The 57,671-nt window shown below is 39.6% G+C and carries 48 protein-coding genes (2 of these 48 running past the window's edge); 22 read left to right on the top strand and 26 right to left on the bottom strand.

Features of this window, described 5'->3' with window-relative positions; all coding sequences use genetic code 11:
• Together ATS75_RS04815 and ATS75_RS04810 are read left to right on the top strand one after the other, a co-directional pair.
• On the top strand, positions 1–302 hold the end of the coding sequence (locus ATS75_RS04815) for an efflux RND transporter periplasmic adaptor subunit (protein ID WP_058559295.1). It extends 781 nt beyond the left edge of the window; the window shows 302 of its 1,083 coding nt (coding positions 782–1,083); its start codon lies beyond the left edge, outside the window; the stop codon is at positions 300–302.
• Positions 303–3,365 (top strand): efflux RND transporter permease subunit, encoded by a 3,063-nt coding sequence (locus ATS75_RS04810; protein ID WP_058559294.1) that lies wholly within the window; start codon positions 303–305, stop codon positions 3,363–3,365.
• 73 nt (positions 3,366–3,438) lie between these two features.
• On the opposite strand, the gene rluF is transcribed toward ATS75_RS04810, so the two are convergent.
• The 11 genes from rluF to ATS75_RS04755 form a co-directional block, all read right to left on the bottom strand.
• Positions 3,439–4,326 (bottom strand): 23S rRNA pseudouridine(2604) synthase RluF, encoded by an 888-nt coding sequence (rluF, locus tag ATS75_RS04805; protein WP_058559293.1) that lies wholly within the window; start codon positions 4,324–4,326, stop codon positions 3,439–3,441.
• A gap of 321 nt (positions 4,327–4,647) precedes the next feature.
• Positions 4,648–5,724 carry an ABC transporter substrate-binding protein gene (locus tag ATS75_RS04800; RefSeq protein ID WP_058559571.1) on the bottom strand — a complete coding sequence of 359 codons (1,077 nt, stop codon included), beginning with the start codon at positions 5,722–5,724 and terminating at the stop codon, positions 4,648–4,650.
• A 48-nt stretch (positions 5,725–5,772) separates the two neighbouring features.
• Positions 5,773–6,852: a DUF418 domain-containing protein gene (locus ATS75_RS04795; protein WP_058559292.1), complete on the bottom strand. Its 1,080-nt coding sequence runs from the start codon at positions 6,850–6,852 to the stop codon at positions 5,773–5,775.
• 9 nt (positions 6,853–6,861) lie between these two features.
• On the bottom strand, positions 6,862–8,073 hold the full coding sequence (locus tag ATS75_RS04790) for an EAL and HDOD domain-containing protein (RefSeq protein ID WP_058559291.1): 1,212 nt from the start codon (positions 8,071–8,073) through the stop codon (positions 6,862–6,864).
• Positions 8,074–8,198: 125 nt separating this feature from the next.
• Positions 8,199–9,740, bottom strand: a complete 1,542-nt coding sequence (locus ATS75_RS04785; RefSeq protein WP_058559290.1) for a glycogen synthase — start codon at positions 9,738–9,740, stop codon at positions 8,199–8,201.
• 21 nt (positions 9,741–9,761) lie between these two features.
• Complete coding sequence (gene glgC / locus ATS75_RS04780; protein WP_058559289.1) at positions 9,762–11,063, bottom strand: glucose-1-phosphate adenylyltransferase; 1,302 nt, start codon at positions 11,061–11,063, stop codon at positions 9,762–9,764.
• Positions 11,064–11,077: 14 nt separating this feature from the next.
• A complete protein-coding gene (locus ATS75_RS04775) occupies positions 11,078–13,588 on the bottom strand; it encodes a glycogen/starch/alpha-glucan phosphorylase (protein ID WP_058559288.1) in 2,511 nt (836 codons plus the stop codon).
• Positions 13,581–15,635 carry a glycogen debranching protein GlgX gene (gene glgX / locus ATS75_RS04770; RefSeq protein WP_058559287.1) on the bottom strand — a complete coding sequence of 685 codons (2,055 nt, stop codon included), beginning with the start codon at positions 15,633–15,635 and terminating at the stop codon, positions 13,581–13,583. Before glgX ends, ATS75_RS04775 begins: the two co-directional genes overlap by 8 nt.
• Positions 15,619–17,841 (bottom strand): 1,4-alpha-glucan branching protein GlgB, encoded by a 2,223-nt coding sequence (gene glgB, locus ATS75_RS04765; protein WP_058559286.1) that lies wholly within the window; start codon positions 17,839–17,841, stop codon positions 15,619–15,621. Before glgB ends, glgX begins: the two co-directional genes overlap by 17 nt.
• On the bottom strand, positions 17,842–19,824 hold the full coding sequence (gene malQ, locus ATS75_RS04760) for a 4-alpha-glucanotransferase (RefSeq protein WP_058559285.1): 1,983 nt from the start codon (positions 19,822–19,824) through the stop codon (positions 17,842–17,844).
• A 9-nt stretch (positions 19,825–19,833) separates the two neighbouring features.
• Positions 19,834–20,133, bottom strand: coding sequence for an isoamylase early set domain-containing protein (locus ATS75_RS04755; RefSeq protein WP_058559284.1), 300 nt, complete (start codon positions 20,131–20,133; stop codon positions 19,834–19,836).
• A 472-nt stretch (positions 20,134–20,605) separates the two neighbouring features.
• Between ATS75_RS04755 and ATS75_RS04750 the strand changes: the two genes are divergently transcribed.
• On the top strand, positions 20,606–22,525 hold the full coding sequence (locus ATS75_RS04750; protein WP_058559283.1) for a putative bifunctional diguanylate cyclase/phosphodiesterase: 1,920 nt from the start codon (positions 20,606–20,608) through the stop codon (positions 22,523–22,525).
• Positions 22,526–22,594: 69 nt separating this feature from the next.
• Complete coding sequence (locus tag ATS75_RS04745) at positions 22,595–23,506, top strand: hypothetical protein (protein WP_058559282.1); 912 nt, start codon at positions 22,595–22,597, stop codon at positions 23,504–23,506.
• Positions 23,507–23,509: 3 nt separating this feature from the next.
• Here ATS75_RS04745 and ATS75_RS04740 read toward each other — a convergent pair whose 3' ends face one another.
• Both ATS75_RS04740 and ATS75_RS04735 read right to left on the bottom strand, forming a co-directional pair.
• A complete protein-coding gene (locus ATS75_RS04740; protein WP_058559281.1) occupies positions 23,510–24,535 on the bottom strand; it encodes a GGDEF domain-containing protein in 1,026 nt (341 codons plus the stop codon).
• Between the two features lie 154 nt (positions 24,536–24,689).
• On the bottom strand, positions 24,690–25,118 hold the full coding sequence (locus ATS75_RS04735) for an Lrp/AsnC family transcriptional regulator (protein ID WP_058559280.1): 429 nt from the start codon (positions 25,116–25,118) through the stop codon (positions 24,690–24,692).
• 188 nt (positions 25,119–25,306) lie between these two features.
• On the opposite strand from ATS75_RS04735, the gene ATS75_RS04730 reads away from it, so the two are divergent.
• The 9 genes from ATS75_RS04730 (at position 25,307) to ATS75_RS04690 (ending at position 34,953) form a co-directional block, all read left to right on the top strand.
• On the top strand, positions 25,307–26,512 hold the full coding sequence (locus tag ATS75_RS04730) for an aspartate aminotransferase family protein (RefSeq protein ID WP_058559279.1): 1,206 nt from the start codon (positions 25,307–25,309) through the stop codon (positions 26,510–26,512).
• A 44-nt stretch (positions 26,513–26,556) separates the two neighbouring features.
• Complete coding sequence (astA, locus tag ATS75_RS04725; RefSeq protein WP_058559278.1) at positions 26,557–27,591, top strand: arginine N-succinyltransferase; 1,035 nt, start codon at positions 26,557–26,559, stop codon at positions 27,589–27,591.
• A 16-nt stretch (positions 27,592–27,607) separates the two neighbouring features.
• Positions 27,608–29,089, top strand: a complete 1,482-nt coding sequence (gene astD / locus ATS75_RS04720; RefSeq protein ID WP_058559277.1) for a succinylglutamate-semialdehyde dehydrogenase — start codon at positions 27,608–27,610, stop codon at positions 29,087–29,089.
• Between the two features lie 37 nt (positions 29,090–29,126).
• Complete coding sequence (locus tag ATS75_RS04715; protein WP_058559276.1) at positions 29,127–29,930, top strand: DUF1338 domain-containing protein; 804 nt, start codon at positions 29,127–29,129, stop codon at positions 29,928–29,930.
• Between the two features lie 811 nt (positions 29,931–30,741).
• Positions 30,742–30,999, top strand: a complete 258-nt coding sequence (locus ATS75_RS04710; RefSeq protein WP_058559275.1) for a DUF3081 domain-containing protein — start codon at positions 30,742–30,744, stop codon at positions 30,997–30,999.
• A gap of 8 nt (positions 31,000–31,007) precedes the next feature.
• Entirely contained in the window at positions 31,008–31,307 is a 300-nt protein-coding gene (locus ATS75_RS04705; protein WP_058559274.1) for a hypothetical protein, read from the top strand.
• Positions 31,308–31,410: 103 nt separating this feature from the next.
• The gene (locus tag ATS75_RS04700; protein ID WP_058559273.1) at positions 31,411–33,009 is read left to right on the top strand and encodes an AbgT family transporter; all 1,599 of its coding nucleotides are present in this window, start codon (positions 31,411–31,413) and stop codon (positions 33,007–33,009) included.
• A 104-nt stretch (positions 33,010–33,113) separates the two neighbouring features.
• A complete protein-coding gene (locus ATS75_RS04695) occupies positions 33,114–34,082 on the top strand; it encodes a Solitary outer membrane autotransporter beta-barrel domain (protein ID WP_082665403.1) in 969 nt (322 codons plus the stop codon).
• Positions 34,083–34,164: 82 nt separating this feature from the next.
• Complete coding sequence (locus ATS75_RS04690) at positions 34,165–34,953, top strand: hypothetical protein (RefSeq protein WP_058559271.1); 789 nt, start codon at positions 34,165–34,167, stop codon at positions 34,951–34,953.
• An 85-nt stretch (positions 34,954–35,038) separates the two neighbouring features.
• Here ATS75_RS04690 and ATS75_RS04685 read toward each other — a convergent pair whose 3' ends face one another.
• Together ATS75_RS04685 and fdxA are read right to left on the bottom strand one after the other, a co-directional pair.
• Positions 35,039–37,270, bottom strand: a complete 2,232-nt coding sequence (locus tag ATS75_RS04685) for a carbohydrate binding family 9 domain-containing protein (protein WP_058559270.1) — start codon at positions 37,268–37,270, stop codon at positions 35,039–35,041.
• 141 nt (positions 37,271–37,411) lie between these two features.
• On the bottom strand, positions 37,412–37,735 hold the full coding sequence (fdxA, locus tag ATS75_RS04680) for a ferredoxin FdxA (RefSeq protein ID WP_058559269.1): 324 nt from the start codon (positions 37,733–37,735) through the stop codon (positions 37,412–37,414).
• A 167-nt stretch (positions 37,736–37,902) separates the two neighbouring features.
• Between fdxA and ATS75_RS04675 the strand changes: the two genes are divergently transcribed.
• Positions 37,903–39,513, top strand: a complete 1,611-nt coding sequence (locus tag ATS75_RS04675) for an NAD(P)/FAD-dependent oxidoreductase (RefSeq protein ID WP_058559268.1) — start codon at positions 37,903–37,905, stop codon at positions 39,511–39,513.
• A 105-nt stretch (positions 39,514–39,618) separates the two neighbouring features.
• Here ATS75_RS04675 and ATS75_RS04670 read toward each other — a convergent pair whose 3' ends face one another.
• Entirely contained in the window at positions 39,619–40,920 is a 1,302-nt protein-coding gene (locus ATS75_RS04670) for a DEAD/DEAH box helicase (RefSeq protein WP_058559267.1), read from the bottom strand.
• A 280-nt stretch (positions 40,921–41,200) separates the two neighbouring features.
• Here ATS75_RS04670 and ATS75_RS04665 point away from each other — a divergent pair, with 280 nt between their 5' ends.
• Together ATS75_RS04665 and ATS75_RS04660 are read left to right on the top strand one after the other, a co-directional pair.
• The gene (locus ATS75_RS04665) at positions 41,201–41,668 is read left to right on the top strand and encodes a DUF3015 family protein (protein WP_058559570.1); all 468 of its coding nucleotides are present in this window, start codon (positions 41,201–41,203) and stop codon (positions 41,666–41,668) included.
• A gap of 40 nt (positions 41,669–41,708) precedes the next feature.
• Positions 41,709–43,526: a DUF4105 domain-containing protein gene (locus ATS75_RS04660; RefSeq protein WP_058559266.1), complete on the top strand. Its 1,818-nt coding sequence runs from the start codon at positions 41,709–41,711 to the stop codon at positions 43,524–43,526.
• A 49-nt stretch (positions 43,527–43,575) separates the two neighbouring features.
• Here the strand turns inward: ATS75_RS04660 and dapA are convergent, their stop codons facing one another.
• The gene (dapA, locus tag ATS75_RS04655; protein ID WP_058559265.1) at positions 43,576–44,493 is read right to left on the bottom strand and encodes a 4-hydroxy-tetrahydrodipicolinate synthase; all 918 of its coding nucleotides are present in this window, start codon (positions 44,491–44,493) and stop codon (positions 43,576–43,578) included.
• Between the two features lie 169 nt (positions 44,494–44,662).
• Between dapA and ATS75_RS04650 the strand changes: the two genes are divergently transcribed.
• Together ATS75_RS04650 and ATS75_RS04645 are read left to right on the top strand one after the other, a co-directional pair.
• Positions 44,663–45,316 carry a DUF6058 family natural product biosynthesis protein gene (locus tag ATS75_RS04650; RefSeq protein WP_058559264.1) on the top strand — a complete coding sequence of 218 codons (654 nt, stop codon included), beginning with the start codon at positions 44,663–44,665 and terminating at the stop codon, positions 45,314–45,316.
• A 327-nt stretch (positions 45,317–45,643) separates the two neighbouring features.
• Positions 45,644–46,003: a hypothetical protein gene (locus tag ATS75_RS04645; RefSeq protein ID WP_058559263.1), complete on the top strand. Its 360-nt coding sequence runs from the start codon at positions 45,644–45,646 to the stop codon at positions 46,001–46,003.
• Here ATS75_RS04645 and ATS75_RS04640 read toward each other — a convergent pair.
• Positions 46,000–46,857 (bottom strand): sterol desaturase family protein, encoded by an 858-nt coding sequence (locus ATS75_RS04640; RefSeq protein WP_058559262.1) that lies wholly within the window; start codon positions 46,855–46,857, stop codon positions 46,000–46,002. The genes ATS75_RS04645 and ATS75_RS04640 overlap by 4 nt on opposite strands.
• Positions 46,847–47,299: an SRPBCC family protein gene (locus ATS75_RS04635; protein WP_152996183.1), complete on the bottom strand. Its 453-nt coding sequence runs from the start codon at positions 47,297–47,299 to the stop codon at positions 46,847–46,849. Before ATS75_RS04635 ends, ATS75_RS04640 begins: the two co-directional genes overlap by 11 nt.
• A 76-nt stretch (positions 47,300–47,375) precedes the next feature.
• Here ATS75_RS04635 and ATS75_RS04630 point away from each other — a divergent pair, with 76 nt between their 5' ends.
• Positions 47,376–48,371 carry an AraC family transcriptional regulator gene (locus tag ATS75_RS04630; RefSeq protein ID WP_058559569.1) on the top strand — a complete coding sequence of 332 codons (996 nt, stop codon included), beginning with the start codon at positions 47,376–47,378 and terminating at the stop codon, positions 48,369–48,371.
• Between the two features lie 250 nt (positions 48,372–48,621).
• Here ATS75_RS04630 and ATS75_RS04625 read toward each other — a convergent pair whose 3' ends face one another.
• The gene (locus tag ATS75_RS04625) at positions 48,622–48,906 is read right to left on the bottom strand and encodes a hypothetical protein (protein ID WP_058559260.1); all 285 of its coding nucleotides are present in this window, start codon (positions 48,904–48,906) and stop codon (positions 48,622–48,624) included.
• A gap of 209 nt (positions 48,907–49,115) precedes the next feature.
• Here ATS75_RS04625 and ATS75_RS04620 point away from each other — a divergent pair, with 209 nt between their 5' ends.
• Together ATS75_RS04620 and ykgO are read left to right on the top strand one after the other, a co-directional pair.
• Positions 49,116–49,367, top strand: a complete 252-nt coding sequence (locus tag ATS75_RS04620) for a type B 50S ribosomal protein L31 (protein ID WP_058559259.1) — start codon at positions 49,116–49,118, stop codon at positions 49,365–49,367.
• A gap of 9 nt (positions 49,368–49,376) precedes the next feature.
• Positions 49,377–49,514 (top strand): type B 50S ribosomal protein L36, encoded by a 138-nt coding sequence (gene ykgO, locus ATS75_RS04615; protein ID WP_058559258.1) that lies wholly within the window; start codon positions 49,377–49,379, stop codon positions 49,512–49,514.
• Positions 49,515–49,574: 60 nt separating this feature from the next.
• Here ykgO and ATS75_RS04610 read toward each other — a convergent pair whose 3' ends face one another.
• Entirely contained in the window at positions 49,575–49,964 is a 390-nt protein-coding gene (locus ATS75_RS04610) for a cytochrome b562 (protein ID WP_058559257.1), read from the bottom strand.
• A 147-nt stretch (positions 49,965–50,111) separates the two neighbouring features.
• Between ATS75_RS04610 and ATS75_RS04605 the strand changes: the two genes are divergently transcribed.
• On the top strand, positions 50,112–51,188 hold the full coding sequence (locus ATS75_RS04605) for an ABC transporter substrate-binding protein (protein WP_058559256.1): 1,077 nt from the start codon (positions 50,112–50,114) through the stop codon (positions 51,186–51,188).
• Between the two features lie 246 nt (positions 51,189–51,434).
• On the opposite strand, the gene ATS75_RS04600 is transcribed toward ATS75_RS04605, so the two are convergent.
• From ATS75_RS04600 to upp, 5 genes are all read right to left on the bottom strand, one after another.
• Positions 51,435–53,207, bottom strand: a complete 1,773-nt coding sequence (locus tag ATS75_RS04600; protein ID WP_058559255.1) for a sugar phosphorylase — start codon at positions 53,205–53,207, stop codon at positions 51,435–51,437.
• 77 nt (positions 53,208–53,284) lie between these two features.
• Complete coding sequence (locus ATS75_RS04595) at positions 53,285–54,505, bottom strand: hypothetical protein (protein ID WP_058559254.1); 1,221 nt, start codon at positions 54,503–54,505, stop codon at positions 53,285–53,287.
• Positions 54,498–56,240, bottom strand: a complete 1,743-nt coding sequence (locus ATS75_RS04590) for an HAD-IIB family hydrolase (RefSeq protein WP_058559253.1) — start codon at positions 56,238–56,240, stop codon at positions 54,498–54,500. The genes ATS75_RS04595 and ATS75_RS04590 overlap by 8 nt, the downstream gene beginning before the upstream one ends.
• Positions 56,241–56,383: 143 nt before the next feature.
• Complete coding sequence (locus tag ATS75_RS04585; RefSeq protein WP_082665401.1) at positions 56,384–57,634, bottom strand: uracil-xanthine permease family protein; 1,251 nt, start codon at positions 57,632–57,634, stop codon at positions 56,384–56,386.
• 9 nt (positions 57,635–57,643) lie between these two features.
• Positions 57,644–57,671: the end of a uracil phosphoribosyltransferase gene (gene upp / locus ATS75_RS04580; protein WP_058559252.1), read on the bottom strand. It continues 602 nt past the right edge of the window; 28 of the gene's 630 nt are visible here — the last part of the coding sequence; its start codon lies off the right edge, out of view; its stop codon occupies positions 57,644–57,646.

Raw genomic sequence — 57,671 nt, 5'->3', positions numbered from 1 at the left:
TGACTGGCCGAGTTGATATCGATTTAAGTAAAATTACACATTCGCAATCGAGCTATATTTTATTACCAGTTGAAGCAGTGTTTTCTGAGCCAACAGAGCAAGCTAATAGCAGTTATGTTTGGGTATATGATCAACAAACAGGCAAAGTAAACAAGCAAGCAGTTGAAGTAGGCCAATTGCATAGAAGTGGCATAGAAGTACTTTCTGGGCTTAAAAAAGGCCAAACCGTGGTGGCTGCCGGTGTTCACTATTTAAAAGAAGACATGCAAGTACGTCCGTGGCAAAAAGAGCGAGGCCTATAAATGAGCTTTGCAGAAGTTGCTATCAAACACAAAGTGGTTAGTTGGATGTTTGCACTCCTATTACTTATTGGTGGTGCGGTTTCCTATTTAGGGCTTGGGCAGTTAGAAGACCCAGAGTTTACGCTAAAAAAAGCCATGGTTATAACTCTTTACCCAGGTGCATCACCACAGCAAGTTGAAGATGAAGTCACTTTCCCTATTGAAAATGCTATTCAACAATTGCCCTATGTTGACTATGTAACAAGCATATCATCACCGGGAAAATCGCAAATCTCCGTTGAAATGAAAAGCACTTATCGCAAGCAAGATTTACGTCAAATCTGGGATGAACTACGCCGCAAAATTAATGACAATGCATCCTCGCTCCCCAGCGGTGTTTACCCAAGCACCGTACTGGACGATTTTGGTGATGTTTATGGTGTAATGTACGCCGTCAGTGGTGATGGGTACTCGTATGATGAACTCAAAGACTACGTTGATTACTTAAAGCGTGAGCTGGTTTTGGTAGATGGTGTAAGTAAAGTAACCGTTAATGGAGAACAACAAGCACAAGTTATGGTAGAAATTTCTACTCGGAAACTTGCGCAATTAGGGATTGCCCCCAATCGAATTTACCAGTTACTCCAATCACAAAATACAGTGTCTAATGCGGGTAAAGTACGCGTTGGTGATGAATCAATACGACTTCACCCTACAGGGGAGTTTAAAGATGTATCTGAACTTGAAAATCTACTCATTTCAAAACCAGGCGCAAGTGAATTAATTTATTTGGGCGATGTAGCAACGGTATACCGTGAATACGCCGAAGTACCAAACAATGTAATGCGGTTTAACCAACAACAAGCTTTATTAGTCGGTGTGTCGTTTAGTACCGGCGTTAATGTGGTGGATGTTGGCAATAATATTCAATCCCATTTAGCATCACTGGAATACCAACGCCCACATGGCATGGAAATAAACACCGTATATAACCAACCCGTTGAAGTAGAGAAGTCAGTCAGCGGATTTATTATTAGTTTATTAGAAGCCGTTGCAATCGTCATCGTTGTATTGCTGGTATTTATGGGACTGAAAAGTGGCGTACTAATTGGCGTTATATTATTACTTACCGTATTGGGAACCTTCATTTTTATGAAGCTATTTGCGATAGATTTACAGCGTATTTCGCTAGGCGCCTTGATCATTGCATTGGGCATGCTGGTCGATAACGCCATCGTCGTCACCGAAGGGATATTAATCAACCTAAAGCGTGGCCAAACTAAACTCAAAGCTGCCAGTAATATTGTGCAGCAAACAAAATGGCCTTTACTCGGTGCAACGGTAATCGCAATCACCGCTTTTGCGCCTATTGGGTTAAGCTCTGATGCCAGTGGTGAATTTGCTGGTAGCCTATTTTGGGTGCTACTAATCTCACTCCTCCTTAGCTGGATCACAGCCATAACACTTACGCCATTTTTTGCAGATTTAATGTTTAAACAGTCACAAGTAAAAGATGAAAGCCACGGTGATGACCCTTATCAGGGCTTTATATTCAGTATTTATAAAAGCCTATTGAGTAATGCAATGCGTTTTCGTAAAACGACCTTGTTGTTAATGTTAGTGTTGCTTGCCAGCTCAATTTTTGGCTTTAAATTCATTAAACAAGCATTCTTTCCTGCATCAAATACCCCGATGTTTTATGTAGATTATTGGCATACACAAGGCGCTGATATCCATGCAACCATGGATGGCGTTGCTAAACTAGAAGCCTTTTTGCAAAAAGATGAACTCGTAGAAGAAGTCACCTCAACCATAGGCCAAGGCGCGCCACGATTTATGTTGACCTACGCACCTGAAAAATCATACCCAGCTTATGGACAATTAATTATTCGGGTAAAAGACCGTGAAGCCGTCTCCACTATGATTGCTAAAGTACGTGACTATGAGTATAGCCACGTGTTTGATGCCAAGCTTAAAATTAAGCGGATGGAAATTGGCCCATCGACCGACGCTAAAATTGAAGCACGCTTCTCTGGTGCAGACCCAGTTATACTTCGAAAGCTTGCTAAAGAAGCCAAAGAAGTACTCAGCCAAGATGCTGGCGCGTTTAATATTCGTGATGATTGGCGCGAGCGCTCAAAACTAATTCGCCCTCAACTAAACGAGCAAAAAGCACGTCGTTTGGGTATTGCTAAAACAGACTTAGATCAACTATTACTGACTAGTTTATCAGGCAAAAAAGTCGGCGTGTATAAAGACGGCACTCAACAATTACCTATTATTGCCCGCTCCCCTGCAGAAGAGCGCTTAAATGTAGAAAGCTTGCGCGACTTACAAATATACAGCCCTGTACTTGGCGTATTTGTGCCCGTTACCCAAGTGGTTGATGAGTTTGTTGTAGAATGGGAAGACAGCCTAATAATGCGTCGCGACCGCAAACGTACCATCACAGTTATGGCCGACCACGATGTCATTGGTGATGAAACGCCTGCTAAACTGTTTGCTCGTGTAAGGGGAGGTATTGAAGCAATAAAACTCCCTCATGGCTATGAGTTGCAATGGGGCGGCGAATTTGAGTCAGCATCAAAAGCGCAAAAAGCCATATTTGGCTCATTGCCTCTTGGCTACCTCGCCATGTTTGCAGTGACGGTGTTGTTATTTAACTCAGTTAAAAAGCCACTTGTGATTTGGGCCACTGTGCCACTGGCAATCATAGGTGTTAGCGCGGGTTTATTATTAATGAATGCCGCATTTAGCTTTATGGCTTTATTAGGTCTATTAAGCTTAAGCGGTATGCTGATCAAAAACGGCATTGTGTTAGTCGATCAAATAAACCTTGAGCTAAGTGAAGGCAAAGAGCCCTACCAAGCCGTATTTGATTCCGGTGTAAGCCGTGTACGCCCTGTGGCGATGGCTGCTATCACTACTATTTTAGGCATGATCCCACTGTTGTTTGATGTGTTCTTCCAATCAATGGCAGTAACCATTATGTTTGGTTTAGGCTTTGCCACCATACTCACGCTAATCGTGGTGCCAGTACTTTATACCATGGTGTTTAGAATTAAAGTGCCTAAAAAAAGCTAACAAAAAAAGGCCAAGTAATTCACATTACTTGGCCTTGATCAAAGCTTATCTCATCTGAACTCTAGTTACTGAGTTACTTTTTTAAACTCAGTGTGCCTGTTCTTCGTTTTGCTGTTGCACGAGGTTTATTAAAGGACTTATTGGCTGTTACAGGCTGTTGCGACTTTGCTTTTTCAACATGCTTTTGAAAGTCACGTTTTTTAACATCGGCTGTGGCTTGTTTGTTTTCATCAATTGAGCGCTCTTCTGTTTTGCCAGAGTCCGCAATTGAATCATTAATTAATGCCATTTCTTGTTCAGTTAAATGACGCCATTGCCCTACTTTTAAACCTTTGAGCGTCACGTTCATAATACGTGTGCGCTTTAATGTGACTACTTCATAGCCAAGGTATTCGCACATTCTACGTATTTGTCGGTTCAAGCCTTGGGTCAAAATAATGGTGAACTCTTTTGCGCCGGTTTGCGTAACTTTACATTTTTTAGTGACTGTATCTAGGATGGGAATGCCGCCCGCCATTTTATTTACAAACTGGCGGTTAAGGGGTTTATCAACAGTTACTACGTATTCTTTTTCATGATTATTACCTGCACGAAGGATTTTGTTAACGATGTCGCCTTCGTTGGTTAAAAAGATAAGCCCTTCAGAGGGGCGATCAAGACGACCAATAGGGAAAATTCGGTCCGGGTAATTAACCGCTTTAACAATATTACTTTGAATTTTACGCTCGGTAGTACAGGTAATACCTACCGGTTTATTGTAAGCAATATACGCGCGTTTAGGCACTTTTTTAAGTGGTTTACCGTCAATCAATACATTATCAGTGACCGCCACTTTTACACCCATTTCAGGGCGATTGCCATTCACAGTGACACGACCGTCTTCAATATACTTATCAGCTTCACGACGAGAGCAAAAACCAGTGTCACTTATAAATTTATTTAATCGTTTTAAATCTGTCATGGCCAATTCGTTTTAATTTTAAAGGCCGATATTGTATACCCAAACCGCCCTAAGATGCGAGTTACAGTTGGAATTAAAAGCGATTAAGGCAAGGGATTGATTGCAAATAATAGTGGTTCTATTGTTAAAAACAATAACGCAGTATACATCGCTTTTAAACCAACCCTGTGGGCGTTTCACAGACTCTGACCTTATCGTTGTTACTTATTAAAAGGAACTGACATTGTTGCAAAATTGCGCCTTAATATAATCCCCAGTGAAACGCTGAATTCTGCATATTGCCTTGGTTTGGGCATAAACCAGTGCTAACGTTTTGCACGGTTAATCCTGATTTTGACTTTTGTCTTTACGTAATTGAGACACATCAAATACATAATGAGCCTGTTTAGTGTGGAATAAGGAAAGTTGTTTAAAATCTAAAAAAGTCCAATCGTCAATGTCTATAAGGTAATCATATTGGTGAATATTGTCTTGGGTTATCACACCCAGTTCAAATTCAACCTTGGTGTTGTTTTGCCAAAAAGGATGTCCATTATGATAATCAACTAAAGTGGTTAACGCCCAACCTCCCATCAAATAATGCCCGCCGACACTAGCGATCAGTTTTTTTTGTTTAATCAAATTTAAATTATCTATAAGCCAATCAAATCCGCCAATTAAATAAGGGGGCTCGTTATTCTCTTTTACTGCGGTATAAGATCCTAATGCCATTAAATCAGATGCGCTCCAAATTATATTTGTATCAGGGTATCTTTTAATTAATTTTTTAGTTTTATCCATCGCTTCCGATTTTGACCACCCCGCATAAACCGTTTGATTCAGGCTTAACCCCTGTGTTTTTAAATAGGCTTTAAGCCCATCACTTCGCGCATCAGACTCAGTACCATAGTGCCCATTAATTGCAACCACATGAGGTGTAAGCGCATTCGCTGTTGCTTTTTCCAGCAGTGCCTTTGCTAACATAAAGCCTGCGGTGTAGTTATCGTGGTAAATTTCACCCAACCAAAATTTAAAATGCGCTTGAGGGCCTAAAATAGCTGCGCGCTCTTCACCTGTAATGGTTTGCTCTAAGGTAATAAATTTTACATTAAATTTTTCAAGCAGTGACATGGATTGCTCAGCACCACCGGGGTAATTTAATAGAACAACGTAATCTGGAGTGGCTCTGTACTGAAGATATTTTTTTAGTTCGGCTAATTGGATATAACGGTTCCCTTCACCATAAATAACATCAAGCTTAACGTTGTTTTGCTTGGCAGCGACCTCCATTATAGCCTGAACTTTTGCCCAAAAGGGTTCACCTTCAATAGATGGATTAACAAATAAAACTGATATTGCATTACTTGCTGCGGCTTGTGAGCTCACAATTAAACACAGTACTAAAAGCAGAATTTTCATATCGTGACCTAATATTGCCTGCCAAAATTTAAGCATAGCCCACTAACTTTACCTTGACAGTTTTCGCCAGACTAATTCAAGAGGCCCTTGTTTGAAATAACAACTATAAAGCCAACAACTAAAATATTGGATCAGCGCAAGTACTGTGACTAAACATACATAATCAAGCCGATTAAAACTTAATATCCAATGTGGATAAAATAGTTTAAATAGCAAAAACAAGCATATCGTTTGAGAAATATAAGCGGTTAAAGACATTCGACCTAACCGCATAAACCCAATTATGATCCAATTATCTTTATTAGCTGCTTTTACAATGATGTGAATTAACAGTAAAGCGGTAAATAAAGCGGCAAGCCAATTTAATGGCTCTTTCAGTATGTGTGCCAATTGAAAATGTTGGTACTCCAATAGCACTCTTAAACATGACAGTAAAAAAGCAATACATCCAACAGTACGAACGGTGGCAGCCGGTAAACCATCATCAAATATTTTTAATTTATAAATATATACGCCAACCAGCATTACGGCAGCGCTCATCCATAGCGTAATTAATGGGACAGCGATAATCATGAAGACAAACATTACCGCATTTGTGCCCATTATATTGCCTAAGCTCGACACTATTTGCTCATAACTTTGTAAAAATGCACTATCAGTGCGATTGATAGCAATATGGGGCTCCATTAACATTAAAACCACGCTCATCAATGCGCCTATTAGCAAAAATTGCCATGCACGCTTAATAATTAGTGTGTTGTCTGCATTCAAATATTTACACGTCAACCAACCCGCGCAGGCATAAATAAACAAAATATCACCCGCCCACAGCAAAAAACCATGCAGTAGGCCAAACAGTGCTAACACCCTTAAACGCTTTTTAAGTACCGCAATATCTTGATAACGTTGCCATTGGATATATAGCCCCGCACCAAATAACACGCAAAACATACTACGAAAACGACCGTCAATAAAAAAGAGGTTTACAGTCTGTATTACATCATCAGACAAAGGGGGGATTGGTTGTGCTACATAGCCAAATTCAAATAAACCAAAAAAATAAACGTTCATGTACATCAGGCCTAAAACGGCTATGCCACGAATTACATCCATGTTTTTATTTCGCATTACAGTGCTCTAATGGTATTTTTGCGTATTTGACCAGCTTAACGCATTTTCATATAACTTTGGTAAACCATCGCTTGAAATATTTAAAAAGACCACGGCTTTTTCCAATGCCCACCAGCTGCCCGACTCATACGCTTTAACGGTTTCTAAAATATAGTAAAGTGTGTTTTTTTCCGCCATCAGTGCCGATTTAATTTCCTCAGGGAAAGGTAACTTATCAAGTAGTTGCGCCATTGGCCTGTCTAAAATGGCATCTAGTAATGAAAAGAGTCCTGTCAAAAAGGCGCTATTAGCTTGGCTCGGGGCCACTTTTTGCGCAAGTAATTCACAAAATCTCGCGCGGATTATGCACATTTTTACCAACTCAGCGGGTTTAGATTTGGACACATGCGCGGTAATAATTAAACTAACAAACTTTCGAATATGTTCTTGCCCTAAATAAACTAAGGCCTGTCTGATGGATTCGATTTCTTTTTGCACCGGAAAGACACCACTGTTTATCAACCTTAACAGTTTAAACGCAAGGGCTGTGTCTAACTGAAATAGGCTTGCAATCGTGTTGATATTTGGGTTTTCTTTCATTGCTTGTGCATAAATAGACAAAGCTAGCGCATGATTCATATCAATGTCTTTTTGCTCAATCACTAAAGGTTTAGCAAAGAAGTAGCCTTGGAAATAATCAAATCCCATTTTATGTGCTAATTGAAAGTCATCGGTGGTTTCTATTTTTTCAGCTAATAATTTAATCTTTTTATGTTTCTTTAGCTGGGAAATTAAACCATTTAATTGTTTGAGTGGGGTAATTTGAATATCAAATTTTATTAGTTTAATAAACTTGAGAAAGCGGTCCCACTTTGGCTCATAGACAAAATCATCGAGTGCTAAAATATAATTTTTATGAAAAAGGTCACGGCAAAGCTGATAGTTTTCTTCGGTGGGTTCTATGTCTTCTAGTAGCTCTAGGACAACATCATTTGAAGGTAAAAATGTGCATAAATCCATTTTTAATGAATCAGGGCCAATATTGATTAATGCTTTCTTTCCTGACGTAATATGACGGGTGCCAAAGTTGAGCTGATTTTCCATAATAAGCTTTGCAGTGGCAACACTTTCATCTATATCAGGAAAGAAGTTGTCTGTACTATTACGAAACAACAATTCATACGCCACAACATGTTGGCGACGATTGAATATTGCTTGACGCGCAACAAATACTTGCACTAGATTGCCCTTATTCTGGACTTTTTACCCTTATTGCTTCTATTGATAAGGTGTAAAAAGTCATTAAATCATTTATTTATCCACACATTATAACTAGTAAAATTATAAAAAGTAATCTTTTTAGATTATTTGTACATCGTGTCTATGTATTGTTGTGCGACTTCACCCCACGTAAAACGGGCATTGCGTGCATTATTAGCAATATGCTGCCATTTTTTAGAGTCATTATTATATAGTTTAAGCGTCTCAATAAAGCAATTAAGCAAATTTTCACATTGCAGCTCTAGCGTGCTGCCCGCAAAACTAAAGCCATTTTCTAAATGCATTACCGTGTCATTCAGTCCACCAACTTGATGCACCAAACATGGCTGCCCCGCTCGCATAGCTAACATTTGACTAATACCACAAGGCTCAAATGAACTAGGCATTAAAAATAAATCCCCTAGTTGATAAAGCAATTCGCCAATCTTTTGCCCATACCCTTTTAGAAATAAAAGGTTGCTGTTTCTAGCCATGGCTTGCGTAAACACGTCTTCTAATGCACTGTCACCAGATCCTAAAATGATGAGATTACCGTCAAACTCTGACAACTGCTTACATAGTTCATCAACGAGTAATTTATCGTTATATGGTTGGCGTAATAACAATACTTTTTGATCCGTTAAACGCCCGACACTTGTCAGCAAAGGGCCTTTACGGCCATGTTTAATAAATGACAATAGCCGCTGATGTGCAATATAGTAACCTGATTCTAATTGCTTACTTTTGGCCATCCATGTGAATAGCTCGGCCTCTATTTCATCATACAAAACGCCTAGCGAAACCGGCTTCTTTTCGTTACTTGATGTATATTCGCAGCCATTAAGCACACCCACCACTTTGCCCATAGTTGCTGCATTTTGTAAATCTTTTTCCAACCCCTCGCCACCAAAGAATCCTTTGGCTGATTCACTCGGTAACAACACCTCTTTGGCGTAACTGGGTGACACTAAATGCACTTTATCAGCGAGATTAATAGCACTGCGCATCGGGTTAAAACAATGCGGGTAACGGGGATCGCATAACACATAACCATCATAGCCAAGGGACGGAAACCACGCCTCTAGACTTGATTCATCGCCTTTAAACGGTCTGATCCCTTGCAATGCAATATTATGCACAGTGAACACAAGTTTTGTATTTCGCAGCGTTTCAAAACGTTTATCAAACTTTAATAGTAAAGCAACACATGCACTATGCCAGTCATGTAAATGAATAACATCAGGGCATGGAATAACCCCTTGCAGTAGCCCTTCACACACTGCAGCACCAAAAAAAGCAAATTTAGTGGCATCTGTTGCAAAGGGTCGCCCAGGTTCATCATTACAATAAACATGACCATTGTGTTGACTAAAATAATGATGCGACAAAACAAGCTGCCTTGCCGATGATTTAGCACTACGCACTTGCCATACATCAACTTGATGGCTATGGCCTGCAAACGCCACGTTCAGTGTCCCTAACCGTTCTCTGTCTAAGTGACTAAATCCATAATCAGGAATTATAACGTCAACAGAAATCCCTTTATTACTTAATGCGTTTGGGCAATCGCGTATTACATCAGCAACGCCCCCTACTTTGGCATTAGGTAACGCGTCATTTTCGGCCGCAACCATCAATACATGCATTATTTATTTACTTCCTACAGCTTAAGCTAAACGTTTCTTTTCTTGCTCTTGGCATTCAATTTTTTTGGCAAGCTCAGTTAACATGTCTCTGGTAACAAGCACAATACCTTTATTAGACACCCTAAAGCCATTTTCTTTATCGGCTTTTTCGTCATAACCAATTTCCACACCTTCAGGAATTTCACACCCACGGTCAATAATGGCACGGCGTATTCTACAGTTACGATGAATAATTGCCCCTGGTAAAATGACTGACTCTTCAATTTCACAATATGAACGAATATGAACATTAGAAAACAACAAGGATTTTCTTACAACTGACCCTGAAATTATGCAGCCGCCTGAAACGGTTGAATCGACCGCCATACCTCTTCTATCGTCATTATCAAAAATGAATTTTGCCGGTGGTAATTGCTCCTGGTAAGTCCAAATTGGCCACGTTGGATCATATAAATCCAATTGTGGTTCTGGCATAACGAGTTCCATATTGGCTTCCCAAAATGAATCTATCGTACCTACATCGCGCCAATAAGGTTGGCCTTCATGTGCGGGATCTCTAAATGGAAATGCAAACACGTTATGCTCTTCAATAATTGAAGGGATAATATCATGACCGAAATCACGGCCAGACCCCTCATTTTCAGCATCTTTTTTTAATTGCTCAAATAGAAAGTCGGTATTAAATACATAATTACCCATTGATGCTAAACACGTACCGGGTTTACCCGGAATAGAACTTGGAGAAGCTGGCTTTTCATCAAAACGTTTAACGCGTTTTTCTTCGTCAACGGTCATCACTCCAAAGGTATCTGCCGCCTCTTCACAATCAACTTCGATACAACACACGGTCATATCTGCACCAGTTTCAACATGCTTCGCCAATAATGCACCATAATCCATACGGTAAACATGATCGCCTGACAGAATCATCACATATTTTGGTAATTCATGACGGATAATATCCATATTTTGAAATACAGCATCAGCAGTTCCGCAGTACCATTCGTCACCATAACGCTGAGATGCTGGTAATATCTCTACCGATTCACCCAGTTCTTTTTTGAAGTGACCCCAAGCACGGTTAACGTGGCGGATTAAAGAATGCGATTTGTATTGTGTCGCAATACCGACTCGTCTGATGCCTGAATTAATACAATTCGACAACGGAAAATCAATAATTCGATGCTTGCCACCAAAATAAACAGCGGGTTTAGCACGCCAATTAGTTAACTCATGGAGTCGCGATCCTCGCCCTCCTGCTAAAATAAGCGCGTAGGTTTCTCTTGTTAAACTACTTATGTAACGATTTGCATAACTTGGCATAATTTATCTCCGTATTAATCTGTGCTGATGTTCGTTTTATTTGCTGTTAAAGGTGTCAAATGCCAAATTTCATCGCTGTATTGGCTAATTGTTCTATCACTTGAAAATACGCCGCTGGCGGCCGTATTTAATATACTCATTTGTGTCCAATGTGGTTGATTTTGATACGCGCTCTCTACGTCACGCTGTGCTTTAACAAAGCTCTCAAAATCATGAGCAACTAACCAAGGATCGTGCGGGCTTTTAATCGCGCTGATAATGTCATCAAACAGACCTGGTTCAAATAAGTTAAAGTGTCCGCTTTCAAGTAGTTGCATTACATTAAGTAAATCAGGTGTAGAGTGAATAATATGCAATGGATTATAGTTTTGCTTAATAGACTCTATTTCTTGTGCTTTGGCACCAAATAAGAAAAAGTTATCTTTGCCTACCGCATCCCTGATTTCGATATTTGCACCATCTAGGGTACCTATTGTCAATGCACCATTCATCATGAACTTCATATTACCTGTTCCTGATGCTTCTTTACCGGCCGTGGATATTTGTTCCGATAAATCCGTTGCAGGACAAATAGTTTCCATTGCTGTCACATTATAATTAGGTAAAAACGCAACACGTAAATAAGGTTGGGCTAATGGGTCTTTGTTAATGACTTCAGCAACATTATTAATCAACTTTATAATGCACTTGGCCATGTAGTAACCCGGTGCGGCTTTACCACCTAGCAGTACACAACGTGGTACTAAGTGTTCTGTATCACCGCGGCGAATACGATCATAAAGGTGGATTACGTGTAGCACATTTAATAGCTGGCGTTTGTATTCATGAATTCGTTTTACTTGCACATCAAACAGCATATGTTTATCAAAATCGACGTCACAACGTTCTTTGACCAGATCAACCAAACGTTGTTTATTTTCTAGCTTTACTTGCTGCCATTGCGTATGAAATTGTTCGTCATCAAAGTAGCGACGCAGCTGGCTAATCTTCGCAAACTCACCCACCCACTCACTGCCAATTTTATCGCTAATAAGTTGGGTCAATTTAGGATTGCAATGAGCAAGCCAACGCCTAGGTGTTACCCCATTGGTTTTATTATTAAACTTATCAGGCCACAACTCGAAGAATGATTTAAATAACCCCTCTTTTAATAGCTCTGTGTGCAACGCGGCGACACCATTAACAGAATAACTCCCTACAATCGCTAAATACGCCATGCGAATTTGCGGCTCAGGTCCCTCTTCGATTAACGATAGCGCTTGCTGTTTTGAAACATCCCCTGGCCACGCTTGCGCCACTTGAGCAAGAAAACGGGCGTTTATCTCATAGATAATTTCTAAAATACGCGGTAATAAGCGAGAAAATAAAGATACAGACCACTTTTCAAGCGCTTCAGGTAATAACGTATGATTTGTGTACGCCATTGTAGCGGTTGTAATTTCCCACGCCTTGTCCCAATCAAGCTCGTATTCATCAATAAGTAAACGCATTAGTTCTGCAACAGCAATACTCGGGTGCGTGTCATTGAGTTGAAAGACATGATATTCAGCAAAATCACTGAAATCCTCACCGTGTTGCGATACCCAACTTGCAATCGTGTCTTGTAGACTTGCAGAGGATAAAAAATACTGTTGGCGTAGCCTTAATTCCTTGCCATTTTCACTACTGTCATTAGGGTACAACACCATTGTAATTTGTTCGGCTAAGTTTTTATGAGCGACGGCTTCAGAATAACTGCCCGCATTAAACTCACTTAAATCAAATTCATCGGTGGCCTCTGATTTCCATAACCGTAAGGTATTTACAATATCATTTTGATAACCAGGGATAGGCACGTCATAGGGTACAGCAAGAACATCATGCGTATCTAACCATTGTCGGTGCTCACGGCCATTTTTATCGGTATAACACTCTACGTGGCCAAAAAACTTGATGCGTTGAGATTGCTCAGGTGCACTTAACTCCCACGGATGCCCTTCGCGGAGCCAATTATCTGGTTGCTCAACTTGATGACCATTTTCAATAGATTGATTAAACATGCCATATTCATAACGAATGCCATAACCCACAACGGGTAATGCAAGGCTTGCACAGCTATCTAGAAAACATGCAGCTAAGCGCCCTAAGCCGCCATTACCTAGGCCTGCGTCGTGTTCTGCTTGGGCAACATCTTCAATATTAGTACAATATTGTTGTAATGCTTGGCTTACTTGATCGTCTAAATCTAGATTTAAAATCGCATTACCCATGGCTCTGCCCATTAAGAACTCAAGTGAGATATACGCCGTTTTACGACGCTTTTCACTGTTCATTTGTTGCTTAGTAGCACGACACCGAGCGACAAGGCGGTCACGAATAGTAAATGCCAGTGCATTGTATAAATACAACTGAGACTTACCTACTTTGTCACGCCCTAACGTGTAATAAAAGTGCCGCGATAAATCGTCTTCCAATGTACTTTCATCAATCAAAGGGGCATCTTGCCAGCCCTTTGCAACACATATTTTTTCACTGTTCTTAGCCATGACATTCGCCTTCTAAATTAGCTGAAAATACCCAACTGCTATGCGCAGCAACTTCAAATTGTTTTGTATCTTTTAAAACACTTTCTTCAATGCTTGTAATGTTTAGCTGCCAATTACCTTCAGTGATTTCAGGAAGTGTGCACACAACGGTTACATCACTTGCGTTTAATATGATTAGTAATGCAGATTTAAGTTGCACGTCATGTAAGCTATACATTAAAAATTGCTTACTGCCATCATGCCAGTCACTTTCTTGCATTGGCATGCCAAGTTCAGTAAACCACTGTACTGCAAATCTTTTGTCTGTGTCATGTAAGAAAACACGGTGCTTAAATACACAATGTTTTTTGCGTAATCGTAAAACGTCATCAATAAATCGTGTTAGAGGATGGCTGCGTTGAGAGTCTTTCCAAGCAAGCCAACTCATACGATTATTTTGACAATAGGCGTTATTGTTCCCCCCTTGCGAATGCCCCATTTCACTACCAGCAGCAAGCATTGGCACGCCTTTAGACAATAACAATGTGAGCAACATATTTTTTTGTTGCTGCAAACGTAAAGTGGTAATTTCCGGGTCATTACTAAACCCTTCAATACCGCAATTGAAAGAGTAGTTAGCACTGTGCCCATCTCGGTTTTGCTCACCATTGGCTTCATTATGTTTTTCTTCATAACTGACCGAATCCGCAAGCGTAAAACCGTCATGACTGGTGATAAAATTAATACTATTAAGCGGGCCTCTTAAGTTATGATCAAACAAGTCGCACGATCCATGTAATCGCTTAGCTAGCTTTGGCAACATATTTTGTTCGCCACACCAAAAACGCCTTACAACATCACGATATTTGTCGTTCCATTCGCGCCATGGCGCCGGGAAAGCCCCAAGCTGATAACCACCTGGGCCAATATCCCAGGGTTCTGCAATAAGTTTAACTCTAGATAAAACAGGATCTTGATTGATAGCTTGTAAAAATGCATGTTGCTGACTAAAACCGTGAGCAGTTCGAGCTAAAATTGAAGCTAAGTCGAATCTAAAGCCATCAACCCCCATAACTTCTACCCAATAGCGTAAGCTATCAAGTACCATTTTTAAGCTATATGGATCGTCAATGTTAAGTGTGTTACCACAGCCTGTATCATTAATATAAACCTTCGGGTCTCCTTCAACAGAGCGGTAGTAACCGGAGTTATTCAACCCACGCCACGATAACAATGGACCATCGATTCCAGCTTCAGCAGTGTGGTTATAAACCACATCTAGAATGACTTCGATCCCTGCATTATGCAGCTCCGTGACCATTTGCTGAAATTCAGCTATTTCATCATCAACAAGGTAATCTTTATGAGGGGTGAAAAAGTTTAAGCTATTGTAGCCCCAATAGTTTTGTAAGCCCTTTCCTGTTAAAAATTGCTCACTGATAAAACTATGCACCGGTAACAATTCAAGCGTCGTAATACCCAGATCTCGCAAATGTTCAATAAACACAGCGTGACTTAACCCCAAATATTTACCTCTTAAATGCTCAGGTATACTCGGGTGGCGCGCAGTTGCTCCTTTTACATGGCACTCATAAATGACTGTTTTGCCCCAACTATGGTTAGGTTTAACACCTTGGTATGGCCGTAACTGCGTCACTTTTGATTTCGGCATATCAATGGCGTTATTTACAGCACTTAATGTGCCAATAGGCATTTGACTATAATGGCGCTCACTCCATGTAAATTCACCAAATAAGTCCTTTGCATATGGGTCTATTAATAATTTTTGACTGTTAAAGTGAAGCCCTTTTTTAGGCTGATAATCACCTTCGGCACGATAACCATATAAAGTACCTACTGGCAGCGGGCTTATACATAAACTCCACACCCCGCCTTCGTTGTTGTTCATCGCTAATTTAAGCACTTCGGTATGCCCACTAGCATCAAATAAGCAGACATACAATTGCTTCGCCGATGGTGCATAAACAGCAAAGTTAACGCCATTATCTTTAATTGACGCACCTAAAGGGCTAATTTCCCCTTGGCTTAACTCAATTGATAGGCTCATTGCACACCTTTTTCAGATAGACTGTTGCAAGCGGTGGTAACGTTATTAATACACTATTTTGATGGCCATGACTCGGTGATGCTTCAGCTTCTATTAAACCGTCACTAACCTTAACCCCAGAGCCAAAAAATAACTCATCATCGGTATTAAGCACCACTTCAAACTGCCCTTTTGACGGCACGCCGATTTGATACCCTTGGTATACATTAGGTGTTAAGTTACACACCACCACAACATAATCTGACGCTTTTTTTGCATAGCGAACAAAACTAAAAATACTTTGTTGCGCGTTTTGGTTATCGATCCAACTAAAGCCTGCGGGTTCTGAATCTAACTCATACAAAGCTGGTGTAGACTTATAAACCTTGTTTAATGTTTTTACGGTGTTTTGGATACCATTATGGCTTTGGTGTTCTAATAGGTGCCAATCAAGGGATTGGTCATGATTCCATTCTTTGCGCTGTGCAAACTCTCCGCCCATAAAGAGTAACTTTTTACCCGGGTGTGACCACATGAAGGCATAATATGCACGTAAATTTGCGAATTGTTGCCAATCATCTCCTGGCATTTTTTCAATCAGTGAACCTTTGCCATGCACCACTTCGTCATGACTTAATGGTAAAATGTAGTTTTCACTAAATGCATAGACCATTGAAAATGTCATTTCATGGTGATGGTGTTGTCTGTAAAGTGGGTCTCGTTGCATGTAATGCAAGCTGTCATTCATCCAGCCCATATTCCATTTATAACCAAAGCCTAAACCATCATGATCCACTTGGCGGGTCACTCCTGGCCATGCGGTTGATTCTTCTGCAACCATCATAATGCCCGGGTTATTTGCATAACTGCGAAGGTTAACTTGCTTTAAACACTCTATTGCGCCGAGGTTTTCTCTACCACCATAACAATTGGGGACCCATTGCCCTTCTTCACGGCTGTAATCCAGGTACAACATTGACGCAACTGCATCAACACGCAAACCATCAATACCAAACTCTTCCAGCCAAAACATTGCGTTCGCAACTAAGAAACTTCGTACTTCGGGCCTGTCATAATTATAAATATACGTGTTCCAATCAGGATGAAATCCTTGTCTTGCATCTGCGTGTTCGTACAGGTGTGTGCCATCGAAACAATGTAAGCCGTGCGGATCACTTGGGAAATGCCCGGGAACCCAGTCAACTAACAGCCCAATATTTTCTTCGTGGCAACGCTGAACAAAATACCTAAAGTCATCAACACTGCCAAACCGACTTGTTGGAGAAAATAACCCAACAGGTTGATAGCCCCATGAGCCATCAAAAGGATATTCACTAATAGGCATTAATTGAATATGAGTAAAACCGGTCTCTTTTACATAATCAATAAGGTGATCCGCAAACTCATTGTAACTTAAGTAGCTATTATTAATTTTTCGTTGCCAAGAACCTAAATGCACTTCATAAATACTGATTGGGGCATTGATAGCATTTCGTTGCGCTTTTTGCTTTAGCATTTTACTCGTTAACTTGATTGCACCTAATTGCGGCTGCAATACAGAGGCGGTACCAGGTGCTTGTTGCATTTTAAACGCAAATGGATCTGCTTTTTCGAGCACATCACCATTGGTTGTTGTAATAGCATACTTATAACACAGACCTTCTTTAAGCTCTGGGATAAAAATATCCCACACGCCTGAACCGGGATTAAAACGCATAAAGTGATGATTTCGTTGCCAGTGATTAAACTCACCAATGACTGAAACACTACTTGCATTAGGCGCCCAAACACTAAAACGAACGCCATCAATCTCACTGACACGCATAAAATGAGCCCCTAAATGGCGATATGCATGCTCAAGCGTGCCTTCATTAAATAAATACATTGCATGCGTATCTAGCGCACTTGGAAGGTTATATATATCACGCTGCTGGATTGTACAATCGGGATAGTCAATGATGAGTTCATAGTCATCGCTCAGTGATGATGCTACATGTGCAATAAAGAGATCCGAATCCATGTAACGAGTACAATTAAATACCTCATCTTTTGATTTAACACTGACGCTTTTAGCTCCAGGAAAAAAACAACGAACACAGTGCTTACCATCTTGGTCTTTATGCGTGCCTAAAAAACTAAATGGATCTTTAAAACAGCCACGCGATAGCGCAGATACTTGCTGATTATACTGATCGGATACTGATTTAATTTGAACAGAACTGTTCATTTAATACGTCCTTATTGAATTTATTTCACTAAGCAAATTAGCATGTTCTTTTAAAATTTCTGCAGATGGTTTAGAAAGCACTCTACGCCAATTGGGGTATTCTTTATCTGTACCGGGTATATTTACTGGGAGTATTTGCTCATCCAAATCATCTAACTGAATTGCGAAAAGTTGAGCCTGTGAATATGCTAGACTTAATGTCAATGCTTTATATATAACTTGAGCTTGCGTATTTAGGGTGTAGTCAGGATGACCGCTTTTCTCTAAAAACCGTAACATTCTTTGCTTTTCAACTTGGCGTGATTCAATGCTTTGCAAATGTTGATCATCATCAATCAATCCATATTGAACCTTTAAGCTTAAATCGCTGGCTTCCCACCAAGCAAAAAATGGTGGCACATCATGGTTAGCAATCATTAACAAACAATGTGAATCAAATGCTTCAGCAGATAAAAATTCATTGTGTTGATCTTTCTCAAAATAAAATAAGCTATTTGAAAAAATGGCTTTCTCTGCAAGCGCTGCTTTTACTTCGTGAGGCACAACACCTAAATCTTCCCCAATTACAATACATTCATTTAGGTGCGATTCAATGGTTAAAATGGCTAATAAGTATTCAAAAGGATAATAAACATAACACCCATCTTGTTGACCATGCTTATGAAAGCACCACCATAATCTACGTATGGCCATTACATGATCAATGCGCAACCCCCCCACGTCTTCCATATTAGCTTTTATAAGCGCTCGATAAAAAGCAAAGTTATTTTCACCCATTTTCAACGGGTTTAATGCTGGCAAGCCCCAGTTTTGACCTTGCTCAGCCCACGGATCTGGCGGTGCGCCTACATGCGCATTTTCAGCGAATAGGTGTTGTTGAGTAATAAACTCTCCCCCATCGCCAGCACAGCCGACGGCTAAATCATTAATTAAACCTATTGCCATTCCGCTATCTCTGGCGACTTGTTGACATTGTTTTAACTGAGTATGCGCTTGCCACTGTAGATAGCTAGCAAATTCTACATCATGCTGCTCTAGCGTTGCTAAGGTTGTGCAATGTTCGCGACAAAAAAGTGAAAATTGCGTTTTTCGGTCACGGTTATCATCAACAATAAACTTGTTGTACAAACACTTAAGAAGCTGGTATTTGAATTGAGTAACCCTCGTGTAATCAATATATTGACTGTCGCCCTCATGCGCCTTGTGGCTTTTGAGAAGTTGACTCAATTCAGAGTTATCATGTGCATCCTCACACAAAGAAATAGCAATGTATAATGGGTTAAGTAAAGCGCGGTTATTTGGACTATAAGGGCTTGCTCTTTCGGGTTCGTCTGCAAAAAGTAAATGCAATGGATTAAGTAATATATAATCAAGTTGCAAAGCTGCACTGTGGCAAGTCAATTCCATTAAATCGGCAAAATCACCTATCCCCAATCCAGCCTTATTTTTTAAGCTATATAACTGAATTGATAAGCCTGTACGCTTTTTGTTAGGGATTTGAAAACTTTGTGTGGGGGTTGCCCAAATTTCCGTCGAGACTGTATTATTATTAATAGAAACTTTAGCACTATGATACCCAACTGGGAGATTAGGCAACCGAACTTGTAACTCTAAATAAACGACATCGTTGAAGGTGTAATCCCCTGTTTGCAAAAGGGTTTGCAAGCTGACTTCTAGCGGCTCAATATCTAGACTTTCAAAAGAAATATGACAAACGTGGTGTAATAATCGCTGATCAACACGCACTTTTAAAGCCGGTGCGTCGCTTTGAACTAGGCTACAACTAGGCACATATTCTAACCATTTAGCAGCGTCTAATGAAATATTTAAATGCTCTATTTGTTGAGCGTCCTCAGTGTTTACACCACAGCAATTAAGTGCAGCTGAACGTGTATCTTGTTCAAAAAATACCTGTTCCCCTGTGTATTTAGTGTATTCGTAACCTATACCATGCAGATAAAATAACTGCGAAAGTAAATCCATTATATTACCTTACACTCGTTGAGTATTAACAATGCTGTTTTCAGTGCCAAAATTATTAGCAACATACCCATCTGCTTGATGGTCGTTATCCCATGTAGTCCCATCGATCAAGTACCTAAAATGAAACTCTTGACCATTTGGCAGACGTTGCTTTAATTTGAAACACCGTTGCTTCTTATTAAATTTCATAGCAACAGGCTGCCAATCGGTAAACTCTGCAACTAATTGGACTTCCTGTGCATCAGGGTGACTAAATTCAAATGTTACTTCAGCTTCATCTTTGGTTTTAAAAAAACGTTTACTTAACATAGCGGGCTCCAATTAAACTTCATGTTTATTTATCCTTGCTACCGTGCCAGTTCAACTTCTCAACATGTGCCGGGTACGAATATAAGTTAATCAAAATTATATTTATGCTTTATGACAGTGCATTAAAAAAAACACTGCACAAATATGGTGCAAAAGACTATTTTATACAGCCATATTTATCTTCTCATACTGAATCTGCAAGAACTAAACCATAGTTCAATTCTCGAACAAATCCTCCTAACCAAAATAGATAACATATACAGATTCGTAAAGTGAAATAAACTAAATTAAAACTACGCTAAAATTCAACAAACACAGTAGATTAAGTACTCTAAAGTTTAAATTGACGTTTTTTAAACTTAGTCTCCTTGAAAAGTTTGTCTCTTTAACTCACACACTATATACTGAAAAAAAGTATCACCCCTCTTCGCTATAATCATAATAAAATAGGGGGTCATTATGGCTTAGTAGAATGATAAAATTTTTCCGTATAATCAGTATTGCTTTAATTACTCTAATCGTATTTTGTTACGGCTTAAATATCTTGTTAACAAAGCAAGTCAATAGTATAAACCCCCAGCAATCGAGTATTGCTATACGCGCATTCCCAATAGCACAAACTCAACTTGATATGCCTCCTTGGTATAACCCCGTTTTAAGTGGACACAGTGTAATATCAACAAACGATCATGATTATTTGCTAATAAAAATTAATGATTCAGAATTCGTCACTGCGCAATATTCGTCGTTACTTTTTGCTACTATTCTCTCTCCTGCAAATCTCATTATTTTAATCCTTATGGGCTTTTGGCTAACTTGGTATTTAGGCAACTTGCAACGTGCCCGACGTGAGCAAAAAGTGATCGAGCAGCTAAATGTTCAGACAGACAAATTACTGAGTTCATTTAAAATCCAATTGCCGTCGCTAGAAGTAGTCAACCCAGTGACACGGTTAAGCCAAGGCTTAGCAGCCTTAAACACACATATCGCAACATATGCCAGAGAAACACAAACCAGCATAAGCCAAGACAAGCTGACTCAACTTATTGATCGTCATGCGTATATTGAACACCTAGACCGACAATTACATACAGCAGAGCTTGAAAAAATGCACTGCGCACTACTGTTTATTGATTTAGATGGCTTTAAACAAGTAAATGATTCATTTGGCCACAGCTTTGGCGATGAAGTGTTAATTCAAGTTGCCGAGCGACTTGCTAGCGTATTGAGAAATCATAAGCTGAATGATATCAACTCAACCAGTATGCTAGAGCAAAATTTAGCCCGTTTAGGTGGCGATGAGTTTTCAATTTTTATTAATGATATTGATAGCGAGAGCAAAACTCTAGATGTAGCGCAGAATGTGCTGAGTGAAATTGAGCGAGATTTTGTTTTAGGTAATAAACTAATAAAAATAAGCGCAAGTGTGGGCGTGGCAGTTTACCCTGAAAGTGCATCGACACCCCATGCATTATTGCAAATGGCTGATGTTGCAATGTACAGAGCAAAGACTGACGGCCGTGGTATTTTTAAAGTGTATTCGCCTGAGATGGGCAACAAGATGCGTCGCTACCATTATCTTCTTGAAGAGTTACGCTTAGCTATTGCATGCCAAAACTTTCATCTTTCATTTCAACCCATTGTCCATGTTGAAGATTGTGCTATTGACTATTTTGAAGCCCTGGTTCGCTGGGATCACCCTGTAGAGGGGATGATATCTCCTGTCGAATTTATCCCAATTGCAGAAGAGTCGAATCTAATACTGGAGCTTGGTGATTGGATTATGCTTGAGTCATGTAGACAAATGTCGGCATGGCATAATGCGGGAATGCGCAAAGTAAAAATCTCTGTTAACGTTTCAGGAATTCAATTAAAACACCGCCCAATATATGATTGGGTTATGCAAAAGCTTGCAAAAACGGGCTTACCTCCTTCTGCCCTGATGCTTGAAATCACAGAATCAACACTGATCACGGCAAGTAATAGTATCATCAGAGAGTTAGAAAAACTAAGAGCCGAAGGTGTTACTATTGCAATTGATGATTTTGGTACCGGCTTTAGTTCTTTAAGCACGCTGGCTGATTTACCTATTGATGTTCTAAAGATAGATAGGCTATTTATTGCTCAAGCAAATGAAAATCCAAAGTATAATGAAATTTTAAACTCTATCAGTGAACTTGGTTCTAAATTAGGATTAAAAATTGTTGCCGAAGGAGTTGAAGAATTAGCGCAATTTGATCTTGTTAAACGCTTGGGGATCAGTAGCGTTCAAGGTTACTTAGTCAGCCGTCCAGAATCTTCTGTTAATGTCGGCAACAAGGTGTTGCAAGGCAATGTCAATCATATCGCTGCTACCGGAACTGGTGTATGGCAAATTGAGCCTAATGGATAATGCGCTAAAATAGTATTTATCCATCAAATACAGCATAATAACTAAATATTTATCCCTTGCTGATCACTTATGATTAAAAAAAGCTTGTTTACACTCGTCATATTTATCCTACTTATTACAGCTGTTATCCTAGGATCATCAATATATACTCTCTACAGCAAAAAGAGGCTGACTGTTGATGCTCGACTTAAAGAAATATCGGGTATCGAATTTGATAAAGCGAAACACCTTTGGGCCATTAATGATGGTGGCGATGATGCAAAGCTTTATAGACTCAGTGAAGATGGTTCAATTGCAAAAGAAGTGTTGGTTACCAATGCTAAAAATATAGATTGGGAAGACATAACACAAAATGATTTTGGTCATTTTTTCTTAGGAGACTTTGGCAATAACACACAAAAACGCCGCTGGCTCACTATCTATAAAATAGAAAACCCTATTGATATAAAAGGTAATTCTACTCAAGCTGAAATTATTAAATTCACTTACCCTGAACTTGATGACCAACCAGTCGCACCTAATAAAAGAAACTATGATTTAGAGGCGTTCGTTGCATTTGGCAGGCATTTATATCTGTTTACAAAAAATAGAACTAAGCCCTTTGATGGTATCACCAATGTATATAAAGTGGGTGATCATGCAGCAAACTTCGATGCTCAACTTGTTGATTCATTTAAAACATGTACCACTATGGAAAAATTGTGTTGGATCACCTCTGCTGCTTTAAGTCCCAGCCGTAAAAAGTTAGTCTTGCTTGATTCTACTAGTATTTGGTTGTTTGAAAACTTTGAAGGCGATAAATTTTTCTCTGGCGATGTATCTCAAATTGACTTAGGAATAGTCACTCAAAAAGAAGCTATTACCTTCTATGATGAAAACACACTCGTGTTTACTGATGAAGAATTTAAAGGCATTGGCGGCAATGCCTATGTTATTAAGCTCGATGAAACAACAAAAAAGGTAATAAAAAAATTACCTTAACGGTTAAAATAAATCGATGTCGGAGTGAGTTTCTTTTGCATCTATTAAGTTTTTGCTTACCAATTCGTCATAAAAACACAATTGATCACGCCCATTACGTTTAGCATAATAAAGTGCTTTGTCCGCATTCTCTATAACAGAGATTGGAAAGTCATATGGGCTGATTCTTGATAAACCAATACTTAACGATAAGCTTGACACAAATGGAAACTTGGTTTGTCTCACTAAGTCCAAAAAGGTATTTAATTTTGCTTCAATAAACTTAAAGTTTGTTGGTTCAAATACTAAAACAAATTCCTCGCCGCCAAAGCGGAATATTAAATCTGTTGACCTAAAATAGCTTTTCATCTTTTGCGCTAACAATAATAAAACTTCGTCACCACACACGTGACCATACTGATCATTAACTTGTTTAAAATGGTCAATATCAACAATTGCCAGCCAAGAAGATGAACCAGAGTGTTTACAGCGCTTTTCATCCGTTTTAATTACTTGATGCTGTTTTGCCATTTGCTTTTCAATCAGTAACTTTAATTTCTTATCAAACGTTTGGCGATTAAGCAAACCTGTCAGCTTATCAGTTTCGCTTTCATGTAAAATTGATAAGTAATTTTCAAAAATGCGGCAAAAAGCGTTCAGTAACACTTGCTCTTCACTTTCTAGGTGTTCAGATAAAATTGCTATAACAGCAACAGGCTTATCATGAACACAGATAGGGAGCCATCGTCGCTCTTTGTTATCTCCCGATTTAACGGTGATAATACATGATGAAGTAATGCAAGAAACCAATTCAGTATCAGGGCGTTCAATTACATCTTTATCTTGCCAAATAAAATCGTTCTGGGATAAAAACTTTAAAGAAGCGCTTCGTTCAATCCTCAGTTCACCCGCTATTTCTAAATCTTTATAAATCGATATCTCTTCGCATTTCACAAACTCTTGAATCGTTGAAATTATCGTATACTCAAGTGAGTCTACATCTCTGTTCTTAGTTATCTTGATAATAGAATTTAGTAAACCGACTTGCATAAGCCCTCAAAAGTCAAACCTTTGTGTGATAGCACAATTTGACACTAATAATTAAGCTTTTAATATAACTGAGTGTAGTTCTTATAAAAGCAATTTTCATTAAATTGTTATAGTTAGTTGGAATAATCAATATACTGATTCACTTTCTATTACGCTAGCGATTAAACTTAGTTTCTAATATAACGGATGATGTTGTGCGCTCAACACCGTCTAAATTACCAATATCATCAAGTAAATGACTTAACTTTTCCAAGTTTTGTGCTTGTACAACTGCAATTAAATCAAATTCACCACTTATGGCATATAACTGTGAAATAGCGTCAATTTGCTTAAGCTCTATATTTGTTTTAGTTGTTAATTTTTGCTTTACCTTAATCGATACATGGGCAGCGACCATCGAATTAAGGTAGGCCTCACCATAATCTACGCTATATCCTTTTATTACCCCTGTCTCTTCTAGCTTAAGCATCCTACTTTGAACAGTTGAGCGGGACAAATTCAGTGCCCTAGCCAAATCAGAAATACTCGCTCGAGCATTTGTTCTTAAAATAGAAAGTAGCTTTTCATCTTGCTTACCTACCATATTGACAACCTACTTCGTTAATTTGTTTTTTATTATAGTCAAATTCTACAATTTAGCACTGCAAATTTCACAAGGGAAACTAGATAATAGGTATTAAAATACACTGCTGCTTCTTGCAGCAACATGCAATTTAGATAAACGTGTATTCGTTTTATTCATTTTCTTATTCGCTATTTAAGGTGCGTCAAATGCAAGTTACCCGAGATTTATTCAACGATGTTATGGTTCCAAATTATAATCCTTCAGCTGTCATCCCTGTTCGCGGTGAAGGCTCTCGTGTATGGGATCAAACAGGCAAAGAGTTCATTGATTTTGCAGGTGGCATAGCGGTTAATTGTCTGGGACACTGCCACCCAGCACTCGTTAATGCGCTTAAAGAACAAGGCGAAAAAATTTGGCACTTATCAAATGTAATGACCAATGAGCCAGCATTGCGTTTAGCTAAAAAAATGACCGACGCTACATTTGCAGATAAAGTTTATTTCGCCAACTCAGGCGCAGAAGCAAATGAAGCAGCGCTTAAACTAGCTCGTCGTTTTGCACTAGATGTCCATGGCGAAGACAAAACACAAATTATTGCATTTAATAAAGGCTTCCATGGCCGTACTTTCTTTACAGTCACAGTGGGTGGTCAAGCTGCCTACTCAGATGGTTTTGGCCCCAAGCCTGAGGCTATCGATCATTGTGATTATAATGACCTAGACACCTTTGAAAAACTGATCAGCGATAAAACGTGTGCCGTTATGATGGAGCCCCTCCAAGGTGAAGGCGGTATCATTTCGCCAACCAATGAATTTATCAAAGGTGTTCGCGATCTGTGCGATAAGCACAACGCATTGCTGATATTTGATGAAGTACAAACAGGTGTTGGCCGTACAGGTTCATTGTATGCTTATCAAGGTTTAGGTATTACACCTGATATTTTAACAACAGCAAAGGCATTGGGGGGGGGTTTTCCAATTGGCGCTATGATCACGACCTCTGCTATTGCAGCTCACCTTAAGATTGGCACGCACGGCTCTACCTATGGTGGTAACCCACTAGCGTGCGCAGTAGCAGAAGCGGCATTCGACACCGTTAATACAGACTCAGTTTTAGCGGGTGTAAAAGAGCGTGAGCAATTATTTAGAGATGGATTTGCCGCTATCAATGAAAAATACGATGTATTTAGTGAAATCCGTGGTAAAGGGCTACTTTTAGGTGCAGTACTCAATAGTAAATTTGAAGGACGCGCGCGCGACTTTTTAATCGCCAGTACTGAACATGGTCTTATGAGTTTGGTAGCAGGCACCAATGTCATTCGCTTCACCCCATCATTAGTCATCCCGCTTGAAGACATAAAAGAGGGGCTATCACGCTTTGAAAAAGCGGTTGCTGATGTAGTAAACGGTTAATTTTATTTAGCGCTCTTTAGGGAGCGCTAATGGAGTTTTTATAAATGCATGTATTACGCCCAATTAATGCCAATGATTTTGATGCGTTAAAGCAGATCGCCATCGAATCAGGCCATGGCTTCACATCGCTCCCAGTTGACGATACATTGTTGCTTGAAAAAATTACTCGCGCAGAAAGCAGTTTTTCAAAAGACATAAGCCAACCGGTTGATGAAAGTTATTTATTTGTACTGGAAGACAGTGACACAGGTGCAGTCATTGGTACAACCGCAATTGAAGCCGCAGTGGGTCTTAATGTTCCTTTGTATCATTACCATTTAGGTAAAACAGTGCATCATTCACCTACTTTGAAAGTCTACAACACAGTAGATATTCTCAGCATGTGCAATGACTACACCGGCTGCTCTGAAATCTGCACATTATTCTTGCGTGAAGATAGCCGAAAAGGACTCGCAGGGCGTTTCTTATCACGCTCTCGTTTTCTATTTATGGCACAACACAGTGAACGTTTTGCCGATACCATCATTGCAGAAATGCGTGGGGTCAGTGATGAAGATGGGCACTCTCCTTTTTGGCAATGGCTAGAAGAGCACTTTTTCAGTATCGAATTTCCAAAAGCAGACCACTTAGTCGGCCTGGGTGATAAGGTTTTTATCAGCGAGTTAATGCCTAAATACCCTATCTATGCAAACTTACTAAGTAAAAAAGCGCAAAACGTGATTGGCAAGGTCCATGAGAAAACGAAACCTGCTCTTAAATTATTAGAAAAAGAAGGGTTTGAACACAGAGGTTATGTTGATCTATTCGATGCAGGCCCTACGGTAGAAGCAAAGCTGGGGAATATCCGCAGCGTAAGAGATTCGATAGTGTGCCCAATTTCAATTGGCGAACTTGATTATGTTGATGAACAAAGTTCCGATACTTTAGCAATTTGTAATCAAGGCGTGGCGGATTTCAGAGCCACGTTTACAAAACACGCTCACTACAATCATGCCAAGCACACATTAATTGTGAGTAAAGACGTTGCACATGCCCTAAAATTAAAACAAGGCGACGCAGCGAGATTTTTTCGCCTATAAACAAAGTAGGAATTTTATGAGTCTTGAATCTCAGACAATCCAATTAATAAATAATCAATGGCAAACAGGCCTTGGTAAAAGCTTTCACTCAGTAAACCCAAGTAACGGTGAAATACTGTGGCAAGGCTTAAGTGCAAGCCCAGAGCAAGTCGATAGCGCAATTAAAGCCGCGCGCAGCGCACAAATAAGCTGGGCTGATACCTCCCTTGCTGAGCGTATTGACATACTTGAAAATTTCGCGGGTTTACTCAAAGAACACACCGAAGAACTGGCTACCATTATTGCTAAAGAAACAGGCAAACCAATTTGGGAAACACGCACTGAAGTCGGTGCCATGACGGGTAAAGTAGCTATTTCTGTCAAAGCCTACAATGAGCGAACAGGGACTACCGAAAACCCTATGCCTGGTGCTAAAGCCTTTATTCGCCATAAACCTCATGGTGTTGTGGCAATATTTGGCCCGTACAACTTCCCTGGTCATTTACCTAATGGCCATATTGTACCGGCAATTTTAGCTGGCAACACCGTGGTATTTAAGCCCTCTGAACTCACCCCTTACGTTGCTCAATTCACGCTTGAATTATGGCTAAAAGCGGGGTTACCCGCTGGCGTAATCAATTTAGTTCAAGGTGAAGTCGAAACAGGTAAAGCCCTTGCAAGTCATCAAGACATTGATGGGTTGTTTTTTACCGGCAGTTCAAACACCGGACACCTATTGCATAAACAGTTTGCAGGCCACCCTGGTAAAATTCTCGCACTCGAGATGGGGGGGAATAACCCACTAATCGTTAAAGATGTTGCTGATATTAATGCCGCTGTGCACGATATTATTCAATCAGGTTTCATTACATCTGGTCAGCGCTGTACATGTGCACGCCGATTATTCATTGAAAATGGACCTAATGGGGATGCTATTTTAGCTAAACTTATCAGCGCAACCAAAGACATTCTTGTTGCTGACAGTTTTGCACAGCCCCAACCATTTATGGGTGCAATGATCAGCGAACAAGCTGCTTTAGGTATGGTTTCTGCGCAGCAAGCCTTAATTGATTTAGGTGCAACTACACTAGTTGAATTAAAGCATTTGCAAGTAGGCACAGGGTTTGTTAGCCCAGGTATTATTGATGTAACCCACATTGCTGAAATGCCTGACGAAGAACATTTTGGCCCGCTGATAAAAGTCTACCGTTATGATGATTTTGACAACGCGATTACACAAGCGAACAACACCTCTTTTGGTTTATCTGCTGGCTTATTAAGCGACTCTGAGACTGATTATCAATACTTTTTAAAACGAATACGTGCCGGTATTGTTAACTGGAACCGACCTATCACTGGGGCTTCCAGTGCTGCGCCTTTTGGCGGTATAGGCGCAAGTGGTAACCACAGAGCCAGTGCTTATTATGCTGCAGATTATTGTGCTTACCCCGTTGCATCAGTGGAAGCCGAACACGTTAATTTACCTTCTACCCTTGCACCGGGCTTAATCATCGAATAACTAGCAGACGCTATTGTCAAAAATTTAAGGAATTAAAATGCACACAAACGTAAACACATTATTTGAACACTTATGGCAAAATTACTTAGCTGTTACTCCATCAGCTGTAAAAGTTCATGAGTTACTGGGCTCGACCCAAAAAGATGACATCCTAAATGATCATATTGCACTGCGTACTTTCAACCATGAAAAAATTGGTCTTGAGAAACTAGCAGCTCATTTTTTAGCAATTGGATATAAAGAATGTGGCGAGTACCATTTTGAAGCAAAAAAACTCTATGCAAAGCACTATGAGCATCCAGACACCACGCAACCAAAAGTATTTATCTCTGAGTTACTTGTTGAAAAGTGTTCTGATGAACTTCAAGAAATTGTCAATCAAATGGTTGATAGCATTGATGAAAATGCAGTAACGGCTGATAACTTCTTATATTCAGGCACCCACTGGCAAGTGACGTCAGACACCTACAAAAAGCTGTTGGCTGAAAGTGAATACGCCGCATGGATGTCAGCGTGGGGCTACCGTGCTAATCACTTCACAGTAAGCATCAATGAACTCGCACAGTTTGATAATATTGATGCGGTAAACAAAGCACTCAAAGACGCAGGCTTTGCGTTAAATACATCGGGCGGTGAGGTAAAAGGATCACCTGAAGTATTGCTTGAGCAATCTTCAACACTTGCTGACGATTTTAACGTTGAATTCAGCGATATTACAATGAGTGTACCTAGCTGCTTTTATGAGTTTGCACTTCGTTATAACAAACCAGATGGTGAACTCTATACAGGTTTCGTTGCCGCGTCTGCAGATAAGATATTTGAAAGCACGAATGCGCGTTAATACACCACGTCAATAAATAGTGCCATAAAAAACCTCTCTAATTCAGTGAGGTTTTTTATTTTAAACCACGCCAATAAACCTTAATTAGGGTCTGTTGACCTTTTAAGGTTGAATTTGCAACTGCCTGTTTAGTCTTTAGGCAGGCTGCACCTATATGGCGAGGTTATTCACTGCAAATAGGTGATAGTGCAGCATCAAAGCCAAACAGGCACGAGCAGGACGCGGAAGCTTTGCTCTGTTTTACTTAGCCCACTCGGTTACAGACCTCGCCCCGCGATTAAATTGCCCCTAGCTTGAAAAAATTTCACTCAGAAAAGGTCAACAGACCCTAAATGGTGCTTTTAAAATAAGGCCTATAGTCATTCTCCAATTACTCAAAGACAATTCACCCATAAAGCGACTAATATAAGCCACATTACGATACCCGTTAATTCTTTGAAGTATGGTGGCTAACGTAAAGGGGCTCATTCACGCCCAAATTTTTCCATTATGCAAAAGACACTGTTAAATTTATAATTCGAGCATATACTCAAGCCACCCCAAGGTGCAGAAATCAGTGTTTCACAGGGGCTTAATATCATGGCGTTAGGTAGTCCCTTTAAAAAAACAACGATGAGAGTAAATTCCTGTGACACGCCCAATAGAGTAGCATGAGTTTAGATTGATTTTATTAAATTCAAATTTATAGTGAGTACTCTGAGCAATCTATTCTAAGCACAGTAACGTTTAGTTTCACCTTAACGTACCGACAATTTAGCCTTTTTTAATCCAAATTAACGCCTTAAACGTATAGATGATAAAAGGAGACATTATGAAAAACGAAATTGACGGTAAACAAATTCTAGCTGTGTATGAACAAATAATTCAACATGGTGAAGCCACACAAGATGGCAAGTTCTTTATGGGGTTAACTGCTTTTTCAGATATTGATGGGTACACTATTTACCTCAAAGGCAGTGGCGTGTTACTTCGTTTTGGTTTTCACAACACCTACCACCTAGATTATGAGCATGATAAGCACAAAGACGATTTTCTTAAAAAAATTTCTAATATACTGGCTGATCTTTAGGAGGCTATGTGCGTAGGGTACAACGCAATCAACGGGCTAGTTCACGTCGGCATTCTAATTTTATACATCAAGTTATTGAGAATTTGAAAGCCGACCCACGAAAACTTGATACCATTCGCCGAAACCTCGATGAGTATAGGCAGCAGCAATTTTTAAAACGTGGTTTTTTGTTAGCAATAGAAAGGTTTGATTGGGTATTTGAAGCAACCAATGATGTTGACCAGATTTGCGAACAAATTATGGCTGATGATTATATAGGCAACAGGCTAAGGCGCTACCCACTTTTATTCAAAGGTGTGGTCAATTAAATACACATTCAACGTATCTAACCAGTAAGCTGTCGTTTATAGGTGATACAGTGCTCTAAAAATGGTAAATTGCGGCAATTTTTATAATTTTGAGTAATTTGCTATGTCTAAAGCAGTCGACACTGCAAACTCAACGGGGGCAGAAAAACAATCGGGTTTATTTAACCGATTTTTGGCCACAGTTGAGTTTTTGGGGAACATGTTGCCCCACCCTATCACTTTATTTGCGATGTTTTGTGTCGCGATAATCGTTTTCAGCGGTATCGCCGATTGGTTTGGTCTAAGTGCCATAGATCCGCGTCCCGTTGGTTCTGCTGGCCGTGATCCAGATGGTGTTATTGAAGTTGTTAGCTTATTAAGTGCCGAAGGCCTTCAGCGTATCGTCACTGGCCTGGTAACAAACTTTACAAGTTTCGCCCCGCTTGGCACTGTATTAGTTGCGCTACTCGGCGTAAGTGTGGCTGAACACTCAGGTCTTTTATCTGCTGCTATGCGCGGCATGGTCATGGGCGCATCTAAACGTTTAGTTACATTCATGGTTGTATTTGCCGCTATTTTATCAAATACCGCCTCTGAACTTGGTTATGTCGTACTAATACCACTAGCTGCCATGATTTTCCACAGCCTTGGCCGTCATCCTCTTGCAGGCTTAGCCGCCGCATTTGCAGGTGTCTCGGGTGGGTATAGTGCAAACTTATTACTAGGAACAATCGATCCACTGCTTGCTGGTATAACCACCCCTGCTGCACAAATGATTGATCCGAATTACCAAGTAGGTGCTGAAGCCAACTGGTATTTTATGATGATTTCAGTACTGCTTATTGCACTACTAGGTACTTTTGTTACTGAGAAAATTGTTGAACCACGATTAGGTAAATATAACCCGGATGATGCCAGTGCAGATTTAGCTGAAAATAATATCGAAGGATTAACAACATTAGAAAAAACAGGCTTAAAATGGGCTGGTGTGTCTCTTCTTGTTGTATCTTTATTACTTGCATGGACTATCGTTCCCGCTGATGGCATTTTACGTAACCCTGAAACGGGGCTTGTTGCTCATTCCCCATTCTTAAAAGGGATTGTTGTTTTTATATTCGTTACTTTTGGTATCCCTGGTTTTGTTTATGGCCGAGTTGTTGGGACCATGAAAAATGATAAAGATGTGATTGATGCAATGAGTAAAAGCATGAGTTCAATGGGTATGTATATTGTACTTGTGTTTTTTGCCGCACAGTTTGTTGCATTTTTTAAATGGACAAACCTAGGTACTATTCTGGCGATTAATGGCGCAGCACTGTTACAAGCACTTAATTTAACCGGCCCAGAAGTGTTTGTATTGTTCATTTTCATGTGTGCACTTGTTAACTTAAGCCTTGGATCATCTTCTGCTCAGTGGGCCGTAACAGCTCCTATCTTTGTTCCTATGCTAATGTTAATTGGTTACGCCCCAGAGACTATTCAAGCGGCTTACCGAATTGGTGATTCAGTAACAAACTTAATTACGCCAATGATGAGTTACTTTGGCCTTATTCTCGCTGTGGCAACTAAATATAAGAAGGATATGGGTATCGGGACGCTTGTCGCTACAATGTTGCCTTACAGCATGTTCTTCTTTGTTGGTTGGGTTGCGTTATTTTACTTATGGGTATTTGTTTTAGGGTTACCTGTTGGCCCAGACTCCCCAATTTATTACACGCCTTAACATCAATAAAAGAATACCAGCCTAGGCTGGTATTCTTTTATTCTCACTTGTTTTATTGAGTTCACCTATTACACTTACTTCATTTAGACGTTACTCATTCTTATATGTATTTCTACCTGCTGATAACATTCTGTTTCCTCGCGCTTTTCTCAAATAACACGTCAGCAAACGCAAAGAATGATCTTGAATCTACCTTTGCTGCTTCTCTCATATTAACTAATGGCGACAGTATTTCGTTGGGGTATGGTAATTTTGATCCCGATACACTTATTGATCCTCATCATCACACCATTGATGAAACTGAAGCTTTAGCGTTGAGGAACCAACTTACGTTATATAGCATTCCCTATGATTTTAATTTTAATGACCCCATTCTTGGCTTCACAGCCTCATTTCATACTCAAGTGAGTGTCTTAGAACAAAAACACAATGTTGCTCTATTTGATAATCAAAAGACCGATGTAAACACTGATAAAATGCTAAACGCAACCGTGGGACTCAATATGGAGCAATTACTTAATTCAAATTGGCTTTATAGGGTACGTATTAATTCTCATTTAATGGATTACAACAATAATTACCTCTACAACAGCCAGCAAAGCAAACAACAATTAAAGCCGCTTGTGAATGGGACTTATACCAATATCAGTAGTCGCTCTGTCAATATAAACCCGAGTGCTTCATTAATTTATAAACACCCCAAAGCCTGGGGGTATTATGAATATACGCTAAAGTTTGAATATTATTATGGCTGGGCATTGTCACAACCTCACTCAATGAAGTCTGTTAACCCAGAAAGCTGGCAAATAAATAACGCTGTAAAAGCAAATTTTAACCTGTTTTCTTTTTTTAATTTTACACAATCATTTTATATTAAGGCGCAACGTGTTGACATTGGCGCAGATGCTGTTGCCCCACTTGATACAAGTCATTTTCACGAATATGGATTCGGCTTTTTATGGGATGTTTCACAGTGGACAGATTGGTTTGATAATGTCGGTGTAGGGATAAATATCCACAATGGTAGTGCCTTGGAGGGGGGGAGTATTGTTATTTACTTCAATGAAATTTAAAACGAGTTAGCTGTATTTATATTGTAAACAAGGGTTGTTACACTATGCCTTGCTAAACTTATTAATAAAATGGATTTTACTAATGAATAAATCACTCTTTCTGTTATGCCTAATATGTTCAAACGTCTTTGCCCTTGAGCTTCAAAAATACCCTATAGTGTTAGAGTCCCCTCTTGGTGAGCAAGTAACAATTATTGAAAATCACGATAAAACACAGGCTTTAGTTAAAGTCGTAGGCGTAAACCACCCCATTGATGAAGTCGTTTTTTTAACGGACTTGCTACCTCATGGCAGTATCCAAGCGTATAAATACACTTATGACGGCCAGCAGCGCGCGTTAGTGACCCGTGAGCAGGGTTATAGATGTTGCAGTTTTTCGTTGTATTTGCCAGATACAAACAAAGCAATCTATTTATCTGAATTAAAAGACAAACGCAACAAAGCGATCAGTGAAGACACTTATGCACAATACAAAATGCAATTAAACAAAGGCGTTCAAGCTCAACTTGCATTATTCAATAGAGCGCGCGCAATAGACAGCCTCACTTCGGCTTTGACTGACGCAGACGCAACGCTCGCCAAGCACTGCGGGCGAAAAATCACAACGAAAGTGAATTGGCATGAATTAGATAACAGTACCTTACAAACCTATGCTGTAGGCGCCTACTGTGCACAGGTAGCTAATGTATTAGGAAAACAGTGCCAAAATTCAGTACTTTTTAAAGCAAAAATTAAACCGTTTGAAAGCGTAGATTGTTCATTTAGTGATGAACTAAAGTTACGACATACACACAACACTATAAACTTTAAAACAGCGCCCAAAGAGCCAAATCAAATCCAATTTGTGGAAGCTTATTTTAGAAATTTGTAATCACTTTAATTAAAAAAACGAGCTTGGAAAGGCTCGTTTTTTAAGTTTTCATTAACAAGTAAGTTTTTGTAAGCTTAATTTATAATTAGAGCTGCCACGCATAGCTTAACTTAGTAAAGAATGTTCGTTGATCTCTCTCTAGGTTTTTTAGCGAGTCATCCTGAAAGCCTTTGTCCGAGTAACCAAGAAAAAACAGTGTCTGCGCATTAATTTTATACGAATACACAAGTTGGCTACCATACTCTTTATTTAACTGACTCACACTAAAATAATAAGCATCAGGATTTCTATCTATATCTTCAAACTGTAAGATCAGTTTAAGCATAGAGCGCATATTAAATTTATAATACACCCTTAAATCAGTTAAATTCGCTGTAAATACGTTTTCACCCTGAGGATTATCTAATCGGTTGTAGCTATGCTCAACTTGAACCTGCCAGTGATCATTTATATCCCAGGTCATTTCAGGCTCAATAATAAACTGGTCGCCTAGTTGCTCGTTACTGTAATCAGTTTTACTGCCAAACTCACTGTATAAGTTAAGCGTGATATCTTTCGTTGGTTTAAACCCGCCCCATACATAGCCTATGTTTTGGTTGTAAAAATTATCATAGTAATTCTCTTTGCGGTGGATAAAACCGAATTCTAAAAACGATTGCATTTGACCTTTTAAGAAAATATACCCTTCATATTCCTCTTCAAGTACAGTGCCATCTTGCGCCCACGTTTTATCCCAGTCTAAGTGATAAGAATATTCAGTAACCAGATCATTGGCATCCAAATACCATGATTGTCCGCCACCTACTAACGCTTTCTTATAATCAACTTTTGCTTGATAGCCTAAATCGGTTCGATAGTCTTCACCAATGTCTTCATAACTTGCAAATAATTTATAATCACGTTTTTCACGGGTAAACTCAACTTTATATGCTTGGTCAGACTGTTCATCCTTTAACCCATAAAAATCAACAAGATACTTTGAGTTACGACTCTCAGAGCTGGCTACTTGATAGAGCACGCTGTCGGTTTGATTAAACCAATAACTGCCATCAAGCGAAACCACGCTATTTTTGTAATTATCAGCTTCACGGTGTGTTGTGGTCAAACCTACTGTGCCTTTATCACCAATATCATATTGATAACGACCCACAGCAGATTTTGATTTTTCCGCTAAATTTGCAAAACCAGATCCCTGATTAGTAGGTAATAAAATACTGGTATTTTCATCATCCGCATACATAAATGCATAGCTATGGGCGTCTGACTTACCTGTTATTTTTGCGCCGATTTTCGGCTGTGCAATTGTGCGGGTATAAAGTAGCTCAAATAAGCTACTTTTAAAGTATGATGCACCATCAAGAAAAAATGGGCGCTTTTCAGCATAATAGATTGAATAAGTGGTATTTACGTCAAGCTCTAAACTATCGGCTTCTACTTGTGAGAAGTCAGGATTGATCGTTGCATTAATAACAGCATCTTGACTGATTCCCCAACGTAAATCTAATCCGGCTTCCGTTTCGATATCACCATTATTCCAATCCCCAGGCACAGTGTCTTTCACATCATGACGAAGAGCTGTCAGGGTGGGTGTTAACTGAATGTTTTTGCTTGGCTCCATCGCATTAAAACCGGTGATTTTGTCAAACTGGCAAAAGCTACACTTTACATCGCGGTCAAAGCCCACATTCGCTAATTGATACAGCACCTCGCGCGGGTAATTTCGCCACACGGCGATACTCCATGTCATGTCTGCTTTATTTTTGGGGAATCGCAGTGCAGTAAAAGGAATACGCATTTCAACTACATACCCTTCATCTGTAATTTGCCCAGCACTGTCCCAAATAGCATTCCAAGATGGGTCTTCACTCCAGCCATCAGTATCAGTCATACGCATATCACCTTGCGCACCTAATGGATTGACGTAAAATTCATACCCTGTTCTCTCATCATTAAAGGTATCGATCATCAGCGCAACGTTATCATCAGCCCATAGTGTGTCTCGGTCACGTAATGCAGCCCTGATTTTTTCTGGGTCATCATCATAGGCCATAAACGCGACATACAAATACTGTCCGTCTTCATATAAGTACGCATCTGTTTTTACCGGAGGAACCCCTTTTTCGTTAGGTTCATTTTGGTAAATTAAGGGGATCAGAGTGGCATTTTGCCAATGTGCTTCTGTAAGCTCTCCATCAAGGTCAATGGACTGCTCGATATGGGCCAAAGAAAAGTGTTGTTTTTGAGCTAGTGAATCCGTGCTAAAAAACACCACACAGATGATAGTAAATATTTTTATTATTAGATTTTTGTACTGCATAAACATCCATTTAGATTCGATTACTCAAAATAAGTAACTTAACGTGTGGATTGTAATTTAGTAAGGTACATTTGTTAACAATTTTATGGATAAAATGTTAAAAATAATGAAAAATGCGCAGGTGGAACTATAAAAACAAGATTAAGTCTCTATTAGCTTAAGCTTATTCTCAACGCCATTCCAGTTATCAGCGTCACTTGGTGCGGTCTTGACCTCAGTAATACGTGGCCAAATGAGTGCCAGCTCGGCGTTAAGTTCGGTAAACTCGATTTGATCTTTTGGGAGTTCATCTTCTTGGTATATTGCCTCAGCAGGGCATTCAGGCACACATAAACCACAGTCAATACAATCGATTGGGCTTATAGCAAGAAAATTAGGACCTTCATAGAATGCGTCAGCAGGACACACAGCCACACAGTCAGTGTATTTACATTTTATACAATTTTCTGTGACTACAAATGCCATAATACGCGAACCCAATAATTATCGAAATATAAGCGCAAGATCATACCCAACCACAGCAAAAATACAATAAATAATCACTGCCATCAGCGCTTAAATTAACGTAAAATACCCCGCAATTGTGAGCATAACGTTACCGTTATTGCTAAGACACCTAACAGAGATTAAATATGATACGTTTAACAGAAATAAAGCTTCCTCTTGATCATAATGAAGATGCCTTACACCATGCAATTATTAATAAACTCGGCATTGAAAAAGAGCATTTAAATAGCTTTAATGTCTTTAAACGTGGTTATGATGCTCGTAAAAAAACCGCCATACTACTTATATACACCCTTGATATCGATGTTGAAAATGAAGCTGCACTGCTCGAAAAGTTCAACAAAGACCAACATGTAAAACCAGCCCCTGACACACGCTATAAGTTTGTTGCTCACGCACCAGAAAATTTAAACCAGCGACCAGTCGTTATAGGATTTGGCCCATGTGGGTTATTTGCGGGTTTAGTCTTGGCGCAAATGGGCTTTAAACCCATAATATTAGAACGAGGTAAAGAAGTCCGTGAGCGTACAAAAGATACCTTTGGTTTTTGGCGTAAACGCACACTCAATACAGAATCAAATGTTCAGTTTGGTGAAGGTGGCGCAGGTACTTTTTCAGACGGTAAACTTTACAGCCAAGTTAAAGACCCAAAACATTATGGCCGTAAAGTTATTACAGAGTTTGTTGAAGCAGGTGCACCTGAAGAAATTATGTATGTCAGCAAGCCCCATATCGGAACATTTAAGTTAGTGACCATGATTGAAAAAATGCGTGCACGCATTGAAGAGCTTGGCGGTGAGATACGTTTTAGCACTCGCGTTGATGATATCTTACTCGATGAAGGCCAAGTGACAGGTTTAAAACTCTCTAATGGTGAGCAAATTGATACGCAGCATGTTGTACTTGCTGTAGGGCACAGTGCACGCGATACATTTAAAATGGTCCATGACAAAGGTATTTATGTTGAAGCGAAGCCGTTTTCTGTCGGGTTTAGAATCGAACACAAGCAATCAATGATTGACGAATGCCGTTTTGGTGACAATGCCGGTAATCCAATCTTAGGTGCTGCGGATTATAAACTTGTTCACCACTGTGATAATGGACGCACGGTTTATAGTTTTTGTATGTGCCCAGGTGGCACTGTGGTTGCTGCAACCTCAGAAGAAGGCCGCGTTGTAACTAATGGTATGAGTCAATACTCGCGTAATGAACGAAACGCAAACAGCGCAATCGTTGTTGGTATTTCGCCTGAAAAAGATTTCCCAGGTCATCCGCTGGCAGGCATTGATTTACAGCGTAAATTGGAAGAACAAGCCTATGAACTTGGTGGGAGCAGCTATGATGCTCCCGCGCAGTTAATTGGTGATTTCTTAAAAGGCAAAGATTCTAGTGATATCGGTGATGTTAAACCGTCTTATACTCCCGGCATTAAACTGACTGATTTAGGGAATGTTTTGCCTAAATTTGCTATTGAAGCGATTAGAGAAGCGATCCCCGCATTTAACAAAAAAATTCGCGGGTTTTCAACCAATGATGGCCTGTTAACCGGTGTTGAAACACGGACCTCTTCACCTATTTGTATCAAACGCGATAAAACGATGCAAAGTATTAATACGCAAGGGTTGTATCCAGCAGGGGAAGGTGCAGGTTATGCTGGCGGGATTCTATCTGCAGGTATTGATGGTATTAAAGCAGCCGAAGCACTTGCATTATCGATGCTTGAAAAGCATCGCTAAACTCACAACTAAAAAAATCATTGACTCAGTATGCTTGAGTCAATGTAGCGTAATAAAAAAGCCTGATTACTCAGGCTTTTTTATTACTATAAACACCACGTAACACTATTTTTTTAGCGCTAACTTTTCACCTTTAAGGGATTTTCTGACACCAGAAATACGTGAGCGATTTTTAGCTCTCGCTTCACCAGTTGCTTGTCCGGATGGTTTATTTGTATGGCTGCGGCGTAAATGCGATGGCTTTTTACCAATTTTATCAATCAATACGTCGCGGTTACTCACTTCATAGCCTTGTAAAAACTGGCGTTTTATTTTTTGACCAATTAATGTTTCGATTTCAAACAACATGTTCTCTTCTTCACGGCTGACAAACGAGATTGCTTCACCATGATTCCCCGCACGACCCGTTCTACCTATACGATGGACATAATCTTCAGCAAGCCACGGTAGGTCAATATTAATAACGCGAGGAAGGCCATCAATATCGATGCCACGAGCAGCCACTTCAGTGGCAACTAGAACACGTACTTTACCTTCTTTAAAGTCACGAAGTGCACGGCGTCGATTACCTTGTGTTTTATCGCCATGGCATACGGCCGCTGGGATACCATCAAGATTTAGCTCTTTTACTAGTACATCAGCCGTGTCTTTCATGTTTACGAAAACTAGAACTTGCTGCCAATTTTTCTTACCAATAAGTTCAGATAAGAGCTCTTGTTTACGACGCTCTTCAACAGGGTAAACAACATGATTCACCGTTGCTGCAGTACTGTTTGTTTGATCAACTCGCACTATTTCAGCTTGTGTTAACACTTTACTAGCAAACTGTTTAATGGCCGCAGGGAAAGTTGCTGAAAACAATAAAATTTGACGTTCTTCTGCACAGCCATTGATGACGGTCTGCATGTCAGTAATAAAACCCATATCAAGCATACGGTCTGCTTCATCAAGTACCAAATGTTTAACCTGCGCAAGACTCAAATTACCTAACCGTATATGGTCAAGTAATCGACCCGGTGTAGCAACAACGATATCAACACCTTCTTTTAAGCCATTGGCTTGTCCGGCAATGTTTACGCCGCCAAATAAACACACGGTTTTAAGTGATGTGTATTTAGCAAAATCTTTAATATTATTCGCAATTTGCTCTGCCAATTCACGTGTAGGTGCAAGTACTAAGGCACGAGGCGCATTAGTTGCAGTGCGCGCAACTTCAGATAATTTATGAATAATAGGCAATGAAAACGCAGCCGTTTTACCTGTCCCGGTTTGGGCGCTAGCTAAAACATCTTTGCCTTTACGTACTGCAGGAATAGCACCACGTTGAATGGGCGTAAGGGTGTGATAGTTAAGTTCATCTAACGCCTGAATAAGTTCAGGAGAAAAACTAAAAGATTTAAAATTCATGCTGTATTACCTACGGCCACATATCAAGGGGGTCGCAAATTATACAGTAAAAATGAAACAACCGTTAGTTAAAACAACTTTAAACACTCGTTTATCCTTGGCTATTCCACAATCCGATTTTTAAGTCACACGAAACAGGTTAAATCTCACCCATCAGCACTTCGTGTCCCCGTACCTTTTCTTACATTTTTATACAGGGCTAATATTGCATTTAATTAAAGGTTATGTGTATTATCCAGCAGCCTTTAAAGAAGGCCTCATTTATAATAAGGATAAACTAATGATAAAAAGATGTTTAGGTGCTGCAGTTTTAGCAACTGCATTTATTTCTATGCCGTCACAAGCAAATAATGGCATTAACCCATGGCAAGAATGTGGTATTGGCGCAATGGTGTTCCCAGAAAATGGAGTTGCTGCAGCAATCTCTAACGTGATTTGGGATTTAGGTACAACGGCCGTTTCATCAAACATCTCTTCAGTAGACAGCTGTGAAGGCGCAAACGTCAAAACTGCGCAATTTATTCAGCAAACTTTCCCAGTACTTGAGCAAGAAATTGCACAAGGCGAAGGCGAATACATTTCAGCAATGTTAAATGTACGTGGTTGTGACGCAGTTGCTCATCAACAAATCATCAGCAACGTTCGAACTAACTTTGCCAATGCACCTGTAGATAACGCACAAGCCTTTTATGAATTAGTAGAAAGTAACATTTCAACTAACTTTTCATCTGAATGCGCTGCGATCTAAATCTTTAAGGGCTTAACGGCCCTTTATTCTCGGTTAAAAAATGAACTTAAATATCCCTCTCATTAGTTTTTTTTTGTTTCTCTCTTTTTCAAGTTTCGCTATTAATTCACCAGACTCCCTAGCTAAAAATCCAACGTGGTTAAAGTTAGGCCATTACAAGAGCAACACAAAATCCGATAGCTATATTACCAACAACTCGTTTTTTTTGGCTATAGATGGAAAAAACAACCCGCTTTCGGAGCTTAAAGCTACGCTTCATGCCTTTGATACTGACAGAACTATGCAGTGTAAGTACCCTGCTCGCTATCAATGGTTGATAGAACAAGGGGTCACTTTTAAGCAAGACGATGTAGACTGTCCCGATCTAGAAAAATGGCGTGAAAGCCAAAAGATTCACTCTGTTAGCCTCGTGTTTGCGTCTGGCTATATGAGTAATCCTGCATCGTTATACGGTCACCTGTTACTTAAGTTGAACCGCTCAACACACACAAAGAATCAACTGTTAGATTACAGTATTAATTACGGGGCACATGTTCCAGAAAATGAGAACGGCCTTATTTATATAACAAAAGGTTTATTTGGTGGCTATAAAGCAGGCTTTTCAGATCAGCTTTTTTACCGCCATCAACATAACTACGGTGAAATAGAGTTGAGGGATTTGTGGGAGTACACGCTTAATTTTTCAACTCGAGATGTGACTTTTATCGCTAATCATTTATGGGAACTGTTAGGTACAGAGTTTGATTATTATTTTGCTGATGAGAATTGTGCATACCACCTTGCACAAATTATTGAATTAGTTATCGGTGATCAGCTGACACAATCCAGTACCCCTTGGGTGATACCTGCCACTATTTTCTCACGCTTGGAAAATGCGCAATATAAAGGCAAAAAAGCGGTAAATAGAATTAAGTTTACGCCTTCTAGGCAGACTTTATTTAACAAACATTTAGATGCCCTTACAAAGGAAGAGAACGCTTATGTTCAGCAAATTTACGTGTCCCCGAAGGTGCTTTCACACAGTAACTTTTTGGCTTTACCTATTCACTCTCAAAAAGCAATCATTGGCGCACTATTTGAACTTGTACAACTTAAACAAATACAAAAGCAATCACCCATTCTGACTAATAATTTAAAAAAAGCCTTGATAAAAGCGCGATTAAAGTTACCCATGGGTGAGAATAAACATCATTTTAACTATACCAAACAACCTCCGCATAAAGCACAAAAGGCATCGAGTACGTCTTTTACAGCAGTCCATGGTGCCGCTAATAATTATTTTAAAGCAGGCTTTAGGCTTAGTTATTTTGATTCACTTGCCTCTGATTTTGCGCGTATTCCTTTTTCTAACTTAGAAATGCTAGATACAGAGATAGCCATTAATAATAACAATATTTATGTTAATAAAGTTCACCTGTTAGATTTAGAGTCTTATAATCCTAATGTATTAGCCTGGGCCAATGAAACAAAGTGGTCTTGGAAAATAAACCTCGGCTTTGAGCGGCAAGACTTTTTGTGTACTTCATGCAAAAGTGCTTTTGCTGTGGGAGGAATTGGACAATCATGGCAAATTAATAACCATCTTATAGCATATATGCTGATTAACGGCACCTTAGGCGATTTACCTATCAACACTCACTTTTATGACTCATCTATTGAAACAGGTATACTGACTGGCAATAAATCAGGTATAAAATTCAAGGTATCATATGAGCAATCTTACCTACATAATGAATTGCCAGGAACAGCACACCTAGAAGTATCAATGCCTATAACCCCAGATTTTGATGTGAGGTTTGCAATTAACCATGCACATGAATCAGTGTGGCAAATAAAACTAAATTACTACTGGCAATAGTATGTTATCCAGCCCATCGCGTATGGGCTGGAAGAGGTAGGGTAAAAAGCTAAGATAAAATCAACACAGTCTCTTTATCAAGATTTTCAGCTACATGCCCCACAATATCTTGCCCTTTAAGCTGGTTAATAAGGGCTTTTCCTTCATTCTGCTGTTCATCGTTAAGCGGCGTGTAAGGCATTCTAAATACTGGCTTAACTGCGCCGGTCATCATTAAGGCCGTGTTTATTGCAATCGGATTAGGTTCACAAAACAACCAACTGATTAATGGTTGTAACGTCGTGTTTAACTCGTCGCTCTTTGTATCCATTAACTGACGAAACAACCCCGGGATCAAATTAGACGTGACTGAAATCACACCATGTGATTGATAAATATGACGCGCATCATGTGCTTCGTCATCGTTGCCTGACCAACACGCAATACCTTGTTGTTCATAATGGTTAATTCTCTCGTTACCGCCACACTCTTTAACACCGATAAAATTTTCATGTTGTGCTAAAGGCTCAATGATATCAGGTGTTAAATCTTGTCCAGTTCGCCCTGCTACATTGTAGATAAAAGCTGGGCCTATGGCTAAAACGCGATTAAAGTGCTCTTTAACACCTGTTATCGATGTACGCCCATAATAAGGATTAATTTGTAATGAGGCATCCATTCCACTTGCAAACCCATACTGCGTTGCTTTGATTGCCTCACGAGTATTGTTACTTCCAGTGTTGCCTACAATGACGAGTTTATCTGAGTATTTATTAACACTGTGAGCAATTAACATTAAATGCTCTTCCCAGTTCATTAATTGCCCTTCACCGGTCGTGCCACCAACAACAATGCCGTCAACACCACCCGCTATTTGCTCCTCAACTAACTGATCGTATGTGCCTAGGTCAATCTCACCTGTTGATAAGTAAGGAGTTTTGATTGCGGTAATAAGACTTGCTTGTTTAATTTGTTCTAGGGTGCGCATAAATATATATTCTGAAAAAAACTTGATGTAGTTGTACCATAACTGACTTTATTTTGGGAGTTTTGCATAATGAAATAATAAAATTACTTGTTTTATATGAAGCCCTAGGTCAAAATAAACACTGTACAAATAAACAGTTGTTTTATTTTCTAACTTTGAGTGTCAATTTATGCGTTTATCACGATTTTTAGCGACCCATTTTTACCATAGCGAAGAACTTTGCCAAGCGTTAGCGATTGATGAAGATACGCTGTCTCAGTGGCAGGAATCAGGATTATTTCCAAAACCAAGCTATTGCATTAAAAATACGCTCAGTTGCAGCTCTTACTCTGGTTTGTATGAATGTGAAGAATATGATGACTATTATCCACGCGGCTGTGTTAATTGGGGGCAAAACTTGGCAAAACAAAAAATTACATCGTCGAGTCACGCGTTTAATTTCTTCGCACAACAATACATGGCTGCGCTTAGTAAACTGGCTCAACAAGGGTTTGAATTTAACGAAGAGCTGTTTGGCTGCGGCATTGAAGAACATCTACAACAAGTGTGGCAACAATTTTTATGCAGTAAGTATGGCGTACTTACACAAAATGGCTTAATTGACGAAATAGCAGCGGTCGACATAGGACGCTTAGTGGTGGACGACATTACTGAGCTACGCACTAAAGCAAGCCTTAACCAAGATGAGCGAACACAGCTTCACCCAGCAATGAAACTATTAAATCGTGCACTGAGCCACGGTGCAGACCATGAAAAACAACACACATTAAGAACACACTATATAGAGGCTCTGATTCTTAAGTATGATTTATCGGTTAAATAAGGCCGTTAATACTGCTGACCCCTTAGAAATGTATTTTGGTCATTATTTCAATCATATTGATAAACGATTAAAGTTATAAGTTGCTGATATTAATTGTTTTATCTAGCCGCTAAAAAGTAACCATGATAATTTTTGCTAAAAATATAGCCTTTACTTTTGCATTTTCTGTGTTTGCAACTAATCTTAATTTGGATATATATAGGGACTTGTTATACGCCTCCCAGTGCTAACTATAATTAATGACATAAAAATATAATTAGGTGGAATATTTCTCCTTTTTTGCAATAGATATTGCAACAGTTCAAAACTCAATTGCTAAGGAAAGCTATGAATAACAATAAAATAACTTACTCAGTAAGGGCCTTAGCCGTCATTTCATTTATTGCTATTTGCATTAAATATTTTAGGCCTAATGAAATAAGTTTTTATATATTACTTACTCCTTACCTTATTATCTATCTGTTATCTAAGGACTATCATGATTTTAAAACGGCATGTATAAGAGCCTGCTCTGCCATTTTAAGTGTTATATTCGTGCCTTATTTAGTCTTTGGAATTGAACTTGATATCCATGCTGGCATGGGGATATTGCTTATTTTTATATCGCAACTAACAGCGATTACTTCCTCGGAACTAATCATTTTATTTTTATTAAATAAAGGCTCTGAAAATACAACTAAGTGTTAGCGATCGGGTCGTGGTTTATACATGCTTTTTTTATTTTTAGTCTTTACTAAATGACTGGGGTAACCAAATACCACTTTTAACTTTTCTTTCAAATGGGTCGCTGAATTAAACTGTGTTAGCATGATACGCCATTGCATCACACTAATTGTCCAAGGGTTCGTGCTATCACAATCACCCATAATACCGTACTGATTTTGGTCCTTATCACGCTCTTGCGCAAAGGTACCAAAAAGTTTATCCCACACAATTAATACCCCTGCAAAGTTTTTATCAATATACCCCTTATTAATAGCGTGATGAACACGATGATGTGAAGGTGTATTAAAAAGATATTCTAGCCACCCTAGCCTGCCAACAATCTGAGTGTGTATAAAAAATTGATACGCTAAATTAATTCCAACAACCATGATCATAAACCGTGGTTCAAACCCAATTATGATCATGGGTAACCAGAATAGCCACATACCGACAACAGGGTAAAAAATACTTTGTCTGAACGCAGTCGTAAAATTCATGTTCTTTGAACTATGATGCACAACATGTGCAGCCCAAAACCAATGAATATGATGAGAAGCACGATGAAACCAATAATATAAAAAATCCTGCAATATAAACGCTATAAAAATAGTAAACGGGTTCAAATCTATGCTAAACAATGAGTATTGATGTAACCAATAAAAAAAAGGAAGTAGTAGTAAAACAGATAATGCATCACTTAACTGATGCATTAAGGCAAGCATCGTGTTCGCCAGTGAATCTTTGACCTCGTAATAACGGCGAAATTTAATAAACTCAAATACGATGAATACAAAAAAAATTGGGCTCAATGCCAGTAATATCAGCTCAACTCGCATCGCAATAAGCCTTAAGTTTTATTAATGCTTTTTTTAAATCATGTGTTATGAGCAATCTTAACAACCAAGTAGGTTGCCACCACTTGGCATCACAGTGGATAAGATAAGTTAACTGACACCCCGCTTTTAAAGGGTTTACTTTAATCATCGCAGAATGATTTTTAACCGGTGAAGGCCCTGCAATATAATATTCCAGAGTGTATAAATCAGTTTGCTTTACATGTTCTATAAACTGATAACCTAGCATAGTTACCTGACGCCGAACGACACCTTCCTCTGCGGAAATAATTGAAAATGAGGCGTTAAAAAATCGATTTAACCGCACGTGATCGCACAAAGTACTTAATACTGTTTCAGCTGAGCTGTGAATATGCTGTGATTGAAGTATACAAATTGCCATTAAAATAGACTCATAACGGTGTCCAACTATTAGCGCTAGCATAATCAGAACATTGCTGGCAGACTTGTGATAAAGCGACAAGTTTTTGTCTTTAGGCGACACCTATGATTACCAATTTATGAATACAACCTCAGATATTTATTTTTCAAGTGTGCTCAACTACTTATCACAAAAAGGGTTATGTAAGCAGACTTGCTTACAACAAATAGGCTTTTCAGAGTTTAAAGAAAAGGTAATTGGTGATCGTGTTTCATTAATTCACTACCAAGCACTATTAGAGCTCGGTAAGCAAAACTGTGAAGACCCACTATTTGGGTTTCATTTAGGCCAAGATATACGTACAGCAGACTACGGGGTTCTGGGTTATTTAATTGAATCTAGCCGTGACTTAGCGGCTGCCATTGACTCATTATTGCACTACGACACCTTAGTGGCAGATATTGGTACAGCCAACTTTAGTTATAATAAACAAATCGCAACAATATGTTGGACACCAAAAAATCAATGTTCAGAGCAAGTCGTTCTTCGCAATATGACCGCTTGGGTGGCTGTTGTACGACACTTATTAGACCCAGATCTAGCGCCCAAATGTTTACACTTTGTGCACCCATTTACCAAACTACAATTACACCAATTAAGTAACTGGTTTGGCTGTGACGTAAAAGGCGGCATGACTTCGAATAAGATTGATTTTCCGCATGATTATTTACAATTTAAATTTTCTAGTGATAACCCAATAATGCATCACACGTTAACGCAACTTTCAAAAGAGCAGTTAACTGATATTCAATCAGGTCAACGGGTCTCACAGCGTGTCATGAGCATTTTAATGAGCAAACAAGACTTACATGGCGTTAACCAACCTATCGTTGCTAATGCATTAAATTTAACCCCACGCACTTTACAACGAAAACTAAAGCGTGAGCACTGCACATTTGCTCATTTACTCGACCAAGAACGAAAACGACGATATGCTTTATTGGCCGATACTTTGAGCTTGGGAGAGATTGCCGCTGTTCTTGGCTTTAATGAGCAAAGCTCGTTTAATCGCGCATTTAAGCGTTGGTATGGCTGTGCGCCAAACGCGTTTAGTATACATTACACCCAGATTTAGCGTAATGAGACAGTAAAAGTGCAAAAGATTAGTGGGAACACCCTAATTGAGCTTTATGAAAATAAACATTTAACGTGACGCCTTTACGTTAATTATCTCAGGTATCAGAGCCCGATTATCAGTAACAGGGAAACAGCCAGACCTAGATTGCTCTGCTGAGCGAAAGAATTATCGACTCAACTGTTCGCGAAAACACCACGGATTTAATATAAAAACGTCGTATTAACGCGAACTATTGTATGTTAAGGGTTTATTCTTGATGCTCAAACTGGCCGCGGTAAACTTCAAACACCTTTAAAACGGTGTGTTGCGCTTTATTTAAACCATCAAACCAAGCGTCAAATAGGTCATCGTCATCCTGATCGCTCAGCGCTAAATATTGCGCGAGTAACTCTACGATGTCATTGTGAGTGCAACTAAGAGGATCGATCTGCTGGGCGAGTAATGAGTTATCTCTACTACGTAATGTGTCCATTACACCTTGATCGATCTGTTGAGTTTGCACGTGGGTAGTCTCTTGTGTGTGTTCGCTCATTATAAAGCTTGCCTCCTGTTGCTCGGTTACACCTTATTTATAACAGGCTAAACCTCAATAGCTAGTTTTTTTGTACTGACTGCTTATCTTTTGAATCATTTGTACAAATTACAGACAGCACCATCATTTAATGAGCAAAAAACTTTTTGCAAACGATTCTTATTCACTGTAAATTACAGATACATTATCACATAACAATGAGCCATATTATGAAACCAAATATACACCCTGATTACCAAACCGTTGCTTTTCACGACACCGCAGCAGACAGCTATTTTATTATTGGTTCGACTATAAAAACCAATCGTACTATTGAGCTTGACGGTAAAACATATCCATATGTGCCAATTGACGTATCAAGTGATTCTCATCCTTTCTACACAGGTAAACAAAAAACAGTGGCAAGTGATGGTCGTGTTGCTGCGTTTAATCGCCGCTTTAAAAACCTGTCTGCGAAATAAGGGTTACCCATGAAAGTACTAAGTTCACTAAAGAGCGCTAAAAGCCGCCCAGGATGTCAAATAGTAAAACGAAAAGGCCGTGTGTTTGTAATTTGTAAAGACAATCCACGTTTTAAAGCCGTACAAGGTATGAAAAAGAAAGGATAGAAGTAGTCATTTTTGCATGGACCTATGTGCGCTTATAATTAGCGCACATAACAAATAGTACTATTTTCCAAATAGTATCTCCCAAAAACCAGGCGGCTCATGCAGCTCATGATACTCTTTACGTAATTCGTCGATTAATTTTAAAGGCGCTTTAGCCGCCTCCAATCCCTGCTCATTTGCGAGTTTTTTTGCATACTTAGCTTTTACTAATACCTTATCAAGCCCTTGAACTGATTTTTTTGCTTCTTTATTAAACTTAGTAAGCTGACTTACCTCTACTAACTTAATAAACTCATCAATAGCGAGATTAAACTTTTTAACGTCAGTTGCTTGCACACTTTTCTTATAGGCAAGCCCCATATTTTTCATGGTTGTTCCCAACTTAGTAACCTCAGCCGACAATACTGAATGACTAAACATAAGTACTACAATGTATAAAAATGCTTTCATTTAATAACCCTAAAAGACGATTGCTGTGGATATGCTAAGGTTAGTATTATATAGCACCCTATTAGCAAATATAACCTTTGTGCTGTGTTCATCTTTGTTGTGCTTTAATCAAGCGCACTTTAAATTATAAGTTTTAATTGAGTCCTAATGCATTTAACCCAAATTCTTCGCTTTATAGTGAGTGTTTTCTGTTTATTTTTTACATTAAATAGCCACGCCCTTGAAGTCACTTTTGTGAACCCTGGCTATTCTGAAGACAATACATCAGAAAACAGCACAGGTAATTTTTGGTATAAAGTAGCTAAGCTAATGGATAATGCAGCTGATGACTTAGGAATAAAACTAAACGTCAAATATGCCAATCGAAATCATATTGTGATGAAAGCGCTTATTCGAGACGCAATTAAAGATCAGCCTGATTATTTAATACTCGTTGATGAAAAAAGTGTCTCCAGTGACTTTATAACTAAAATAAACACCCATAATATTCCCATTTTATTTCTACTTAACCCACCCTCACCAAATCAACGGGTAATGCTTAAAGAACGTGGGCTCAATATAATAGGAAGTGTGAGTCCTGATAACCGCAATGTGGGTCGCATGCTCGCACAAGCTCTTTTTGAGGAACATAGTAACCATTCTGATGCGCCTGCCAATATGCTGGCGCTACTTGGTGATTACTCAACTCCTGCGTCAATTGAACGCACAGAAGGGTTGATGGATTACGTTTCTCGCTCAAAGATCACGCTAATTGCAAAAGATGTGGCAAATTGGTCTGAAAATGAAAGCTTTATAAAAACAGTGGCTTTTTTACATTTAGCCCCTGAAATAAACCTTATTTGGTGCGCAAATGATGCCATTGCCTTTGGTGCTAAACGTGCCCTAAAAAAACTCAATAAAGAAGCAACAGTAAAGGTTGGCGGCATAAATTGGGATGCAACACCAAAAACATTAAAACCACTTGATGCCTCATATGGAGGTCATGTTTTGCTGGGCGCTTATGCATTAGTCATCTTATATGATCACCATAAAAAACCTCTAATTTGGCCTATACCTCATAACACTTACCCGATATTTACTCGTTTAACAGCAGAAAATAAAGCATTAATTTCGCTTATCAATAAAAATAGCTTAGATGACGTTAATTTTAAAAATTTCAGCAAAACAACCGAACATTGGCAAGCATTTACTATAGGTAATCTCCTTAAAGAGCTTGAGAAATAAGACTGTAAAGGGGATTTACAGTCTTCATTATTTACACCTGACACAGCCCGAAAAAAGTTTGAGGAAGAAGCATTTTGGTTACTTAGCCTGAAAGTTTACTTCTTATTCCTTCGCGCTTACCTGCTAAGCCAATATTTATACTCAAGGAGGTGGTGCTGATGATCTTCTTTATCAAATAGCAACAGGTATAGGCTTCTCAGATTAATAGGGCTGAAAAGCCTTTCAATTATATGAACAATGACCGCACTATTGCCGATTCGATAACCACAACGCTTGATAAGGTGAAAGCGCAATATTTTGATGCTCATCATTGACCGTCTCACCGCTTATCAACTCAAACCATTGCTCAGTGTCTATTAAGTTTAAATCCGCAAGTAACAAGGTCTGTACTTTGTCACTGATATTATAAACACAAAATATACTTTGTCGGCGATCAATACTTTGTCGCCAAAAACCAAATAAGGCACCACTTAAATGCAAAGTAAATTGAGTTGCATTCGGGTGAAATGCATCTTGTTGCTTGCGTATAGCCAATAATGTATTGATATTATTAAACACATGATGATGATGACTTGACTCATCAGCTAACTTATCAAGTAATGCAGCTTCTTGCCAACGGTGACGATTAATACAACGATTGTGTTGACTGTTTTCAAAACGCTCATAATCATTCGTGGTGCCAAGCAAGCTATGAATATACAACCCTGGTATGCCTTCAAGGGCAAACATAATGGCATGCGCACATATAAACCGCTTCAATCCCCACTGGTCAACGCCTTTGTGTGTCCCTTGTAAAGCATCAAATAAAGCGATGTTTAACTCATAAGGTGAACGCGTCCCGTTATTAGCTGTACGCATGGATACCTTAGCACCAAAGCAACTAACAGTATTGACAATATTGCCTATTTCATCTTCACTGAGCAACCCTTCAACGGGGCGTAAACCGATACCATCGTGAGAAGCTATAAAATTAAAGTATGCCGTGCCATTTTGGGCCGGTGGCATGCTCATCATCCAATGCTTTAAGGCTTTGCTATCGCCGCTTAATAACGTGTGAAGTAGCAAAGGAGGTAACGAGAAGTTATAAATACAGTGCGCTTCATTTGCGTTACCAAAATAGGATAGGTTTTCTTTATTTGGAATATTGGTTTCTGTAATGATAATAGCGTTTGGCTCAACATGTTCAATCAGCGTACGTAATAGCCTGATCACCTCATGCGTTTGCGCAAGATTAATGCACGATGTGTTAAGTTCTTTCCAAAGAAAAGCCACCGCATCAAGCCGAAATATTTTTACCCCATTATCTAAGTAATGACGGATGATACCAATAAACTCATTCAGTACTAACGGGTTTGCAAAGTCCAAATCCACTTGATCAGGGCTAAACGTACACCATACATGGCGCTCACCAAACGCTGTTTGAACGGTATTGAGTAATGGCGATGTTCGCGGTCGCACGACTTTAGAAAGATCATCGTCTAAGCTGGCCGTTTTAAAGTAACTCACGCCAGGCTCTTTGCCCTGCAAAAAATTCTCAAACCAACGACTACGACTCGAACAATGATTAATCACCAAATCAGCCATTAGTTTGACATCTTTTGCGATGCTGCGTATGTCATCCCAGCTGCCTAGTGCCTCATTTACTTGCACATAGTTCATCACAGCAAACCCTTCATCAGAACTATATGGATAAAAAGGCAAAATATGCAACGAGTTAATGCTCCCTGCACATTGACTTTTTATAAATCGATGCAACGTATGCAAAGGTGGCTCATTAGGCACAGCGACAGCCTGATCCTTATCACCGTGACGCATAATTGAGTCACCATACGCAATAAGCACAATATCTTGTTGATCCCATCTATTTTTGTGTGGAGTGGGATCCCTCACCGCATCGTCTTTTAACATCGTAGTAATTAACATGCTGGCCAATGCGTTAATGCTCATACATAAATCTACACCGTCATAGATGCTTGATAAATGTTGCTCAACTCGTTGTTCAAATAGCGCTTTGTTCATTGCCCTACCTTTCATATTTAGTCTGTGGCTGTAAATGCCAATCGGAGGTTATCTTATAAGTTATACCTACTCTCACATTATGAAAATTCATTGTTATCAAGTTCAACAGCTTCTTCTAAGCGAGCAAAAACATCAGGCATAGCAGAGGCTACACGGTTCCAACTCGGCACGAATGGCGCTTCCATTGGGTGCTGTAAAAAGTGCTGACCCGCATTCATTATATTTTGTGCGAACATTTCAACCGCTTTTTCCTCTTGGTGAATATCGAGCGTCAATCCATTCATCATGGCGTCGTTGTGATAGGTTTCGATAAAGTCTAACGCAATACGGTAGTAAGTCGCTTTTAATGAACGAATGGTCTCTGTGGTGAAGGTCACCCCCTGTGTAGCCAACTTCCGAAACAGCGCTTTTGTAATATCAATAGACATTTTTGATAAGCCAGCAGCTTGATTATCAAGTGATAAGTTCTGGTGTTTATGATCATAATTGTCAGCAATATCAACTTGGCATAAACGGTTATGCGAATAGTTGCGATACATTTCAGAAAGCACACCAATTTCTAATCCCCAGTCACTTGGGATCCGAATATCATTGAGGACGTCTCGGCGAAACGAAAACTCACCGGCAAGTGGGTACCTGAACGAGTCCATGTATTCTAAATAATCCGTTGTTCCTAAAATAGTCTTAAATGAACGTAACAAAGGAGTTACTAATAAACGTGAGACACGACCATTTATTTTCCCATCGGCTGTGCGTGGGTAAAAACCTTTGCAAAACTCATAATTAAATCGCGGGTGCGCAACAGGGTAAATTAAGCGAGCCAGCAATCCGCGGTCATAGGTTAAAATATCACAGTCATGCAACGCGATAGACTCCACCTTAGCCGTCGCCAGTTTATACCCCATGCAATACCAAACATTACGGCCTTTGCCTAACTCTCTGGGTGCAACGCCTAACTGTTGTAGTTCTTTATCTAAGGCTTGGAGACGTGGCCCTTCGTTCCAGAGTACTTTGTGAGGCTGATCAAGCTCAGCAAAAAATCTTAATGCACTTCGGTACTGACTTTCATCTGCTCTGTCTAAACCAATAGTAATTTGTGATAAATAAGGTACATGCTTTAATTCCTTCACTATATTTTGCAACGCAGGTCCTTCGAGTTCACTATACAACGACGGTAAAATAAGCCCCATCGGACGCTGCTTTGAAAACTCTACAAGTTCTGCTTCTAGCGCTTCTACAGGTCGGTCTGCAATGTTATGTAAGGTCGTAATGATGCCGTTTTGATAAAAATCAGCCATGTGATTGCTCCTTTGTTGGCGCTAAGTGCGTTTTAATTATTTGTAAATCAGCGATCTCATCAATCCAGCCCAGCGGTGCAGGTCGCTCACTAACAAGCCATGGTTTATGTGCTAATTTAGCTTTTGCTTTGCTATGGGGGTTGCTGATTAATATGGCGATATCTGCGGCATCAAGCATAGCCATGTCATTATGGCTATCACCCAATGCAATCGTTGTGAATGGACGACGATGGTTGTTTTTATATTGGTTCAATAACCAGTTTTGTGCCTTCCCTTTATGAGTTTGCTTATTCAAATGAATAAACCGACCCCCAGCAAGCACTTCATAGCCGACAGCCGTCATTTTTTTGATAAACTCACCGCGCTGCAGCTCTGTCCCCTGCCAATAAATAGGATCTGAGTATTCGCGAGTTAACGCCAATTTACTTTGCGCTTCATTGAGCCCAGTTAAGGTTGCGACCTCTTGACAGGAAAGCTCACTAAAAAGCTTAAAACTCGCGCTTAAATCAGACGCATACTCAATGAGATCGGCATGAAATGATTTATTACTTGGCGCTAACGCATATCGCCAATACCCTTCAAGCTCTTCACACCCAATCGGCTTTAATGTGAAATAATTTTTTGGAATATACACAGCTGAACCATTTTCGGTAATAAAAGGTTGCTGGTGATTTAGCGATCGTTGAAGCTGTATTACCTCAGCAAATGTTTTGCTCGTATTGAACACAACAGGAATCGCTGCCTCAGTGAGCCTAGCTAAAAATGGAGTAATCGCTTCACAATCGTAATCTTCATGATTGAGTAGCGTGCCATCGAGATCAGTAAAAATCAGTGGCATAGGCACTGAATCAGCTTTTAAAGACATAGACACAATGTCACGGGCTTTATCCAATGTGAGTAATGCATTGACCTGCTCAGGCATAACTTTTAGGTTTTCACGAGTAATGCGTTCAAAATGTGAAATAAACCTGACTAGGCTGGTTTCATCAAATGTACCGTGCCCAACGCCTTTGTTTGCAAGCAATTTTTGTTCTTGTTCAAGACGCCAGCCATAAACAGCTTTAAATGAAGGGGCTTTCAACATAATGGTGTAATCTATTAGATTGAACACACCTTGATATTCATTCGCCAAACAACTATTTACACAGCGACGCCAAATACCGTCTTGATCATGCTTTTCTTCCAGCTCATTTATTGGCTGCTCTAGTTGATATGGCTGCTGTGCTTTGCTTGCAACACACCATCCCTCAAAAATAATGATATCGATGGGTTTCGTGTTTTTGTGCCACTGCTCACGCGGAGCAGGATCGTCAGTTTGTTTATTAAACTCAGGCACAGAGACGTCCACTTTGCCTGCCAACAGATCTTTTATTGTTTGCTGCATTAACGCGGTATCATGCGTACCTGGCACCCCTCTTGAACTAAATAAAGGGTGTATATCATCAGCTAACTTGGCGCGTACAGCCCGGCTATGATAAAAATCATCCACAGAAAGGCTCATACAATTGAGCTCTGTATTGGTGTTTATCCATGTTACTAAAAAATCCGCCAAGGTTGTTTTACCTGATCCTTGGCAGCCATTAATAGCAACAAGCATTGCCTGCGTTGAGCCTTTAGCTGAAATAATATCTTCAGCTAAAGGAATAAAATAGTGTTCACTTAAATATTGATATTTAAGGGGAAGCTGGTGCTTAGCTAAAAACGGGGTAATATCCACTATATTGGTCTCTTGCATAAAAGCGCTTATCTCAGTATGACATATAAAGAGAAATGCAGTTTGTAGACCAATATTAAAAGTACTTTAATTTTAGCAAGTTAAAAAAATAGCGCATATTTAATGCGCTATTTTGGTGCAATTAATTAACATTCTGTTCAAAACTACGCGGACTTTTCAGCCTTAGGTAGTGCAAGGTTCAGTACAATGCCTAAAATTGCACATAAACTCACACCCTGTAGACTGAACTCACTGCCACCAACATGCATACCACCAATCCCGCACACTAAAATAAGTGCAACAATGGACAAATTACGCGGTGCAGTAAGGTCTTCCCCTGATTTTACTAACGAGTTAAGCCCCACGACGGCAATAGAACCAAATAGTAAAATCATAATGCCACCCATCACTGGCACTGGGATGGTTTGCAAACCTGCGCCCATCTTAGCCACAAACGCTAATACAATGGCAATCACCGCCGTCCACATCATTACTTTAGGGTTAAAATTACGCGTCAGCATGACCGCCCCCGTCACTTCTGAGTAGGTCGTATTTGGCGGCCCACCAAATAATGATGCCGCCGTAGTTGCTAAACCATCACCAAATAAGGTTCGATGTAAACCTGGCTTTTTAAGGTAATCTTTATGAGTCACTTGGCTTATTGCCATCATATCGCCAATGTGCTCAATTGCAGGTGCAATTGCAACGGGAACCATAAATAATACTGCTTGCCACTTAAATTCAGGCCAAGTAAATGCAGGCATCGCTATCCACTGTGCGTTAGCCACTGCATCAAACTGCACTAAACCTAACACCAAAGATAAACTATACCCGGCTATTACCCCGGCAAGAATCGGCACTAATTTAAAAACACCTTTGCCCCACACAGCAAAAATAAGCGTCACCAACAAAGAAAAAGCGGCCACCCAAATTGCCTTGTCATACGCAACTAATTGCACTGCGCCATCACCACTTTTACCCATTGCCATATTGACGGCAACAGGCGCAAGCGCAAGGCCAATCACCATAATCACCGGGCCAACCACCACGGGAGGAAGTATTGTATGTAACATTGCTACGCCTTTTAGTTTGACCAAAAGACCAAGCAACATATATGCAGCACCCGCAGCCATTAATCCGCCCATAGTGGCAGGCACTCCCCATAACTGCACGCAAGCAATAATAGGCGCAATAAATGCGAATGAAGAGGCTAAGAAAATGGGAACTTGGCCTTTTGTGACCAAGTGAAACAATAAAGTGCCAACCCCTGCTGTAAACAAAGCAACATTCGGATCAAGGCCTGTCAACAGCGGCACCAATACCAGCGCACCGAAAGCGACAAATAACATTTGCGCCCCCGTTAAGATGGTTTTTATAGAAAGAAAGGACTCTTGCGTCACATTACTTTTAGTCACAATAATAACCTAAACAGTACCAAATATTTTATCGCCA

The organism is Pseudoalteromonas sp. H105 (genome assembly GCF_001469215.1).
Taxonomy (GTDB): Bacteria; Pseudomonadota; Gammaproteobacteria; order Enterobacterales; family Alteromonadaceae; genus Pseudoalteromonas.
The sequence above is the reverse complement of the archived record's forward strand: the minus strand, read 5'-3'. Positions and strand labels throughout refer to the sequence as shown.

What these genes read in the sequence shown, in the direction of transcription:
- glgC (WP_058559289.1), bottom strand. Translation starts at nt 11,063, where the DNA reads ATGCCAAGTTATGCAAATCGTTACATAAGTAGTTTAACAAGAGAAACC.
- ATS75_RS04645 (WP_058559263.1), top strand. Translation starts at nt 45,644, where the DNA reads ATGAATAACAATAAAATAACTTACTCAGTAAGGGCCTTAGCCGTCATT.
- ATS75_RS04595 (WP_058559254.1), bottom strand. Translation starts at nt 54,505, where the DNA reads ATGGCTGATTTTTATCAAAACGGCATCATTACGACCTTACATAACATT.
- ATS75_RS04700 (WP_058559273.1), top strand. Translation starts at nt 31,411, where the DNA reads ATGTCTAAAGCAGTCGACACTGCAAACTCAACGGGGGCAGAAAAACAA.
- ATS75_RS04800 (WP_058559571.1), bottom strand. Translation starts at nt 5,724, where the DNA reads ATGAAAATTCTGCTTTTAGTACTGTGTTTAATTGTGAGCTCACAAGCC.
- ykgO (WP_058559258.1), top strand. Translation starts at nt 49,377, where the DNA reads ATGAAAGTACTAAGTTCACTAAAGAGCGCTAAAAGCCGCCCAGGATGT.
- ATS75_RS04750 (WP_058559283.1), top strand. Translation starts at nt 20,606, where the DNA reads ATGATAAAATTTTTCCGTATAATCAGTATTGCTTTAATTACTCTAATC.
- ATS75_RS04730 (WP_058559279.1), top strand. Translation starts at nt 25,307, where the DNA reads ATGCAAGTTACCCGAGATTTATTCAACGATGTTATGGTTCCAAATTAT.
- ATS75_RS04775 (WP_058559288.1), bottom strand. Translation starts at nt 13,588, where the DNA reads ATGGCTAAGAACAGTGAAAAAATATGTGTTGCAAAGGGCTGGCAAGAT.
- ATS75_RS04640 (WP_058559262.1), bottom strand. Translation starts at nt 46,857, where the DNA reads ATGCGAGTTGAGCTGATATTACTGGCATTGAGCCCAATTTTTTTTGTA.
- ATS75_RS04795 (WP_058559292.1), bottom strand. Translation starts at nt 6,852, where the DNA reads ATGCGAAATAAAAACATGGATGTAATTCGTGGCATAGCCGTTTTAGGC.
- ATS75_RS04685 (WP_058559270.1), bottom strand. Translation starts at nt 37,270, where the DNA reads ATGCAGTACAAAAATCTAATAATAAAAATATTTACTATCATCTGTGTG.
- ATS75_RS04650 (WP_058559264.1), top strand. Translation starts at nt 44,663, where the DNA reads ATGCGTTTATCACGATTTTTAGCGACCCATTTTTACCATAGCGAAGAA.
- astA (WP_058559278.1), top strand. Translation starts at nt 26,557, where the DNA reads ATGCATGTATTACGCCCAATTAATGCCAATGATTTTGATGCGTTAAAG.
- fdxA (WP_058559269.1), bottom strand. Translation starts at nt 37,735, where the DNA reads ATGGCATTTGTAGTCACAGAAAATTGTATAAAATGTAAATACACTGAC.
- ATS75_RS04665 (WP_058559570.1), top strand. Translation starts at nt 41,201, where the DNA reads ATGATAAAAAGATGTTTAGGTGCTGCAGTTTTAGCAACTGCATTTATT.
- ATS75_RS04635 (WP_152996183.1), bottom strand. Translation starts at nt 47,299, where the DNA reads ATGCTAGCGCTAATAGTTGGACACCGTTATGAGTCTATTTTAATGGCA.
- ATS75_RS04620 (WP_058559259.1), top strand. Translation starts at nt 49,116, where the DNA reads ATGAAACCAAATATACACCCTGATTACCAAACCGTTGCTTTTCACGAC.
- ATS75_RS04715 (WP_058559276.1), top strand. Translation starts at nt 29,127, where the DNA reads ATGCACACAAACGTAAACACATTATTTGAACACTTATGGCAAAATTAC.
- ATS75_RS04755 (WP_058559284.1), bottom strand. Translation starts at nt 20,133, where the DNA reads ATGTTAAGTAAACGTTTTTTTAAAACCAAAGATGAAGCTGAAGTAACA.
- rluF (WP_058559293.1), bottom strand. Translation starts at nt 4,326, where the DNA reads ATGACAGATTTAAAACGATTAAATAAATTTATAAGTGACACTGGTTTT.
- ATS75_RS04590 (WP_058559253.1), bottom strand. Translation starts at nt 56,240, where the DNA reads ATGCAAGAGACCAATATAGTGGATATTACCCCGTTTTTAGCTAAGCAC.
- ATS75_RS04740 (WP_058559281.1), bottom strand. Translation starts at nt 24,535, where the DNA reads ATGCAAGTCGGTTTACTAAATTCTATTATCAAGATAACTAAGAACAGA.
- ATS75_RS04630 (WP_058559569.1), top strand. Translation starts at nt 47,376, where the DNA reads ATGAATACAACCTCAGATATTTATTTTTCAAGTGTGCTCAACTACTTA.
- ATS75_RS04735 (WP_058559280.1), bottom strand. Translation starts at nt 25,118, where the DNA reads ATGGTAGGTAAGCAAGATGAAAAGCTACTTTCTATTTTAAGAACAAAT.
- dapA (WP_058559265.1), bottom strand. Translation starts at nt 44,493, where the DNA reads ATGCGCACCCTAGAACAAATTAAACAAGCAAGTCTTATTACCGCAATC.
- ATS75_RS04710 (WP_058559275.1), top strand. Translation starts at nt 30,742, where the DNA reads ATGAAAAACGAAATTGACGGTAAACAAATTCTAGCTGTGTATGAACAA.
- ATS75_RS04785 (WP_058559290.1), bottom strand. Translation starts at nt 9,740, where the DNA reads ATGCATGTATTGATGGTTGCGGCCGAAAATGACGCGTTACCTAATGCC.
- astD (WP_058559277.1), top strand. Translation starts at nt 27,608, where the DNA reads ATGAGTCTTGAATCTCAGACAATCCAATTAATAAATAATCAATGGCAA.
- ATS75_RS04675 (WP_058559268.1), top strand. Translation starts at nt 37,903, where the DNA reads ATGATACGTTTAACAGAAATAAAGCTTCCTCTTGATCATAATGAAGAT.
- ATS75_RS04660 (WP_058559266.1), top strand. Translation starts at nt 41,709, where the DNA reads ATGAACTTAAATATCCCTCTCATTAGTTTTTTTTTGTTTCTCTCTTTT.
- ATS75_RS04745 (WP_058559282.1), top strand. Translation starts at nt 22,595, where the DNA reads ATGATTAAAAAAAGCTTGTTTACACTCGTCATATTTATCCTACTTATT.
- glgX (WP_058559287.1), bottom strand. Translation starts at nt 15,635, where the DNA reads ATGAGCCTATCAATTGAGTTAAGCCAAGGGGAAATTAGCCCTTTAGGT.
- ATS75_RS04605 (WP_058559256.1), top strand. Translation starts at nt 50,112, where the DNA reads ATGCATTTAACCCAAATTCTTCGCTTTATAGTGAGTGTTTTCTGTTTA.
- ATS75_RS04810 (WP_058559294.1), top strand. Translation starts at nt 303, where the DNA reads ATGAGCTTTGCAGAAGTTGCTATCAAACACAAAGTGGTTAGTTGGATG.
- ATS75_RS04610 (WP_058559257.1), bottom strand. Translation starts at nt 49,964, where the DNA reads ATGAAAGCATTTTTATACATTGTAGTACTTATGTTTAGTCATTCAGTA.
- glgB (WP_058559286.1), bottom strand. Translation starts at nt 17,841, where the DNA reads ATGAACAGTTCTGTTCAAATTAAATCAGTATCCGATCAGTATAATCAG.
- malQ (WP_058559285.1), bottom strand. Translation starts at nt 19,824, where the DNA reads ATGGATTTACTTTCGCAGTTATTTTATCTGCATGGTATAGGTTACGAA.
- ATS75_RS04695 (WP_082665403.1), top strand. Translation starts at nt 33,114, where the DNA reads ATGTATTTCTACCTGCTGATAACATTCTGTTTCCTCGCGCTTTTCTCA.
- ATS75_RS04625 (WP_058559260.1), bottom strand. Translation starts at nt 48,906, where the DNA reads ATGAGCGAACACACACAAGAGACTACCCACGTGCAAACTCAACAGATC.
- ATS75_RS04690 (WP_058559271.1), top strand. Translation starts at nt 34,165, where the DNA reads ATGAATAAATCACTCTTTCTGTTATGCCTAATATGTTCAAACGTCTTT.
- ATS75_RS04670 (WP_058559267.1), bottom strand. Translation starts at nt 40,920, where the DNA reads ATGAATTTTAAATCTTTTAGTTTTTCTCCTGAACTTATTCAGGCGTTA.
- ATS75_RS04600 (WP_058559255.1), bottom strand. Translation starts at nt 53,207, where the DNA reads ATGAACAAAGCGCTATTTGAACAACGAGTTGAGCAACATTTATCAAGC.